The 57,671-nt window shown below is 36.2% G+C and carries 50 protein-coding genes (1 of these 50 running past the window's edge); 36 read left to right on the top strand and 14 right to left on the bottom strand.

Annotated elements, in window-relative coordinates; translation table 11 throughout:
- The 4 genes from J7604_RS00250 to J7604_RS00235 all read right to left on the bottom strand — a co-directional run.
- Positions 1 to 1,561: the start of a DUF4175 family protein gene (locus J7604_RS00250; protein WP_293889692.1), read on the bottom strand. Its footprint begins 1,751 nt before the window's first position; the window shows 1,561 of its 3,312 coding nt (coding positions 1–1,561); it begins with the start codon at positions 1,559 to 1,561; its stop codon lies off the left edge, out of view.
- A gap of 116 nt (positions 1,562 to 1,677) precedes the next feature.
- Complete coding sequence (locus J7604_RS00245) at positions 1,678 to 3,441, bottom strand: ABC transporter substrate-binding protein (RefSeq protein ID WP_293889690.1); 1,764 nt, start codon at positions 3,439 to 3,441, stop codon at positions 1,678 to 1,680.
- A 94-nt stretch (positions 3,442 to 3,535) separates the two neighbouring features.
- Complete coding sequence (locus J7604_RS00240; protein WP_293889688.1) at positions 3,536 to 4,300, bottom strand: exodeoxyribonuclease III; 765 nt, start codon at positions 4,298 to 4,300, stop codon at positions 3,536 to 3,538.
- A gap of 10 nt (positions 4,301 to 4,310) precedes the next feature.
- A complete protein-coding gene (locus tag J7604_RS00235; protein WP_037574030.1) occupies positions 4,311 to 4,649 on the bottom strand; it encodes a hypothetical protein in 339 nt (112 codons plus the stop codon).
- A 78-nt stretch (positions 4,650 to 4,727) separates the two neighbouring features.
- Between J7604_RS00235 and J7604_RS00230 the strand changes: the two genes are divergently transcribed.
- Complete coding sequence (locus J7604_RS00230) at positions 4,728 to 5,414, top strand: ComF family protein (RefSeq protein WP_293889683.1); 687 nt, start codon at positions 4,728 to 4,730, stop codon at positions 5,412 to 5,414.
- Between the two features lie 53 nt (positions 5,415 to 5,467).
- On the opposite strand, the gene gldJ is transcribed toward J7604_RS00230, so the two are convergent.
- Both gldJ and J7604_RS00220 read right to left on the bottom strand, forming a co-directional pair.
- Positions 5,468 to 6,658 carry a gliding motility lipoprotein GldJ gene (gene gldJ / locus J7604_RS00225; protein WP_293889681.1) on the bottom strand — a complete coding sequence of 397 codons (1,191 nt, stop codon included), beginning with the start codon at positions 6,656 to 6,658 and terminating at the stop codon, positions 5,468 to 5,470.
- 272 nt (positions 6,659 to 6,930) lie between these two features.
- Positions 6,931 to 7,659 (bottom strand): porin family protein, encoded by a 729-nt coding sequence (locus J7604_RS00220; RefSeq protein ID WP_293889679.1) that lies wholly within the window; start codon positions 7,657 to 7,659, stop codon positions 6,931 to 6,933.
- 142 nt (positions 7,660 to 7,801) lie between these two features.
- On the opposite strand from J7604_RS00220, the gene J7604_RS00215 reads away from it, so the two are divergent.
- The 3 genes from J7604_RS00215 (at position 7,802) to J7604_RS00205 (ending at position 10,030) form a co-directional block, all read left to right on the top strand.
- The gene (locus tag J7604_RS00215) at positions 7,802 to 8,497 is read left to right on the top strand and encodes a hypothetical protein (RefSeq protein WP_293889677.1); all 696 of its coding nucleotides are present in this window, start codon (positions 7,802 to 7,804) and stop codon (positions 8,495 to 8,497) included.
- 119 nt (positions 8,498 to 8,616) lie between these two features.
- On the top strand, positions 8,617 to 9,168 hold the full coding sequence (locus J7604_RS00210) for a sigma-70 family RNA polymerase sigma factor (RefSeq protein WP_293889675.1): 552 nt from the start codon (positions 8,617 to 8,619) through the stop codon (positions 9,166 to 9,168).
- 1 nt (position 9,169) lies between these two features.
- Complete coding sequence (locus J7604_RS00205; RefSeq protein ID WP_293889673.1) at positions 9,170 to 10,030, top strand: anti-sigma factor; 861 nt, start codon at positions 9,170 to 9,172, stop codon at positions 10,028 to 10,030.
- Between the two features lie 75 nt (positions 10,031 to 10,105).
- Here the strand turns inward: J7604_RS00205 and J7604_RS00200 are convergent, their stop codons facing one another.
- Genes J7604_RS00200 through uvrA form a run of 3 tightly spaced genes read right to left on the bottom strand, consistent with a single transcriptional unit; the run spans position 10,106 to position 14,007 of the window.
- Positions 10,106 to 10,408, bottom strand: a complete 303-nt coding sequence (locus J7604_RS00200; protein WP_293889671.1) for an N-acetyltransferase — start codon at positions 10,406 to 10,408, stop codon at positions 10,106 to 10,108.
- Between the two features lie 53 nt (positions 10,409 to 10,461).
- The gene (locus tag J7604_RS00195) at positions 10,462 to 11,184 is read right to left on the bottom strand and encodes a DUF434 domain-containing protein (RefSeq protein WP_293889669.1); all 723 of its coding nucleotides are present in this window, start codon (positions 11,182 to 11,184) and stop codon (positions 10,462 to 10,464) included.
- Positions 11,185 to 14,007 (bottom strand): excinuclease ABC subunit UvrA, encoded by a 2,823-nt coding sequence (gene uvrA, locus J7604_RS00190; protein ID WP_293889667.1) that lies wholly within the window; start codon positions 14,005 to 14,007, stop codon positions 11,185 to 11,187.
- Between the two features lie 202 nt (positions 14,008 to 14,209).
- Here uvrA and J7604_RS00185 point away from each other — a divergent pair, with 202 nt between their 5' ends.
- From J7604_RS00185 to J7604_RS00165, 5 genes are all read left to right on the top strand, one after another.
- Positions 14,210 to 14,812 (top strand): sigma-70 family RNA polymerase sigma factor, encoded by a 603-nt coding sequence (locus J7604_RS00185; protein WP_045461346.1) that lies wholly within the window; start codon positions 14,210 to 14,212, stop codon positions 14,810 to 14,812.
- Entirely contained in the window at positions 14,787 to 15,014 is a 228-nt protein-coding gene (locus J7604_RS00180; protein ID WP_293889665.1) for a hypothetical protein, read from the top strand. The genes J7604_RS00185 and J7604_RS00180 overlap by 26 nt, the downstream gene beginning before the upstream one ends.
- A gap of 220 nt (positions 15,015 to 15,234) precedes the next feature.
- A complete protein-coding gene (gene nth, locus J7604_RS00175; RefSeq protein ID WP_293889664.1) occupies positions 15,235 to 15,903 on the top strand; it encodes an endonuclease III in 669 nt (222 codons plus the stop codon).
- 3 nt (positions 15,904 to 15,906) lie between these two features.
- On the top strand, positions 15,907 to 17,748 hold the full coding sequence (asnB, locus tag J7604_RS00170; RefSeq protein WP_293889663.1) for an asparagine synthase (glutamine-hydrolyzing): 1,842 nt from the start codon (positions 15,907 to 15,909) through the stop codon (positions 17,746 to 17,748).
- A complete protein-coding gene (locus J7604_RS00165) occupies positions 17,745 to 18,917 on the top strand; it encodes a glycosyltransferase family 4 protein (protein ID WP_293889662.1) in 1,173 nt (390 codons plus the stop codon). The genes asnB and J7604_RS00165 overlap by 4 nt, the downstream gene beginning before the upstream one ends.
- 20 nt (positions 18,918 to 18,937) lie before the next feature.
- Here J7604_RS00165 and J7604_RS00160 read toward each other — a convergent pair whose 3' ends face one another.
- Positions 18,938 to 19,957, bottom strand: coding sequence for a gliding motility lipoprotein GldB (locus J7604_RS00160; RefSeq protein WP_293889661.1), 1,020 nt, complete (start codon positions 19,955 to 19,957; stop codon positions 18,938 to 18,940).
- A gap of 62 nt (positions 19,958 to 20,019) precedes the next feature.
- On the opposite strand from J7604_RS00160, the gene J7604_RS00155 reads away from it, so the two are divergent.
- Entirely contained in the window at positions 20,020 to 20,685 is a 666-nt protein-coding gene (locus tag J7604_RS00155; protein WP_293889660.1) for a porin family protein, read from the top strand.
- Positions 20,686 to 20,726: 41 nt separating this feature from the next.
- On the opposite strand, the gene J7604_RS00150 is transcribed toward J7604_RS00155, so the two are convergent.
- The 3 genes from J7604_RS00150 to J7604_RS00140 form a co-directional block, all read right to left on the bottom strand.
- The gene (locus J7604_RS00150) at positions 20,727 to 22,280 is read right to left on the bottom strand and encodes an Rne/Rng family ribonuclease (RefSeq protein ID WP_293889659.1); all 1,554 of its coding nucleotides are present in this window, start codon (positions 22,278 to 22,280) and stop codon (positions 20,727 to 20,729) included.
- A gap of 215 nt (positions 22,281 to 22,495) precedes the next feature.
- The gene (locus tag J7604_RS00145; protein WP_293889658.1) at positions 22,496 to 23,323 is read right to left on the bottom strand and encodes a tetratricopeptide repeat protein; all 828 of its coding nucleotides are present in this window, start codon (positions 23,321 to 23,323) and stop codon (positions 22,496 to 22,498) included.
- Between the two features lie 23 nt (positions 23,324 to 23,346).
- On the bottom strand, positions 23,347 to 23,658 hold the full coding sequence (locus J7604_RS00140; protein WP_028979111.1) for an HU family DNA-binding protein: 312 nt from the start codon (positions 23,656 to 23,658) through the stop codon (positions 23,347 to 23,349).
- 140 nt (positions 23,659 to 23,798) lie between these two features.
- Between J7604_RS00140 and mutY the strand changes: the two genes are divergently transcribed.
- The 24 genes from mutY to J7604_RS00020 all read left to right on the top strand — a co-directional run bounded on the left by mutY (position 23,799) and on the right by J7604_RS00020 (position 55,010).
- Positions 23,799 to 24,854 carry an A/G-specific adenine glycosylase gene (gene mutY / locus J7604_RS00135; RefSeq protein ID WP_293889657.1) on the top strand — a complete coding sequence of 352 codons (1,056 nt, stop codon included), beginning with the start codon at positions 23,799 to 23,801 and terminating at the stop codon, positions 24,852 to 24,854.
- Positions 24,855 to 24,910: 56 nt separating this feature from the next.
- Positions 24,911 to 25,345 (top strand): single-stranded DNA-binding protein, encoded by a 435-nt coding sequence (locus J7604_RS00130; protein WP_028979113.1) that lies wholly within the window; start codon positions 24,911 to 24,913, stop codon positions 25,343 to 25,345.
- 244 nt (positions 25,346 to 25,589) lie between these two features.
- Positions 25,590 to 26,462 (top strand): CBS domain-containing protein, encoded by an 873-nt coding sequence (locus J7604_RS00125; RefSeq protein WP_293889656.1) that lies wholly within the window; start codon positions 25,590 to 25,592, stop codon positions 26,460 to 26,462.
- Positions 26,437 to 27,036, top strand: a complete 600-nt coding sequence (gene gldD / locus J7604_RS00120) for a gliding motility lipoprotein GldD (protein WP_293889655.1) — start codon at positions 26,437 to 26,439, stop codon at positions 27,034 to 27,036. Before J7604_RS00125 ends, gldD begins: the two co-directional genes overlap by 26 nt.
- Before the next feature lie 54 nt (positions 27,037 to 27,090).
- The gene (gene recG / locus J7604_RS00115; RefSeq protein ID WP_293889654.1) at positions 27,091 to 29,178 is read left to right on the top strand and encodes an ATP-dependent DNA helicase RecG; all 2,088 of its coding nucleotides are present in this window, start codon (positions 27,091 to 27,093) and stop codon (positions 29,176 to 29,178) included.
- A gap of 127 nt (positions 29,179 to 29,305) precedes the next feature.
- On the top strand, positions 29,306 to 29,770 hold the full coding sequence (locus J7604_RS00110) for an NUDIX domain-containing protein (protein ID WP_293889653.1): 465 nt from the start codon (positions 29,306 to 29,308) through the stop codon (positions 29,768 to 29,770).
- Positions 29,771 to 29,824: 54 nt separating this feature from the next.
- Positions 29,825 to 30,283 carry an LEA type 2 family protein gene (locus tag J7604_RS00105; RefSeq protein WP_293889652.1) on the top strand — a complete coding sequence of 153 codons (459 nt, stop codon included), beginning with the start codon at positions 29,825 to 29,827 and terminating at the stop codon, positions 30,281 to 30,283.
- A gap of 179 nt (positions 30,284 to 30,462) precedes the next feature.
- Positions 30,463 to 31,668 (top strand): tetratricopeptide repeat protein, encoded by a 1,206-nt coding sequence (locus J7604_RS00100; RefSeq protein ID WP_293889651.1) that lies wholly within the window; start codon positions 30,463 to 30,465, stop codon positions 31,666 to 31,668.
- Positions 31,669 to 31,749: 81 nt separating this feature from the next.
- Entirely contained in the window at positions 31,750 to 32,883 is a 1,134-nt protein-coding gene (locus J7604_RS00095; RefSeq protein ID WP_293889650.1) for a polysaccharide deacetylase family protein, read from the top strand.
- Between the two features lie 366 nt (positions 32,884 to 33,249).
- Positions 33,250 to 36,570: a DUF4157 domain-containing protein gene (locus J7604_RS00090; protein ID WP_293889649.1), complete on the top strand. Its 3,321-nt coding sequence runs from the start codon at positions 33,250 to 33,252 to the stop codon at positions 36,568 to 36,570.
- Positions 36,571 to 36,572: 2 nt separating this feature from the next.
- Complete coding sequence (locus J7604_RS00085; RefSeq protein ID WP_293889648.1) at positions 36,573 to 37,910, top strand: WG repeat-containing protein; 1,338 nt, start codon at positions 36,573 to 36,575, stop codon at positions 37,908 to 37,910.
- A gap of 135 nt (positions 37,911 to 38,045) precedes the next feature.
- Positions 38,046 to 39,380, top strand: coding sequence for a WG repeat-containing protein (locus J7604_RS00080; RefSeq protein WP_293889647.1), 1,335 nt, complete (start codon positions 38,046 to 38,048; stop codon positions 39,378 to 39,380).
- A 146-nt stretch (positions 39,381 to 39,526) separates the two neighbouring features.
- Positions 39,527 to 40,141 carry a hypothetical protein gene (locus J7604_RS00075; protein ID WP_293889646.1) on the top strand — a complete coding sequence of 205 codons (615 nt, stop codon included), beginning with the start codon at positions 39,527 to 39,529 and terminating at the stop codon, positions 40,139 to 40,141.
- A gap of 202 nt (positions 40,142 to 40,343) precedes the next feature.
- Positions 40,344 to 43,205, top strand: coding sequence for a pesticin C-terminus-like muramidase (locus tag J7604_RS00070; RefSeq protein ID WP_293889645.1), 2,862 nt, complete (start codon positions 40,344 to 40,346; stop codon positions 43,203 to 43,205).
- Positions 43,206 to 43,209: 4 nt separating this feature from the next.
- Positions 43,210 to 43,932: a hypothetical protein gene (locus J7604_RS00065; protein ID WP_293889644.1), complete on the top strand. Its 723-nt coding sequence runs from the start codon at positions 43,210 to 43,212 to the stop codon at positions 43,930 to 43,932.
- Positions 43,933 to 44,045: 113 nt separating this feature from the next.
- Positions 44,046 to 44,750, top strand: coding sequence for a hypothetical protein (locus J7604_RS00060; RefSeq protein WP_293889643.1), 705 nt, complete (start codon positions 44,046 to 44,048; stop codon positions 44,748 to 44,750).
- 448 nt (positions 44,751 to 45,198) lie between these two features.
- Positions 45,199 to 45,597: a hypothetical protein gene (locus tag J7604_RS00055; RefSeq protein WP_293889642.1), complete on the top strand. Its 399-nt coding sequence runs from the start codon at positions 45,199 to 45,201 to the stop codon at positions 45,595 to 45,597.
- A gap of 4 nt (positions 45,598 to 45,601) precedes the next feature.
- A complete protein-coding gene (locus J7604_RS00050) occupies positions 45,602 to 46,213 on the top strand; it encodes an FISUMP domain-containing protein (RefSeq protein ID WP_293889641.1) in 612 nt (203 codons plus the stop codon).
- A gap of 181 nt (positions 46,214 to 46,394) precedes the next feature.
- Positions 46,395 to 47,003 (top strand): FISUMP domain-containing protein, encoded by a 609-nt coding sequence (locus J7604_RS00045; RefSeq protein ID WP_293889640.1) that lies wholly within the window; start codon positions 46,395 to 46,397, stop codon positions 47,001 to 47,003.
- Positions 47,004 to 47,100: 97 nt separating this feature from the next.
- Entirely contained in the window at positions 47,101 to 49,545 is a 2,445-nt protein-coding gene (locus tag J7604_RS00040) for a T9SS type A sorting domain-containing protein (RefSeq protein WP_293889639.1), read from the top strand.
- Positions 49,546 to 49,962: 417 nt separating this feature from the next.
- On the top strand, positions 49,963 to 52,947 hold the full coding sequence (locus J7604_RS00035; RefSeq protein WP_293889638.1) for a pesticin C-terminus-like muramidase: 2,985 nt from the start codon (positions 49,963 to 49,965) through the stop codon (positions 52,945 to 52,947).
- Between the two features lie 22 nt (positions 52,948 to 52,969).
- The gene (locus J7604_RS00030) at positions 52,970 to 53,764 is read left to right on the top strand and encodes a hypothetical protein (protein ID WP_293889637.1); all 795 of its coding nucleotides are present in this window, start codon (positions 52,970 to 52,972) and stop codon (positions 53,762 to 53,764) included.
- Positions 53,765 to 53,877: 113 nt separating this feature from the next.
- Positions 53,878 to 54,813: a hypothetical protein gene (locus J7604_RS00025; RefSeq protein ID WP_293889636.1), complete on the top strand. Its 936-nt coding sequence runs from the start codon at positions 53,878 to 53,880 to the stop codon at positions 54,811 to 54,813.
- Positions 54,814 to 54,845: 32 nt separating this feature from the next.
- Positions 54,846 to 55,010, top strand: coding sequence for a hypothetical protein (locus tag J7604_RS00020; RefSeq protein ID WP_293889635.1), 165 nt, complete (start codon positions 54,846 to 54,848; stop codon positions 55,008 to 55,010).
- Between the two features lie 171 nt (positions 55,011 to 55,181).
- Here J7604_RS00020 and J7604_RS00015 read toward each other — a convergent pair whose 3' ends face one another.
- Positions 55,182 to 55,304 (bottom strand): hypothetical protein, encoded by a 123-nt coding sequence (locus J7604_RS00015; protein WP_293889634.1) that lies wholly within the window; start codon positions 55,302 to 55,304, stop codon positions 55,182 to 55,184.
- Positions 55,305 to 55,518: 214 nt separating this feature from the next.
- On the opposite strand from J7604_RS00015, the gene J7604_RS00010 reads away from it, so the two are divergent.
- On the top strand, positions 55,519 to 56,136 hold the full coding sequence (locus tag J7604_RS00010) for an FISUMP domain-containing protein (RefSeq protein WP_293889633.1): 618 nt from the start codon (positions 55,519 to 55,521) through the stop codon (positions 56,134 to 56,136).
- Between the two features lie 76 nt (positions 56,137 to 56,212).
- Positions 56,213 to 57,671: hypothetical protein (locus tag J7604_RS00005; RefSeq protein ID WP_293889632.1), on the top strand; the 1,459-nt coding region annotated here is incomplete at its 3' end.

The raw sequence follows: 57,671 nt of genomic DNA, 5'->3' as shown, positions 1-57,671 counted from the left end.
CTTTTTCCATTTTGTTTTCGGCCTGATTTGAATTTTTAGAAATAGCTTTTGATACTTCTTCTTTGGAAGGAAGCTTTAGTCCATAGGTTTTTGATTTTGAGCTTTTTCTTCCATTTACACCATCATTATCCCAAACCTGTAGATAGTATTCTAGACTTTCTCCGGGTTTTAATTTAAGAGAATCTATATTCCAGTTGAATATGAAGTTCTGTGAAAGAAATTTTTGATCTATTGGTACATTAATAGATTTGAAAGGAGATTCTTTCTCTTTATTCTCCGATAATGATCTTTTATAAAAGAGTCTTAAGCCAGTTAAACCATAATCATCATTGATGCTCCCCCCAAGGCTTATAAAATTATATAGGGTTGAATCGTGATATTCTTCACTTGAAATTTGAGGGAACTGATCAGGAATTACGTTAATGGTGTAACTAATCTTCTCTTTGCTTTTGACTTGCTTGTTCTGCAATTCAAGATCATAGCTTTCTGTCTTATTAAAAGTTTTGGACAGCTTATAAGAATCATCTTCTATATTTTCAGTGATTTGTTTTCCTGAAGAAAACAAAATCTTAATTTGATCAGCTGATTTTGTATTGAACTCCCAAGTCACAGAAGTCCCTTCAGGAATGCTTAAATTCCCTATGTTTTTTACTTTCTCGGACTGTTTTTTAAGATATGGAGGGTAGTTTAAATATACATCAAATGATGCAAGCTCTGGTCTATTAATTAAATCAATAGAATATCCGTCTGATATAAAACCTGCAGCTTCAAAATTGAAGTCTTCTTTTCTTTGGATATTCTTAAATATATATGAGAATTTTCCACCACCAAGGTTCTTTAATTTAGACCTTTTGTTTGCAGAAATGAGATAAACTGATTCAGGAACAGAATTGCCCTTAATAGAAAGATTGATCTCAAAATCTTCGTTTTTAAAGGCCTTTAATGATTTGTTTTCAAGGATAAAAGAAAATGGTGCTTTGTCTTTGAAATCGGTATTATAGTTAATAATACGTGCTGTACTTTCTACAAAAATGTGTGGAAGAAAGAACACTATTAAAGCAATAATTGCTATCGGTCCAACCAGATAACGTAAATATCTTTTGTTTTCCCTTATGTTAATCGCGTTGGAAAAAGGGACTATTGACAGTGAATTTGTCTTTTGTTCTATACTAGCCCTAATTAGTTCGCTCTCCTTCTCACTCATTTTTTTGAGTTGAAGAGTATTTAAAAGTTTGTCCTTAATTTCTGGAAAGTATAGCCCTATCTGTCGTGACGCTTCTTCGTCAGACAGTTGTTTGTTGATCGCAAAATATTTTAATAATGGGTCCAGAATCCAGGTGAAAAAGGCCAGCGATCCGGAAATCAAGTATGTAAAGAAAAATAAAACCCTTACTATCTGACTAAATTTTCCATAGTACTCCAGTATTGAGAAAAATAGATAAGTAGAAGATAGAAGTGTTAAAAATAAAATTCCACCCTTAAGCATTTGGTTAAGGTAGTACTTTCTTTTGTAGGCCTTAAGGTTTACTAAGAGTTTATCGAAGTTTTCTGCTGGTTTCATCACTTCTTAACGAGGTCGTCCAGTTGATTATTTTTGTAGGCCTTTTAAATTAAGATGAGCAGGACCGAACTTCGATCCTGCTCAAAATGGTTATTAATAAGTTTTAATTCAACCAATTACATGTCCGCTTTCTTTGGATACTCAAAGTAGACGTTTGTGAAGTCCCTGTATTGCATTGCATTGTTCGGGAAATTCTTTACAAAAGCCTGCATTAATCTGTATCCTTCATCGTACCATAATACCATGATTGGAGCATCCTGCATTACTATGTTTTCTGCTTCAAGGAAATGTTTGAATGCTTCTTCTTGAGTAGTAGCTTTTAAACCTTCCTCATAAAGTTTGTCAAACTTATCGCTCTTGTATCTCATCATATTTGGATAGGATGGCTTTTCAAGGCTTGCTGGAACAGTTTTTCCATAGAAGAACCACAAGAAGTTTTCAGGGTTTGGATAATCTGCAATCCAACCACCTCTGAAAAAGTCGCTCTTTCCATTGATCATGTTCTCAACTAACTGAGCGAATGGTACAATGTTCAGTTCAATTGAAATGTTTAGATGCTCTTTAAGTTGTTTCTGAATTTCTTCAGCTACTGCAGCATTTCTTTCTCCATCAGAGTTAAGCTCTAGAGTAATTTTAGGAAATCCTTTTCCGTCAGGATATCCTGCTTTCTTCAGATAGTATTTTGCAGAATCAAGGTTAAGGTCATAGCCATTGATTTTGCTAACGTCATAAACCGGATTCTTAAAGATATCTATAGGTGTAATTCCGTGCGTCGCAGGAGCATAACCTTCTCCGTTAAGTACGAATTCAAGTATTTTCTTTCTGTCTATGGCAAAAGAGAATGCCTTTCTTAAATCTTTGTTATTAAAGATTTTACCTTGATTAAGGAATGAAAGGAAGTGAGTTGCCATTTCAGGAGTTCTTTGAAGGTCATATTGTCCGAATTGGCCTTTATTTCCTTTTACCTCTTCAAGGATTTCTATGATGTGGTCAGTTGGAAGTCTGTACATCATATCAAGATTTCCTTTTTTGAATTCTAAAAGCTCAGTTTTCTTGTCTTTAATAAACTTGATTTTTATAGCATCCAAGAATGGTAACTTGTTTCCATGTTCATCAGAACCCCAGTAATTTTCATTTTTCTTAAGGATGATAGAGATATCATCTTCAATGCTGAAAATTTTAAATGGTCCTGTTCCTACTGCTTTTGTTCTCATTTCAAGACCATATTTTTCCAAAGCTTCTTTAGGGAAAATATAAGTGAACGGTCTTGCAAGGTTATATAGGAAAATTGAATTTGGAGCAGTAAGGGTAAATTGAATAGTATTTGGATCAACTACTTTAATACCTTCTACTTCAAATGAAGTTTTTTTTCCGCCTTCTGAAGCTTTATAGTATTCGTCAGCGCCTTTCAAAATTCCTTGAAATACGCTAAATCCTTGATTGTTAATGTTTTGAGTGCAAAGTTGAGTAAAACAGAACTTAACGTCTTCCGCAGTTAATTCTCTGCCTTTTCCGCCTGGGAAACATTCGTTATCGTGAAAGAATACTCCCTTCCTAATTTTAAATGTGTAAACAGTTTTGCTTGGATCTACTGAATAATCTTCCGCTATACCTTTAATAAGGCTTAGATCGGCTTGATTAAATTTCATTAGTCCTTCATAGACCTGATTTGCAACGCGATAAGATATTGCGTCGGTTATATTATGAGGGAATAGGTTCTTAATGTAGTCGGACTCATTAACTTTAAACACTCCGCCATAATATCTTCCTCCCTTCGCAGCAGTTAGGCTGGAAGATTCTCCGCTGCCAGTTTCTTTTGTTGTATCACATGATGATAACAGCACCCCGGCGCACGCTAAGGTTAATAACAATTTCTTCATTTATTTTTTAAAAAATTGGTTGAACATTCAAAACCCAATTAAATTTTTAAAGAGGCCAATTTAATAACAAAATGCATTAAACGAAAATATTGATCTAAACAATTTCAATTAGTACAGGGCAGTGGTCTGAATGTTTAGCTTCGTTTAATATAATTGCCCTTTTAAGGCGCTCCTTTAAATTTTCTGTTACGGCGTGATAGTCTATGCGCCAGCCAAGATTTTTACTTCTCGCATTCATTCTGTATGTCCACCATGTATAATGATGAGGTTCAGAATTAAAGTGCCGGAACGCATCTACAAAACCGCTTTCAAAGAATTTAGTCATCCATGCCCTCTCTTCCGGTAAAAAACCCGAAGAGTTAACGTTGGACTTTGGGTTGTGTATATCTATTGCTTTATGGCAAATATTATAATCGCCACAAACAATTAAACGGGGGAAATCTGTCCTAAGTGTGGAAACATAATTATAAAAATCATCTAACCAGCACATTTTAAAGGCTTGTCTCTCTTCACCGCTAGATCCTGAAGGCATATATACGTTGAGAATGGAAAAAGTTTCAAAATCTATTCTTAAAACTCTACCCTCATAATCGTATTTTTCCATACCACAACCTACACAGACATTTACAGGTTTAATTTTTGAAAAAATCGCAACTCCACTATAACCCTTTTTGACTGCAGGATGCCAGCTCAAATATTTAAATCCTAATTCTTCAATTTCTGTAGTTTCTACTTGTTCGGGAGTTGATTTTATTTCCTGAAGGCAAATTACATCTGCCCCTGTTGCACTAAGCCACTTTACAAATCCTTTACTAATAGCTGATCTTAAGCCATTTACATTATATGTTAGTATTTTCAATTGAAATGTATTAAAGTGTTTTGAAATACTCTTTTATATGCATTTTGAGTAGCTTTTCCTGTTCTCTAAGGTCAAATTGAGGTAGATTTTTAACTAACTTCCAATGCGGCCATCCATCCTGATCCTGTCCTTCAAGTTCGTAATATCCTGACAAACTTAGGAGTTTGCATATCCCGATATGCATCAGATCCTGTTTTTCTTCTTTGGAATAGTTTCTTTTACCTTGCCCAAGCTCTTGCACTCCTATTAGAAACAGTATAGCGTCCATGTTTGGTCTTTTCCCAATTACTGCTTTCAAACTGTCAAGAAGTGCTATCCATTCCGGGTCAAAATCTTTATCGGCTGACATCTTTATTTATTATAATATTGGTTCAAGTTATGAAATGATAATTAGTTTTACTTTATTTTGATTCACTTTTAACCAGCTATGAAGAACTTATTTTATTCATTTTTTGAATTGATATACCCTCCACTATGTGCTGGGTGTGATGATGGATTGTTAATCAACGAAGAAATTCTGTGTACTTCCTGCCTAGTAAACTTGCCCAAAGCGGATATTGGCCTTTTGACGGACAATGAATTAGAGAAGCGATTTTATGGTAAAGTAAAGGTCGATCATGCTTTTGTTTTCCTTAAGTTCCAGAAAAAAAGCATTGTCCAAAATATTTTATTTGAGATAAAATATGAGGGAAATAAAGCTGCCGGGAGGTTTTTGGGAAAAAAATTTGGTTGGGAAATTCTTAAAAAGTCTCCCGACTTTAAACCAGACCTGATTGCTCCTGTACCTCTACATTCAAAAAGATTGAAATCTAGAAGATATAATCAGAGTTTTGTAATTGGAGAAGGACTTGGAGAAAGTCTTGGTGTGTGTTGTAAAGAAGTGGTAGGCAGGGTTGTTTCAAATTCTACCCAGACAAAAATTAGCAGGATACTGAGATGGAAAAATGTTGATGGAATTTTTAAAGTAAAAGATGACTCTGAAGTTTCAGGGAAGCATATTCTGCTGATTGATGATGTTGTTACAACAGGGTCCACCATGGAAGCTTGTCTGGTTGCTTTACTTGAAGCGGGCGCCTCAAAAGTAAGTATTGCATCTGTGGCAATTGCAACATAAAAAAAGCCTTTGGGTCATACCCAAAGGCTTTTATAGATTTAATTAAATTTCTATTAATAGTTTGTTCCAGCTTGGATCATTGCGCAACGGAATCCGATAGTTGCAGTACAAGAATCTTCTGCAAGATATCTTCTGGTTCCTGGAGACATCCAGTAAGCAACGTCTTTCCAGCTACCACCTTTGTAAACTCTTACGTGGTCATCAATTAGAGATTGGAATCCAGCTTTGTCGTATCCTTTTTCTTCGTCAAGGAATCCGTTTCTTCTAAGTGGGTTCAGATCATCAAAATCTTGGAAAGATAGAGGACGATAAACATCATATACCCACTCGTTTACGTTACCAGCCATGTTGTAAAGACCGAAGTCATTTGGAGGATATTCGTAGATATAAGTAGTGATCATTGCACCATCATTCAATTTACCAGCGATACCGGCATAGTCACCTCTACCTCTTTTAAAGTTGGCAAGGAACATACCCATTTGTTTTCCATACGGATTTCTAAGTGCGTGACCATCCCATGGATAAAGTCTTTTGTGTGTCTGGTTTTCATCCAACCACTGATTTCCGATAAGAGCTTGAGCAGCATATTCCCACTCAGCCTCAGATGGAAGTCTATAGTTTGGAAGTACAACACCAGACTCAAGAGGAATTCTTCCTCCGCCTTCAGGTACTTCAACTCCTGCATCTTTAGCAAGTTCATTGTTTACAACTCTAGTTCTCCAAGTACAGTAATCAACTGCTTGAATCCAGTTAACTCCTACTAATGGGAAATAACGGAAACCTGGGTATCTTAAATAATGCTCAACATATGGGTCATTGTAAGCAAGCTCACTTGCCCAAACGTTTGTATCAGGAAGAGCCGATTCATAGAATTCCTGAGAAGAGTCTCTCTGGATATAAAATAAATACTCTAACCAGTGAATGTTTGCAATTTCAGTTTCATCCATGTAGAAAGACGCTACTGTAACAGTTCTTTCTACGTTGTCTCCCGACTTAAGAATATCTTCTTCGAAAGAACCTAAAACAGTTCTACCGCCTTCGATATACACAAGGTTTGGCCCTTCAGGCTGGCCTTGGAAATCTTTAACTTCAAAACCGTTTTCTTCATTGTAAGCCAGACCGGTAACCGTGCTTTCTTTGCCCGGGTTGGTGCTGGTAGGATTTCCCTTTGAACAGGCAGTAATAATTACTGCTCCTGTTGCTATGAGAGAAAGCCCTTTTAAAGTGGTGAAAATTTTATTCATAACCTGTTTCTTAAATTGTATACACTTCCAGAATAATTCGCTAATTTATGTACTTCCAATATAAAATACAATTAATTAGTTGAATTATATAATAAATTTTTTTGTTGAAGGAATTTCTCCTCAAACGAACTTTTTCCAAACTATATTACTAAATTATAATTTTATAGACAAATAATTAAATTTTTTGGAAATTTATTCAAGGCTATGTATATACTTGTCAGGTATACACAAGGTTTAGGTTTTAAAAAATTTTTCTTAAAAGTATAATTAATTTAAAAGGCAAGTATTATACCTCCATTTACTCCTATTGAGTAAAGTCTTTCTTTTTCGGGTACATTTTTTCGTAACGGCGTAAAAAAGTAAGTAAACTGTGGCATGAGCATTAAGCCAATATTCTTAGAAATATATGCCTGAACACCAGTACCTATATTCCCTCCCATTATGAAATTATTCAGATTTGCATCATCTCGCGTTAATTCTGTTGTTTCTGTTAAAACGCCTGATGAGTAATAATCAGTTTTTTCCTTAGCTTCAATCAAATAATTAAAAGACGGCCCAACTCTCAAGAAAAGAGCTAATTTCTCTTTTTTTATGTAACTATAATCCACAAAAACCGGAAATTCCAATAATTCCGCTTTGAAAGATCCTTTGGTTTGGTCATTCCCATTTATAGGTGCACTTAATGTTGTTAACGGTTTTTTATAACCCTTTTTGCTATATCTTCCACCAAGTCCAAATGCAAAGCGATCATTTAGATGTTTTTCAAAATTTAGCCCGATTGAGTATCCGAATGTCCCATTTTCATTTTTTCTCAATTCTTTAACATTGGATTGATCGCTTGTAACACTTAAAAACCGTGAAGTATATTCGGGTGAAAAGTATATATTTATTTTCCAAGGATCATGTATATCTTGTGCTGTTGCTATGTTATTCGTAAAAGTTAAAAAGCAAACTGCAACGAGAAATATACCTGTGAATCTGTTTTTAAGAAGTGCTTTCATTAAGACCGGGATTATGAAAATTTAACCATGTAGAAGTTATTTTGTTTTTGCCCGATTGCCCTCTTGTTGATAAGGTGTCTGCATTTGACAGATAAATTAAATAATTTCTGTTTCAGGTTCGTTCTTTCATAAATTTTCTATTATGAAAGGCATCACATTAATTTTATTTTTTCTCGGAATATCAAATTTAGCTTTGGGGCAAAATCTAAATGTCAGAGAACAAGATGTTCTTTTCAGAAAGCATCTTGTGAGAGCGCTTTCTTTACGAGATCCAAGGAATGTTGAATTGTTTGGGGAAAATGCAGTTCTGTCTGAGATTTTGCTAAATGCTTTAGAAAAAGGCAATCTGCTACCATACAGAGACAGACTGTGTAAGGAGGAAGTTTCAAGAGAGGAAATATTATCTAAAGTTATAATGTCGGAAGAAGACAGCATTGGCTTTATTTTTTCGCATACATTAAAGGAAATAGAATTGGGTGAAGATATCATCTTTGATAAACACAGATCGGAATTTGTTTTTGAACAAAAATATATTGCTTTGATAATTCCACAAACAGAAAATTACAGAGGTATTACTGAACCACTTGCCTATTTTAAATATGATGATTGTAGTAGAGTATTTAATATGGATGAAAGAGCATATAGCCTCAATTTTTCAGGAGTTAAAGTTCCTTTTAATGATTTGTTTCTGACCCATACTTATAAATCTTACATAGTAAAAATCGGGAATGGAAATTATTTTGATCAGGTTTATCCAGATCCTTTAAAAGCCTTTATTGCAGCAAGACACCAGGAAAACGTGCTTAATGATTATCTCTATAGATTTTTCAATCCATGATTAAATGTTGAGATAAAAAGCAATAACAGAATAAATAGGTACAGGAAATAAAAATGTGATCACAAATATTTTTCGGAAAAAAGCCATCGAACGATGAAAAGGTTTCGTAATTTTAGACCATGGCAAATACTGCTAAAGAAAAAATTCAGCAAGATCACATCCCCGAAGAAGCTCTTGTTGGCCTGTTGAAAGGCAAAGACCAGAAAGCATTGGAATATCTTTATGACCACTACTCGCCTGCCGTATTTGGAATTGTGTTACGTATAGCAAATTCTGAAAAAGCTGCGGAAAAGATATTTAAAGAAGTATTTTCTGAAATATTAAAAAGGATAACAGAATTCAATCATAAAACTGAAAAGTTTTTTGATTGGCTTTTGAGAATTGCAAGAAGTACTGCTTTAGAATTGGTTAGCAAAAGAGGGTTTAAGCAAAATAATTTATCAGATATTGTGCAGTTGAAAGTACAAGAAGGAATTCTTGGAAACACGGAGCCTGCTGTTTCAAGGGATTTTCTTAATAATCTTAACCCGGAACAAAAGCATTATCTTGATTTGATTTATTTCCAGGGTTTGACGATTGATCAAATTGCTGAAAAGTTTAATCAACCGGCAAATGCAGTAAGAAATAAAGCTAAGGCAGCTTTGCACATGTTAAAAGCTTTACACTCCTGAAATGACTTCACAAGAATTAATTAATTCCGGAAAACTAGAACTTTATGTACTGGGAGAGCTATCAGAAGCTGAGGCTCATGAAATTGAAATAGCGAGCGCAGGAAATCCGGATGTAAATGAAGAAATAAGAACACTTCAAAATGCATTGAGAAAGTATGTGATGTGTTTTGAAAAGACGCCTCCCCTTGGTTACAAAAGACAGGTGCTTGAGGATTTGGCAAGGCAGAATGAAGTGCGTGAGTCAGAGGAGACCTCAAAAAAGGTAGTCAATGAAAAAGCAGAGAAGTTTGAAATGTTAGAGGAGAAAAGCAAAACCTCCAATATTTTACTTCCAATATTTATAGTTACCTCCCTCATTTCACTCATAGCCGCTGTATTTTTTGCTTACAGAATGCAAAATGCAAATAACGACCTGGTGAATTTGAATTCTGATAATTCACTGGTTAAAGAGTCTTCATTAAAAGAGAAAGAAACTCTTTTGAACGAGATGGTTACTGTTAAAAGTGAATTACAATCTGCGCTTTTAAGTCTTGAAGTTTTAAAGGATTCTAATTTCACAAAAATTGAATTGATCAGTCCGGATGGGACTTTTAAAGTTCCTCTGTATTGGAATAGATCAAATGGGGATATTTTCGTTGATGGTGCAAATATGCATGCAGTAAGAGAAGATAAAACATTTCAGCTTTGGACAGTAAATGAAGGCATTCCTGATAATTCAGGTACTGTAATTCCTCAGGTAAAATATTTGCAGAAAATGAAAGGGGCTATGAATGCTGAAGCATTTTCTTTGACCATTGAATCGAAAGGAGATGTTACAGATCCCTCATTTGAAAATATTTATGCTACTATTACTTTAGAGTAATAAATAGTATAAGAATAAAAAAACAAAGCCGGTAATGAAGATTAACCGGCTTTTGTTTTTTTGACCTAGATATTTTTAATACGGATAATAAATCAAGCTCCTATACTCTGGGTGTTCCACAAGAAAATCCTGGACACAAGAACAAGAGGCCTTGATCCGTGCATTTTTTGTTTTAGCAAAATTGAGTGCATATTCAACAATGGTTGACCGAAGCTCGCTGGCTTGTTTTAAGGTCTGAGGAATAAAAGCACTAATAAAATCCCAGACAAGATCATTCCATTTAATGTATTTCAAAGTACATTCAACCCCTTCAATTGTAGTGAAGAATTTTCTTTCTTCTTCGTTATGTCTGATCATTACTTTTGTTGTTCTCTCCATTGCTCTTTACTCTCCAATAAATCAACCTGGAAAGTTAAAAGATTGTTAAGAAGCTATATTTCAGAAGTTTTTAAATCCAGAAGTTTTGGTTCAAATGTCTCTGATAATGAGTGGATAAGGTTGGAGTTAAGGTTGTACCAGGCCTCTATTTTATCAAGCAATGGCCCATCCGTAGTTACAATAATTCCCTTTGAAAGAATTAGTTGTTTATCTGCATCAGGAACTAGTTCTACTATCGTTTCAGGGGAAATTTCCTTGAGAAGGGTTTTAACCCTTCCGCTATTTGAAACCGGTGCATCAAAATACCATGTTACAGATCTGGGTTTTAAAGACCATAAAAAAGAACAAATCTGAGACAAAGCCTCGGGTGTTTCCATTACTTTTTTATAGGAACCATGAATGGATGCCAGGTCTCTTATACATCCATCCATTCCAAGAAACAGGCAGGCTCCGGAATAAAATGACTCTATGGTTATTAGTGTATTAAATCCGTCAACAAATATATCTGAGTTTTCGAGCAAAGCGTCCTCTCTTTGAATTGACAACCTATGTTGCAAAGATTCAAGTGTGCAGCAGCTTCGCCGAACTGCCATTTGCTGACGGAGATTAAGGCGATACCTGTCTCCTACCAACTTAAGAGAAGAGGTTTCATTATAGTTTTTTGAAAGCAACCATGAAAGGTCTTCCACTGCACTCCGTAAATCTGGCAATTTACTTTCATTAAAATTGCGCTCATCATCCGGATGGGCTCCTCTGTGCTTTCTTTTGTCAGGCATCTAGAGCTTATCTTTCAGAAATGAAGCAGTGTAATTATTTTTCAACTTAATCAGATCTTCTGGAACACCTTCAAAAGTAACATTTCCTCCTCCGTCTCCCCCTTCAGGTCCCATGTCAATAATCCAGTCCGCACACTTGATCATATCCATATTATGCTCTATGACGATAACAGAATTTCCTTGCTCGACAAGGGCGTTAAGTGCAGTCAATAGTTTTTTAATGTCATGAAAATGCAGTCCAGTAGTAGGCTCGTCAAAGATAAAGAGTATATGCTCTTTTGCTTCCGAAGATCCTTTTCCTAGAAAACTAGCTAGTTTAACCCTTTGTGCTTCTCCTCCACTTAGAGAGTTGGATGACTGACCAAGTTTAATATAGCCAAGACCAACATCAGCGAGAGGCTTAAGTTTTTCAAGAATTTTAGGCTTGTCTCCAAAGAATGTTAGACTTTCATCTATTGTCATGTCTAGCACATCAGTGATGTTTTTATCCTTATAGGTAACATCCAGAATTTCCTGTTTGAATCTCTTTCCATTGCAACCTTCACATTTAAGATGAATGTCAGCCATGAACTGCATCTCAACTGTGACTACTCCTTCTCCCTGACAAATCTCGCATCTTCCTCCTTCAATGTTAAAGGAGAAATTCCCGGGCTTGTAGGCACGCGCTTTTGCTAAAGGTTGTTCGCTATAAAGATTTCTGATGGCATCATAAGCTTTTACATAAGTCACAGGATTTGAACGGGAGCTTTTGCCGATTGGGTTTTGGTCAACAAATTCTACCTGGGAAATTTTTCCAAGTAATCCTCCAACCCCATCATAACGGCCTGTGAATTCTCCCATGTTTCCATGAAGCTTTTTAAGTGCCGGATAAAGGATTTTTTTAACAAGAGTGGACTTTCCGGATCCGCTCACACCAGTAATCATACAAAGTGTGTTGAGAGGGAATTTAACCGTAAGGTTATTCAGGTTATTTTCTCTTGCTCCTTTTATCTCCACAAAATCATGCCATGAGCGTCTTCTTTTAGGGACGGAAATACCTTCTGCTCCGTGCAAGTATCTTGAAGTGTGAGAGACATTTTCATCCTTCATTTCTTCAATACTGCCCTGGAAGATCAGCTCTCCGCCATGAGCACCAGCATCCGGACCGATATCAATGATCTGGTCTGCAGCCCTCATCACTTCCTCTTCGTGCTCTACTACAATGACTGTATTTCCAATATTTCTTAAATCTTCAAGTACAGAAACCAGTTTTCGAGTGTCTCTTGGGTGTAATCCGATACTAGGTTCATCCAGAATATACATAGATCCGACAAGCGCACTTCCAAGGGATGTGGCAAGTCTTATTCTCTGATACTCTCCTCCTGACAGTGTCGAAGAGACTCGGTTTAATGTAAGATAGCCAAGCCCAACTCTATCCAGGTAATTTAACCTGCTGGAGATTTCTTTTAAGATTCTGCCACCTACTTGCTTTTCGTGACTACTGAGTTTAATTTGATTAAAAAATTCAATGCCTTTACTAATTGGCATAAGCACCAGGTCTACAATAGACTTTCCATCTATTTTAACATAGGATGCATCTTTTCTTAATCGGGTACCTCTGCAATCAGGACAAGTGGTTCTCCCTCTATATCTGGACAGCATTACTCTGTATTGAATTTTATGAGTTTTGCTTTCGAGATAATTGAAAAAGTCATTTAGACCGTCAAAATATTTATTGCCTTCCCAGAGTAATGCTTTTTCTTTTTCGTCCAGATCCGAATAAGATCTATGAATCGGGAAGTCGAATTTTATTCCATTTTTTAAAAGTGGCTCAGCCCACTTGTGCATTTTTTCACTTCTCCAAGGAGCGATTACTCCTTCATACACTGATAAGGATTTATCAGGAAATACGAGATCTTCATCAATACCAAGGACATGACCGAATCCTTCGCAACGTTTGCAGGCACCGAAAGGATTGTTAAAGCTGAAAAGGTTGACGGATGGTTCTTCAAATGTAATTCCATCAAGTTCAAATTTGTCAGAAAATGTTTCCGTCTTTTTCCCCGGCACTTCTATTATACAGTATCCTTCCCCTTCTATAAATCCGGTTTGTATAGAGTCTGCAAGTCTGAAGTTAAGATCCTCGTCATTTTTATTTACCATAGCCCGATCTATTAATAAGTAAAAATCTTTTACCTTTTTAATAGAGCTGGCGTTTTCCATTAATTCTTCAATCGCAAGGACTTCTTCATTTATGAGAATTCTGGAAAATCCTTTTTGCAAAAGCAGATTGAGAACATCTTCTTTTTTCTTTTTGTCAGGAAATTTTTGTGGAGCGAGGATTTGTATCTTTTCTCCTTCGGGTAAGTTGTTTATATAATTTAAAACATCTTCGACAGAGTGTTTTTTGACCTCATTTCCTGAAACAGGAGAAAAAGTCTTTCCGACCCTGGCAAAAAGAAGTTTTAAATAATCATAAATCTCCGTTGTTGTTCCTACAGTGGAGCGAGGGTTTTTGCTGTTAATTTTCTGCTCAATGGCAATAGCAGGAGAAATTCCCTTAATGTAATCAACTTCAGGTTTTTCCATCCTGACCAGAAATTGACGGGCATAAGCATTTAAGCTTTCCACGTACATTCTCTGTCCTTCTGCAAATAATGTATCAAATGCCAGGGAAGATTTCCCGGACCCTGATAATCCTGTAATAACTACCAGTTTATTTCTGGGAATAGCAACAGAAAGATTTTTAAGATTATTTACTCGGGCATTTTTAATAATGATGTATTTTTTGGGATCAAGCTGATCTAAAACATCTGATTTTTCCGCCGTAACTACTTTTCCCATAAATTATATAGACAACTGTTTATTTCGTAACAATTTTTCTTAAAATAAGTATATATTTCCGTTGTGTTTTTGGAATATCCAAAAATAATAATTAACTTTAAAATACATTAGTTCAATTATTTATTCAATTGAACAATTGTTTCACCCTAAACCCCTACAATATCGAGATAGACTACTACGTTAACTAAACGTGGAATTGAAAATGAAAAACGCTGCTATAATTAGTGATGCTAAATTGGTATCGCTTTACATCAGTGGTGACGAAAACTCTTTTGCTCAGCTACTTAAAAGGCATAAAGCAAAAGTTTACACTACCATCTATCTCATTGTTAAAGATCAGTACATAGCCGAAGACCTGCTTCAGGAGACTTTTATCAAGGCTATTAAAAAACTTAAATCCGGAGATTATAACGAGGAAGGAAAATTTCTGCCCTGGATTGTGAGAATTGCTCATAACCTAGCGATAGACTATTTCCGTAGAGAAAAACGTTATCCTACTATAATAATGGAGGATGGGTCGAATATTTTCAATTCACTCGATTTTTCAGAAGATTCAACGGAATCGTTGCAAATAAAGGACGAGACCCATGCAATTCTGAGGAAATTGATTCAAACCCTCCCGGAGCCTCAAAGAGAGGTCCTGCTAATGAGACATTATGGCGAAATGAGTTTCCAGGAAATTGCTGATGCAACAGGTGTTAGCATCAATACAGCCTTGGGAAGAATGCGCTACGCTCTCATTAACTTGAGGAAAAAGCTCGAAAAACAAAATGTAGCCTATGATAAAAATTTTTACCCAGAATGATGTAATCCGTTTAGTTTACAACGAAGTAAATGATGAAGAAAGGGACGAAATTTTGCATGCCCTCATTAAGGATAACGACCTGGCTCTCTTTTATGCTGAGCTGCTTGAACTGGAAAGTTCTCTGCTAAGCCTTAAAGCTGAGCCTTCTCAAAAGTCTATCGATGATATTATCAACTTTTCAAAAACTTACGTTCATCGCTAAAAAACTAAAAGGGTCTTGATTCAGGACCCTTTTTTCTTTTAAAAAGCTTTTTCATAATTTGAAAATCCTCTATTTTTCTAAAATTGAACCGAGATTAAGAATAAGAAAATAGCATTGTTAATTAGCCCATTGGATGTTTCAATCCAGTTATTGATTATAATGATTAAAAGGATTTTTCAATGGTAATGCTTAATTTGGGTTGAACATTCCAGATGCTCTGATGCTGAAGAAAGAACGCTTTGAAAAATTCCTGGATCATTTTAGCAAAAATTTTCCCGAACCTGAGACAGAACTCAATTATAACAATCCTTACGAATTGCTTGTTGCCGTTATTCTAAGTGCGCAGTGTACTGATAAAAGAGTTAATATGGTAACTCCTAAATTATTTGAAAGATATCCTTCTGCAGAAATTATGGCCAATGCATCCGCAGAAGAAATATTTGAGCTCATTAGAAGCATTTCTTATCCCAACAATAAATCAAAACACTTGGCTGGAATGGCCAGAATGCTTATCCATGATTTCAATGGAGAGGTGCCGGAGAAAGTAGAAGACCTTCAAAAATTGCCAGGAGTAGGAAGAAAAACAGCCAATGTTATAGCTTCTGTAATCTATAATCAGCCTACAATGGCGGTAGATACACATGTGTTCAGGGTATCCAAGCGTATCGGACTGGTTTCAGAAAAGGCAAAGACACCTCTGGAAGTAGAGAAAGAATTAGTCAAGCATATTCCTAAAGAACTTATTCATAAAAGTCATCATTGGCTGATCTTGCATGGCAGGTATATTTGCCTGGCGAGAAATCCGCAATGCAATCTTTGTCCTCTTACATCTATTTGTAAGTATTACCAAAAATTACCCGCTGCCAAACAAGAAGAAATGAAGTTTTGACCTATGTGTGGAATCAATGTAATCGTAGATAAGACACGTCTGCTTGATGATAGCCACATCAAAAAGATGAATGCAGCTACGGTTCATCGTGGACCGGATCATTCAGGGGTTTGCATTTTTCGAAATTCTTCATTCAATATCTTTTTAGGAAATAACAGACTAAAAGTTACAGATCCGCTTAGTCGTGCGGATCAGCCAATGGTAAGTGCGGATCAGAATTATGCGATTTCATATAATGGAGAGGTATATAATTTCAAGTCATTAAAAAGTGCCATACTAAATGACTTTAGCTTCAAAACAGATGGTGATACTGAAACAGTTTTTTTCAAAATCATCAAAAATGGAATACAGGCTGCAAACGAATTTCATGGAATGTTTGCATTTGCTTTTTATGATCATGCTAAAGAAACAATAAGTATTTGCAGAGATGAAAGAGGAATTAAGCCTATGTATTATTTTGAAGATGAAAAATATTTTATTGCATCTTCTGAAATAAAGGGCATTCTGGCAACAGGGCTTATTAGAAAGGAGCTGAATGACAAAGAAATTTATCATTATCTCCATTTTAAATATGCTCAGCGGCCCAATACCATATTCAAAAATATTTTTGAGCTGGAGCCGGGGACATTTCTTCGGTTAAATAATCATTTTCAAAAAGACTCCCTACCCTATAAACAGAATAGCTCTTTAGGTTCTTCTTTTAAGAAACAGCAATCTTCTAGAGAAGAAATTATAGAAAAGTCTGAAGAATTAATTCAACAGGCAATCAGGGAACAAACATATTCATCAGGACCTTCAGGAATTTTTCTCAGTGGAGGTGTAGATTCAACGTTGCTTTTGGCTTTTTCAAAAGAACTATATGGGAATGGTGTAAAGACGTATAGTATAGTCAACAGTAAAGAAGAGGCTTGGGCGGGCACGGAAGACTTTTCATATTCCAGACTTGCTGCAAAAAAATACCAAGCGGAACATACGGAGGTTCAGATTTCATCTGACGATCTTGGCCGACTGGATGAAATAATCCAAAAGCTTGATCAACCTATCGCAGATAGCGCATTATTGCTTACATACCTTATTTCGGAAAAGGCTTCTGAAGACGTAAAAGTTATTTTGTCTGGAGCCGGGGCAGATGAGGTCTTTGCTGGATATAACAGACATAAGGCTTTTAGCATTTATCTGAAATATTTCAGAAGTTCAGCTGCAATTCATACTGGCCATCTTTTAGGTGAAATTCATTCCTATAAATCAAAATCTCTAAGGCTGATATCAAGGTTTTTAAATGATATTGATCAAGACCCTCAGACAACTTTTTTTAATTTTTCTAATTTAAAATTCAGGGACTTTCTTCGTTTGCAAGAATTTAGAGAAGTTTGGAACAAAGAGCAGTTGCTTGATTCAGCTCTGAACTATGATAAAAATTATTATCTGGTAAATGACATATTAAGTCTTACAGACCAGATGACAATGGCACATTGTCTTGAAGCTCGTGTTCCGTATCTTGATAAAAATATTGTTGCATGGTCAGAATCATTGGGGGCAAATGCATTGCTTAGAAATGGTACCAAATGGATTCTGAAAGAGTTGCTTCAGAGAAAAGACGGAGTAGATTTTGTCAAGAGGAAAAAGGAAGGTTTTGGTCTGCCACTTAAGAGCTGGTTTGAAAAAGGAGAAGGGAAGAATTTACTAGATCAGCTTAAAGAAAAAAATCAACTTTTGTATCGGTATTTCCCATATTACAAGGTAGATCAAATGATCGAACATCAAGAGCGGAAAACAGCAGATTTCACAGGAGAGTTATGGGCCCTCATTGTTCTGAGCCGTTGGCTTAAATTCAATTTTGAATGAGAATATTTTATGTCCATCAGTATTTTAAGACTCCACAGGAAGGCGGAGCTATAAGGTCTTGGCATCTCGCGAATGCCCTGGCGGCCGATGGACATGAGGTTACTGTTATTACTTCACACAATATTGAATCGGGGGTAAGGCATTTCGGAAATTTTAGGGTTTGTTATATAAAAGTAGCTTATGACAACTCTTTTGGTTTCACTAAAAGAGTAAGAGCCTTCCTTTCCTTTTTCTACAAAGCGTTCAACGTTATCATTTCCGATAAACGACCGGACATTTTATTTGCAACATCTACTCCTCTTACGGTGGGAATCCTCGTGTTATTGATAAAAAAGCTTAAAGGCTTTCCCTATTTCTTTGAAGTGAGAGACCTTTGGCCTTTGGTACCAGATGAAATGGGCGTTTTAAAGAATGATTTTATTCTTAAAGCAGCTTATTTTTTTGAGAAAAGGATATATAAGAATGCGGATAAAGTAATTGCCCTTTCTCCTCCCATTGCGTCTTATATATCTGAAAATATTGATGAGAAGAAGAAAGTAATTTGTATTCCTAATTTTTCAGACTGTGAATATTTTGTAACAGAAAGAAAAGCATATTCTGAAAAGTATCCATTAGTAAATGGCCAATTTGTAATTGGATATTTTGGCGCTGCAGGAAAAGCTAATGATCTTTTACGGCTGGCAGAAGCAGCAGCTTATTTTAAAAAAACCGGCAAAAGAAATGTAGTTTTTCTGGTTATATCTTCAGGTGCTGAGCTTGCAAGTATTAAGAAATTTGCAAAGGGGTATGATCTTGATAATATCATTTTTTCTGAATTTCAGAACAAGGAAAACATTCGGGAAGCGCTGACTTTATGTGATGCTTCTTATGTTTCTTATGCAGATTTTCCTTCCCTTTGGACTGGAAGTCCAAACAAATTCTTTGATGGTATTGCTGCAGGAAAGCTTATGATCCTGAATTTTGAAGGTTGGCTAAAAGAGGTGGTTGAAGAATATAGTTGTGGGTTTTATTATGACCGGCTTAGGCCAGAACAGTTATGGGAAAAACTTGAACCATATCTCAATAATTCAGAACTATTAGAAAAGGCACAAATTAATTCCCGTCAACTTGCTCTTGAAAAATTTTCAAAGAAGGAATTAGCTTCAAAATTTCTTACCTTGTTCAGATAGACAGCCAATGCAGCAATCAGTTATTTTTCGGTTGTCTTCTTAGGCTTGTATTTGGATTCATCAAAAATCTTCCTTGCATTTTTATCTGACATCAGATCTTCCAGGGTAACATCTGGATGATCTTTCATATATTTTCTTACTATTTGCCATCCCAGCCAGCGGCCAATGCGGCCAGGGCACTTCTCTCCTATTTCACTAATTTTAGGTGATTCGCCAATATACTTTTCAATGATCCTGGGCTTGGTTTCGTAAAACAATTTCTTATCAATGAAATGGCCCCATATCACATCCACATTTTTTTCAATGTCTTCCACTGTCTTTTCAGGATACATTATTAAAAGGCTGTCTGGAGTTTCCGGTAATACCCTTTCCATAAAGTAAAGCGTTTTGCCATGATAGATCATATGGGCAAGCATAGTCTCATCTTTAGGATCCACTTCATTGAATTTGTTTGAAAGCGCCATTGCAATCATTGGAGTGATGAAAGGCTTGTCATATCGGCTTAGAAAATAATCATAAGTTACAGGTCGGAATTGAGCTTTAGGTCCGAGGAAATAATCAGTGCTTATTACAACCAGGCTATCAGAAACAGAAATGTCTTTGTTGAATTTGAACCCCGTCACGATGGTGTTTACTTCCGGAGCATTATAGTTTGGGTAATAAAATTTGATATTTTCAAAAAGGTCGGTAAGCTGATCTTTCAGATAAGGTGGTTGATTAATATATTTTTCTGACTCTTCGCAAAATGCTTTAAGCTGGGGGTTGCTATAAAGATTATACATGAACTCGACCATTTTAGGGTCAGCAGCATTGGGCACTTCGAGGTATTCAGCACTGAATCGTGGGCGTTTTTCCAAAAAAACCTTAACATCTTCAGGGGTCTTCACGTTAAACAGACCTTGTGACAGATTTTCGTAGTGTATTTTGAGTTTTGGCTTTTCGTCTTGAGGAATGGTTATTCTTTCCTTTCCTTGATTGTCTTCTTTACAAGAGAACAGGGCAAGCACTAAAAAGGTAAAAATGAAAAACCTAGGAAACATGTTATTAGAAATTAAGTATATATTTACACTGAACAAAATTACTTTTATCAAATCGTAAAACTATGAAAAAAGCATTTTTATTATGTTGTATTCTGCTTTTAAGCATTACATCATATTCGCAAGTGAAGTTGGGTCTTAAGTTTGCTCCGGGCTTCAGTTTTAACAGATTTACCGGTGAAGATCAAAATGGATATTCATCATATAAGAAGAACGGCATAGGTCTACGATTCATTGCAGGTCCTGAAGTATACTTTTTAATGGGAGATAATGCAGCTCTTGTTACAGGTATTTGGTTTTCCTCAAGAAGAGTAGGTCTTAAATATCATACTCCCTTTGGTGATGTGAAAGAAACTTATAATCTTCAATATGTTTCCTTGCCCTTGTATCTGAAATTATATACAAACGAAGTTGCCACAGACATGAAAGTATATTTTAATGTTGGAGGAACTTTTGATGTAAAAGTGAAAGATAATAACATTAAAACAAACCTGGCAACACCAAGCATCACTAAGTGGAAGCCAATTGATGCTATGATAACACTGGGAACAGGTATACAACTTCAGATGGGAGAAAGTACTTACCTTCTAGCAGGTATCAGCTATAACAGAGGTCTTGTTAATACAATAGGCAATAAAACCAAATTCACGGATATCAATGGCAATAATGTAGATCCTAAAATTAAAGTTAATACGGATTTACTATTGCTTGATATAGGCTTGAGATTCTAAGAAGGCGAAATGAAAAATCCTGAATGAACAGGGGGAAGAAATCAAACAATCTCGATTTCTTCTCCCTGTTCGTTTTTAAACTTAAATTCAGTTATTCCAAGAGAAGTGTCTTTCTCCATTCTTATCCACCTCTGATATTTGAAGAACCATTTTACCCTGCGGGACATAAGTCCTTGGGTAAAATAAGCATGTAAATATGGGTGCAGCGCAATACGAATATGTTTTTCGTTTTGCTTATTAATGATGTATTCTAGATTGTTTTCCAGTTGGTCGGAAACGAGAATGCTGGCAGTAATTTTCCCTGTACCGTTACATGTTGGGCAAGTTTCCAGCGTGCTGATGTTCATTTCAGGTCTTACTCTTTGACGAGTAATCTGCATAAGACCAAATTTTGATAAAGGAAGAATGACAAATTTAGCTCTGTCGTCTTTCATCTCTTCCCTCATTTTTTCATAGACAATTCGCCTGTTATCAGCTTTCTTCATGTCTATGAAATCCACCACGATGATACCGCCCATATCTCTTAGTCTTAGCTGACGTCCGATTTCTTTGGCGGCTTCAAGGTTTACAGCAAGTGCAGTGTTTTCCTGGTCACTTTCTGCATTGGATTTATTTCCACTATTGACGTCAATGACGTGTAGTGCTTCGGTATGTTCTATGATGAGGTATCCTCCTCCGGGCAAACTAACTGATTTTCCGAAAAGACTTTTCAGCTGCTTTTCAATTCCAGCTGCCTCAAATAACTTAACTTTTCCCTGATGTAGTTTTACTATTTTCTCTTTATCCGGAGCAATAGTCTTGATAAAATTTCTGATTTCATCGTAGCTTTCTTTGCTATCGATGGAAATAGTATCAAAGCTTTCATTCAGCATATCCCTCAGGATGGAAGAAGCTCTGCTCAATTCGCCAATAACCAGATCTCTGGGTTTGGCAGTTTTAAGAGCTTTAAATCCGTCTTCCCACTTTTTAACAAGCGTTCTAAGATCTCTGTCAAGTTCGGCAACATCTTTTCCTTCCGCAACGGTTCTTATAATAACACCAAAGTTTTCGGGTTTTATAGAAGTTACAAGTCTGGTAAGCCGGAGTCTTTCGTCTTTTTCGGTGATTTTTTTAGAGACGCTGATTACATCAGAAAAGGGAACAAGAACTATATATCTTCCTGCAAGTGAAATTTCGCAGGATAATCTTGGTCCTTTGCTGGAAATCGGCTCTTTAACCACCTGCACAAGTATCTGCTGATTTTTAGTCAGCACCTGACTGATTTTTCCATCTTTTGGAATATCCTTTTCCAGGTTGAATTTATTGAGCTTGGAAGTCGCTTTAGAGTTTGTCTGAACAAATTTTGAATATTTGGTCAGGGATTTAAATTGGGGGCCAAGATCAAGGTAATGAAGAAAGGCATCTTTCTCATATCCCAGATCTATAAAGGCAGCATTTAAACCAGGTACAAGTTTTTTAACAGTTCCCAGATAAATATCTCCCACGTTAAACTGATGCCCACTCGATTCGAAGTGGCATTCAATTAAACGTTTGTCTTTCAGAAGGGCAATACGATTCCCTTTCTGAGTAACATTAATTAGGAGTTCGTTACTCAAACCAGTTATTTTGTTTTAAAAAATAAACAAATAGAAATTACCAGTCCAAAAGAAACTATTGAACTGGCGGAAAAGTGGAAAACTGGAAACTGAAAAGGATTATTTTTTCTTGTGTCTGTTTTTTCTTAGACGTTTTTTCCTTTTGTGAGTAGCAATTTTATGTCTCTTTCTTTTTTTTCCGCAAGGCATAATCTGTAAATTTTATTTTGTAAACTTTATTTTAATTCCTTTAAATAACTATCGATGGTTGAAGCAAATACAGGATCTGTATTGAGCATCTTTGCTTTTTCAAAGTATTGCTTCGCTTCAGATCTTTCCCCCATTTCATACTGAGCAATTCCCATATATAAAAGACCTGCAGTATGGTTTGGGTTTAATTTCAAAAGATCATTAAACCTCGAAATTGCCTTTTCATGCTGCTTGGACTGAAGAGAAAGAATTCCAAGATCAAAGATTGCTGCCTGGTTATTAGGCTCATCTTTTAGGACTTCTCTCAGCATCATAATGCCTTTCATCGGTTCAGGCCCTCCCACAAATGTCATTGCCATTTTGGCTTTAACATCATAAGATTTCGGATTGTTCTCCAGAATCTTCTCGTAAAAAGATCTGGACTTGGCACTGAATTCCGCTTTTTCAGCATCTCCGGCAACAAGTGCAGCCTGGTTGTAGGCATCTCCTGCTTTTTCCCATGTTTCCGGCTTTGGGTTCAAAGCGGCAACTTCCCCTGAGAATTTGGCTGCACTATCAAAAACCATGGCTTTTAAATAGAGCCTGGAAATTGAGTCGGCAAATTTAAGCTTTTTTTCTTTATTTGAAAAGGAATAATAATTCTTTCTAAGAACCTCAATTTTTTCAAGGTCCTCCTTTTTAACAGATTTGGTATGCTCATCCGGAGCAACAGGCGCAGAAACAGAGGCGTTTTGGGCTGTTTGGGTCGATGATTTTAATTGCTTGTCATTCTTAATAATGACTTTCGGCAATTGAAAAATCAAAACCACAAATATGACCGAGGTTATTATCAGAGCTATTTGTGGTTTTGTCATTAGTTTATTTTTGTTCAAAACTACTAATTTCTTTCTTCTTTAACAGGACCTTCTTTAACAGAAGTTTTAATTTTTTCTACAAAAGTTTTAGAAGGCTTGAAACTTGGAATAAAATGCTCATCAATTATGATAGCTGTATTTTTTGAAATGTTCCTTGCAACTTTCTTAGCTCTTTTCTTATTTACGAAGCTTCCAAAACCTCTTACATAAATGTTCTCACCTTCAGACATTGTTGATTTGATAACATTGAAGAAAGCTTCTACCGTTGCAGAAACATCTGTTTTATCTACGCCGGTTTTTTCAGCAATTTCTGCGATTACTTCTGCTTTTGTCATAATTATAAATTATATTTAATTAATAGGGAAATTTTTAATACTGAATACTGAGCTGATTTACTTCGTAAGCAAATTTGGGAAATAAAAATTTGCACGGTGTTCCTAATTCTCTCTAAATCTTACTTTTGTAATATAATAACGTGGAAAACAAAGAATTCGTTTGTCAATTAATTACCTGGTACTCAAAAAACAAGCGTAATTTACCTTGGAGAGAAACCCAAAATCCTTATATAATATGGCTTTCAGAGATACTTCTTCAGCAGACAAGGGTGGATCAAGGATTGCCCTATTTTTACAAATTCGTAGATAATTACCCCGATGTTAGCAAGTTGGCAAATGCAGAAGAAAGGGATGTTTTGAGATTGTGGGAGGGCCTGGGATATTATTCAAGGGCCAGAAACTTACATGCAACTGCAAAACTGATTGTGGAAAAATATAGTGGAACTTTTCCCCAAACTTATAAAGAACTTTTAAAACTTAAGGGGGTTGGTCCATATACCGCAGCTGCGATTGCCTCTTTTTCTTTTAATGAATCCGTTGCTGTTGTAGATGGAAATGTCTACAGAGTTCTTTCCCGTTTTTTTGGAATAAATGATGATATAGGCTCTCCTTCAGGAATTAAGAAATTTCGTGAACTGGCAAATTTGCTGATTCCGAAAAACGATCCTGCAACTTTCAATCAGGCAATTATGGAATTTGGTGCTCTCCACTGTGTTCCGGCAAAACCAAAATGCGAGGATTGTCCCGTTTCTGCTCAGTGCTATGCTTTCAGCGCAAACGAACAGTCTGTTCTTCCGGTAAAAAATAAAAAAATAGTAAAGAAGAACAGACACTTTAATTATTTGGCATTTAGGTGGAAAGATAAGGTTTTAATGAAAGAGAGGAAAAGTAAGGATATCTGGCAAGGTTTGTATGAATTTTATAATAATGAAGCTTCTGAAATTCTGGATCCCAGGAAATTATTAAAAAAGCTTCCTTCTAAGGAGTTAACCATCGTGAAATCATCAGAGGTAATGAAGCATATTTTAACCCATCAGGTGCTTTTCTGTCAGGGTCATATTATAAGTGTAAATTCCAAAGCTGCATTTAATGATATAAAAGGCGCGTTGGAATTGAAGGAATTCTCTATTAATCAGATAAATGATCTTCCAAAACCTGTTTTGATCCAAAGATTTTTGAAGCAATGTGATTTTTAATTATCTTTAGCTCTATTTAATTTTAATAATTAATAAACCTTAAAAAACAATCAGCTATGAGCGGTGTAAACAAAGTAATTCTGGTAGGACGCCTTGGGAAGGATCCTGAAATCAGAGTAATGGAATCTGGTAGAAAGGTAGCAAGCTTTACCTTAGCTACTTCGGAAGTCTACAAAGACAAAAACGGAGAAAGAGTAGAACAAACCGAATGGCATAATGTGTCATTTTGGGGCCCTATCGCAGATGTAATAGAAAAATATCTGAAAAAAGGCAATCAGCTTTATGTCGAAGGTAAATTGAGAACTCGTTCTTATGAAGATAAAGAAGGAGTAAAAAAATACACCACTGAAATTATCGGGCAAAATATGTCCATGCTTGGCGGCGGTGGAGCAAGACAGGCAGATGGAGGAGAAGCGAGAGCTTCTTATAGCTCTGAACCTGTAGCACAATCTGCATCGGTTGACGATGATATGGACGATCTGCCTTTTTAAACAATACTTAAGTTTAATTTAACAAATAAGAATATGGATTCGGATGAACCTGGCCCCGCCAATTTTAATAAGTTACCAGATTTTGTGCGTCTTGACTTTTTCATCGAATCATTAATTCCAAAAAGATTTCATTATTGTAAGTTCCTGGTTATTTTTATCCAGACAGGGTTTTCTGTTATGAATAAAAATAATTTCAGGAACTTATTGTTTTGCCAATACGGTTCACAATTAATGACAACTAATTATGGCTTATAATCCGTTTTCGTGGGTAATAAAGTCAATGTCGTTGCTTGAAAAGAGATTGGTAAAAAATAACCAATCGCCCTTAGATAAGATTAACGAAGAGTTTGAGGCGGCAACCGGGGAAGAGACTACCGTTGAAGAAAAGGAAATGATCAAAGGTTTGGTCAAATTCGGAAAAACTTCGGTAAAGCAAATCATGAAGAGCCGCATTGATATTACCGCATTTAGTTCTGAGCAAACATTCCGTGAGGTATTGGAAAGCATTAGTAAACACGGCTTTTCCAGAATACCAGTGTACAAGGATGGCATCGACAATGTTGAAGGTATCCTTAATATAAAGGACTTGTTCCCTTATATCAATGAACAGGACAACCCTGATTTTGACTGGAATAAACTTCTGCGTCCAGCTTATTTTATTCCTGAAACTAAAAAAATAGAAGATCTTCTTAAGGATTTCCAACAGATGCGTCAGCATATGGCCATTGTTGTGAATGAATATGGAGGTGTAGCTGGGCTTGTGACACTTGAAGATATTATTGAGGAAATAGTGGGAGAGATAGCAGATGAGTTTGATGAAGAAGATCAAACTTATATTAAAATCAATGATAACTCCTGGCTTTTCGAAGGAAAGATTTCTCTTAATGATTTCTGCAAAGTATTTGACCTGGATCCAGTGGTTTTCGAAGAGGTTAAAGGTGAGGCAGAATCTCTTGGAGGTTTGTTGCTTCAACTGAACTCTGACCTTCCTGAGTTGGGAGATAAAATTATGTTTGAACGATTCCTTTTCACAGTGGAATCGGTGAATAACAAAACTATAAAAAAAGTAAAAGTATCAATTGTTGAGGCAAATGAGGTTAATGAAACAGGCAGCTAAAATTTTATCAGTTATTGTATCCGTAGCTGCATTAAATTCCTGCACAGATCAAGAAGAATACACGCCAAAGCCCAAAGGTTATAATCGTATCGATCTTCCTAAAGCTGAATATGTAAAGTTAACAGAAGACCATCCTTACACGTTTGAAATTTCTAAATTTGCTGAGGTGCTGAAAGACACTTCTCCTCTTGCTGAGCCTCACTGGATAGACGTATATTATCCAGAATACAAATGCAATGTGCAGATTACCTATAAGCCTTTGCATAATAATAAACAAACCCTAAATGAGCTCTTTTCCGATGCTCACAGGTTAAAAGGCGGTCATCAGAAAAAAGCTACATCTATAGATGAGCTCGTTACCAAAACGGATAATGGAAAGTATGTTACCTATTTTGAACTGGAAGGTGAAGTCCCAAGTCAGTTCCAATTTTATGTTACAGATTCTACCAAACATTTCCTGAGAGGAGCATTGTATTTCCGGACAGCAACCAAAAACGATTCTCTTTCTCCCGTCATTGAATATATGAAAAACGACATAGTTCATATGATGAATACCCTTGAGTGGAAAAACTAAAAAATTTAGTTTTCTTTTTATACCTTTATTCCTTTAAAGAATTCTATAGGAATAATGGCTGGATTTTTTGAAACCAGAATCGAATTTTTAAAAGGAATTGGTCCTCAGAAGGCAGCTTCTTTAAATAAGGAGTTATCTATATTTACTTATGCGGATCTGATTCAGCATTATCCTTTCCGGTATGAAGACCGGTCAAAAATCTATAAAATTTCCGAAGTCCATGAAGAGCTCCCTTATATACAGATAAAGGGAAGAATTACAGGCATGTCCTCTGCCGGAGTCATGTCAAAGAAGAGGATCATGGCAGAATTCTCCGATGGTACTGGCATTATTGAGCTGGTCTGGTTTCAGGGAGCAAAATGGGTTGTGAGCTCTTTAAAGACAGGTGTTGATTATCTGGTTTATGGAAAGCCTAATGTTTTTAATGGAAAGATTAATATCGCCCATCCCGAGATGGAGCTGTTTATGGAGAAATCTTTGGATAAGGGACTTCAACCTGTATACAGCACAACTGAAAATCTAAAGCGTAAACATCTTGATAGTAGAGCAATTTCTGCGCTTCAGGAAAAGCTCCTGGAGATTGCAATGCCTGCAATTCAGGAGACTTTACCAACGGAGCTGATTATGCGTTATAAGCTTCTCTCAAAAAGGGAAGCAATGAAAAATATCCATTTTCCTGGTTCACCACGACTGCTGGATGAAGCGAAACGAAGACTTAAGTTTGAAGAGTTGTTTTTCATACAACTCCGCCTTTTCATGCAAAAGCAGATGCGTAAGGAAAATTTCAAAGGGCAGGTTTTCAGGAATATTCCCCTCTTGAATGAATTTTATAAAAATCACCTTCCTTTTGACCTTACTGAAGCTCAGAAAAGAGTTGTAAGGGAAATTTATAAAGATCTTTGTTCCGGGAAGCAAATGAACCGCCTTCTTCAAGGAGATGTGGGAAGTGGTAAAACTATTGTTGCTTTTGTATGCATGCTCATGGCTATTGATAATGGAGCACAAGCGGCATTAATGGCTCCTACCGAAATTCTTGCAGATCAACATTTTAAAGGGTTGAAAGAATTCGCAGACAAGCTAGGTCTTTCAATGGCTTTACTTACCGGCTCAACAAAGCAGAAGGACAGAAAGGTAATTTTTAAGGACCTTGAAGAAGGAAAGTTAAATTTCATAGTAGGCACACATGCATTAATTGAAGACAATGTTAAGTTTAAAAATCTGGGCATTGTAATTATTGATGAACAGCACCGCTTCGGTGTGGCACAGAGAGCTAAGCTGTGGAAGAAAAATGTGATTCCTCCTCACATACTCGTGATGACAGCTACGCCTATCCCTCGAACACTTGCCATGACACTCTATGGAGATCTTGATATATCTGTCATTGATGAACTTCCCAAAGGACGAAAGCCAATCAAGACGATGCATCAGTTTGATAAGGATCGCATAAAACTTTTTGGCTTTATGAGAAACCAGATTGAAGAAGGGCGCCAGGTGTATGTGGTTTATCCGTTGATAGAAGAAAGTGAAACGCTTGATCTTAAAGATTTGATGGATGGATATGAAAGTATTAGCAGGGCTTTTCCGGATCATGCACTTGGCATTCTTCATGGGCGAATGACGCCCGATGCAAAGGACTATGAGATGAAACGGTTTGTAAAAGGAGAAACAAAAATTCTTGTGTCAACCACTGTTATCGAAGTAGGAGTGAATGTTCCCAATGCAAGTGTAATGGTTATTGAAAATGCTGAGCGATTTGGTCTCTCTCAATTGCATCAGCTCAGAGGTCGCGTTGGAAGAGGGTCGGATCAATCCTATTGCATTCTTATGTCCAATTATAAACTTAGCCGTGACAGTAAAGTACGCTTAGAGACAATGGTTAAAACCAATAATGGTTTTGAAATTGCTGATGTGGATTTAAAACTGAGAGGCCCTGGTGATCTTGCTGGAACGCAGCAGAGCGGGGTTCCAAATCTTATGATTGCTGATCTGTCTCAAGATGCAGCGATAGTAAAGGAAGCGAGAAAAGCAGCGGAAGAGATTATCGACAAAGATCCTAATCTTGATAGTGATGAAAACAGGAATATTAAGCGGCAGATTAATTCTTTCTCTAAGAATGATTTAAACTGGAGCAGGATTAGTTGAGTTGCGAAAAGCTGAAAGCACAAAGCTTAAAGTCATTAGGTGTAGAGATGCCATGCTTGGCGTCTAACTGTCCATAAAGGGCAGGCGAGCCTAATATTGTTTTTTATTTTTTTTTTAAATATATCTCATGAAAGTAAGTGCAGGCATTTTAATGTATGTTCTTCAACCGGAGTTCCGATTGTTGCTTGCGCATCCGGGCGGTCCATATTTTAAAAATAAAGATGAAGGCAGCTGGACTATTCCCAAGAGACAAGTAGAAGCGGAGGAGGAAATTATAGCAGCAGCTAAAAGAGAGTTTAATGAGGAAACCGGAATCCCGGTAAAAGAACCCTTGATTGATCTTTCATATGTTCGGCAGAAATCAGGAAAAAAAGTATATTGCTGGGCTTTTGAAGGGGAGGAAAAATCGATTGAAAATTTCAATTCGAATTCTTTCGAAATGGAATGGCCTCCCAGATCCGGGAAAACTGCCGTTTTTGTGGAAGTTGACAGAATAGAATTATTTACGCCGGAAGAAGCAAGAAAGAAAATCATGGAAGCTCAGATCGCTTTTATAGATCGTCTGGAAGCCCATCTGAATAAAGAAGTATAAAAAGCTTAAACATACATTAAGAAACATAAGTTATTTTTTTATCCGCTATATAACATGAAAAAAATATTCAATCTTTATCCTCTATTATTTGTTCTGTTGTTTGTTTGCTGCAAACCTTTTCAGGAAGTAAAAGTAACACAGATCGAATCAGTTGCATTGGCTGAAAGAACGAATACAATGGTTAAGGTAGATGTGGGGGTGAAAATCAATAACCCCAATGGGTATAGAATTAAAATTAAAAGGAGTGATCTTGAAGGCTTTCTAAATGGAAAATCTGTTGGCAAGGTGAATATGACTAATAGAATAGTGCTTGCCGCAAGGTCAGAAAAGAGCTATACAATGTCATTTACTGCCGATATGACTCAACTAATGAAATCATTGCCTGTGTTGATGATTACAAAAACAGCAGTACTTAACGTAAAGGGATATATTACAGCTAAGGTTTTTATTTTCCGCAAGAGAGTACCGGTTGATATGAAGGAACATTTCTCTCCGGATGATATTCAGTTTTAAAGAAGACTTTTTTGACGCTTTTTAGTTAATAGATTTTATTTTATTTAAATCGGCAAGGCCTTTATTTTTATGTGCCATTTTAATAATCGGAGTGATACCAACTTGGTATCATTTGTTCTCGTATATTTTATTTTTATTAATATTCAAAAACATAGTTAAAAATCACCCACATTTAAACCATGCGATACATTAATTTCAGGAATCTATTTTTACTTGCCTTAATTACATTGGCAAGTGTTGCTCAATCATTTGCTCAGAATAAAACGGAAATACAGGTTTTGAGCGCTGTTGTTAAAGATAAAACGATTGAAGGGGCAACAATAATTTTCCAAAAGAATGGAGAAGCTTCCGTTACCGCAGTGACAGATCCTTCAGGAAAAATTAGTATACCTTCTCCTTTTGGAGGGGTTGACGATGCTTCCATTACTCTTATTATTAAAAAAGAAGGTTATTCAACATTGGTTACCAAAGGTCCTGTTAAAGGTCTTACCTATGCTCTAAGCCCTACTATGACAGAATTGGATGGACTAAGAATCGTGCTTAACTGGGGAAACAGTCCTCAAGATCTTGATTCACATTTATCTTATCCTGGAAATCATATTTTCTTTCAGAAAAAGAAAGGATCAAGAGCAAACCTTGATGTTGATGATACTAATGGGTATGGGCCGGAAACTGTCACTATTGAAAAGAAAGCTCAAGGACAAAAATATGTTTATGCAGTGCATAATTTCTCTGATGGAAATGAAACAGGAAGCCATAGTCTTTCTTCTATCAGTAATGCAAAAGTATTTGTATACATCGGAAATACACTGGTTCGTTCTTATGCCGTGCCGAAGGGCAACAAATCAGGTAATTTGTGGACTGTTTTCATGATTGATGAAAATGGAGCATTTGTAGATATAAATAAATTTCAGGATGCCGCTTCTGATAATGTTGAAAGAGTTCTGGAAGTACAAAGAGGTCCGAATGCTGCGGGCGGAGAGCCAGTGATTTCACAGCAAGATGTTGATGCTTCTGCGAGAATTAACAGAAAGGGAGAAGAAGCATACCATGCAGGGAATTTGGAGGCATCTGTTGAATTTTATCAGAACGCCATTGAGCTTGACCCTAATAATGGGCAGGCTTATAGCAATCTTGGTCTTTCTTTTCAAAAGTTAAATAGAGTTGCTGAGGCTATCTGGGCAAACAGAAAAGCCATTGCTCTAGCACATGGTCCGCAAACCAATACTATTCAGGCGAGTTCGTATTATAACATTGCTAAAATTTATGAAAGCCAGGGACACTGGGAGGACGCCCTTCAGCACTATACCTGGGCAAAGGAAAGAAAGCAAAACACTGCATATGATAACGGCATTCAGCGAATGAAAGAGAAAACGGGTAAATAGTTTTTCATAAATCTCCTCTATCAAGAGGAGATTTTCTTTTTATATTTTGTGTTAAATGTGACTACTTTCATGAATGCTTTTTTGAAAAGTATCTTTATCATATTTGTAATTCAAGTTTCTTTCAATTCCTGCTTGTTAGCTGGTGGTCCGAAGAAAATAGCCAAAATAAACAGAAGCTTGTGGCCCTATCAGATTAACTCTGTTTACGAATTCGATTTTGCATCAAGGATGGAAATGCTTGTTTTGATCAATGTTCTGGACGATCAAGATAATTGTAATCATATTGATTCTCTCAAGAAATACCTCGGATTAGAGAAAGTTGGTATAGAGTCTGTTAATAAATGGAAAGAGCAGACAAAAGAAATTTTACAAACGAATTTTAAAAATCTCACAGCTGAGGGGAAACATGATTTTGTTGTAATTGCTACACCTGTTTCCTGGATGGGATTAGTGAACTCATCCAAACAACAGGAGAAAGCCATGCCAGATAACCTTAGGGCATGGTACAATGAAGCAAAGGAATTCTATAATAGTTATGTATATGAACAAATGCGACTTGCAGCACTTTTCCCTCGCACAACAAGTGAAATTTTAAATCTGGATACAGATGAAATCAATGGGAATAAGTTTGCAGACAAGCAGTTCTTGCTCACATTTGATGACGGTCCCACTTATGTTAATGGTAATACTGATAAACTCATTTCTACTCTGAGACAAAATAATATCAATGGAATATTTTTTGTATTAGGCGATATGTTTTATTCAAGAAGAAAGGTTACTTCTGATGAAAGACTAAAAGCCTTATATGGAAAAAATATTGTCGGTTCACATGGTAAAGTGCATAAGTCTCATCAGAAATATCCGGAGTGGAAGTCTTCGATCTCATTTACTGCTAACATTATCGACAGCGTTGTACCGGAAAGAAAGAAGAGCATGTACTTTAGACCTCCTTATGGACAAAGAACACAGGAGGTAATTAATTTTCTTGAGCAGAATAATTCTAAAGTTATGTTATGGAATATTGATTCACAGGACTGGAATACAAAGATCTCTTCCAATGAAGTTGCAGACAGGATAATAACTCTCATGCTTGTTTGGAGAAAAGGCATTTTGTTGTTTCATGACATACATCCAAAAGCAAACGAAGCATTACCTTTGATTTGGAAGCAATTAAATAAAGCCGGTGTTATATGGGTTGACCCCAATAGTCTTTAAAAAAATCATCAGGCTCTCTGTGTAATCAAGATTGATTAACCGATAGTTAAATTCGCTACAGAGAACCTTCTGCCCGAAAGGTTTAATTAAATTTACCCTTCTATCCTTCATTTTATTTAATTTTTGTTTCTGATAATCAGCTCATTTCATTCTATGGTATTGTTCGATGGTAATAACATCTAAATTTTGAGCCAAAGGTTTTCTTATTCCCCTGTAAATTGATACATTAGAGTATCAGTTGTTTATATATTAGAAATCTGAACAGAGGGTTTATTTTTTGAAACATTGACTATTTTAGAGTATAGTTACCAGTTTCTTGATTGCTCTCTTTTTTGTATAAATTTTTAATCGAAAAATTGCTCAGTTATGGGGGAATTTTTACACGGAAGTCGTCAGAACTCCGACAGAAATCAAAATCTTCATCAGTCTAATCAGGCCCAAAACATTGGCCTTGAACAAAAGCCTGTTCAGAAAGAGGAGAAAGAAGTAGAGAAGGAAACATTTGCAGAATCCTCCGCAGCAGAAACACTACAGCGAAAGTGGGATGGGGATGAAGGTGGAGAAGACAAGAATAAATCTCGTGGTCCTCTTCCACAAATGCAGGAGGAAGAGGAGGCTCCGGTTCAACGATATGGTCCGGTACCGCTAATGAGTTCGGAAACGGAGGTACCTGTTCAGCGTTATGGCCCAGTGCCAGTACAGTTACTGGAATCAGAAGAAGAGCCAGTTCAGCGTAAAGGTCCGGTTCCAACGATGAATCAAACAGAAGAAGTTTCTCAAAATAACTATGCTTCCTCATCACCTGGTAAGATCCCATTCTTAATACAAAGAAAAATGGAATCCTCATTCGGAGCAGATTTTTCTGATGTAAACATTCACAAGGATTCTTCACAATCAAAAGAACTTAATGCATATGCTCATACGCAGGGCAATGATATACACTTTGCTCCCGGCATGTATAATCCCGAATCTCAAAAAGGTCAGGAGTTGCTTGGCCATGAGCTGACTCATGTTGTTCAGCAAAGAGAAGGAAGAGTGCAGCCAACTGTTCAGAAGAAAGGCGTAAATATCAATGATGATAAAGGACTGGAGAAAGAAGCTGATGAGATGGGAGAGAAGGCGGCGAAGGGAGAAGAAGTAAAAACAAAGGATACAGGCGGCGAATCATTAAATGCGCCTGTTGATTTAATTCAAAGATTTGAAGCGCCAGGCCACGAGGCGGCAGAGAGGAGAGCACTGACTGAGGCGAGAGCTGATGGGCAGCAATTTACAAATGAAGAAGCCTCTATGACCTATTTCGGAAACTGGATGAGGGACATGAATCAGGTCATGGTGCCGGCTTTTGCTGATGCCATTGGTAATGATGGAGCCTTTGCCCTCATCAAGATACTGGCACTTAAAAAGTTTGGAAGAGAGATTAATCCTGAATTATTCGGATATTATATTCCATCAGAACATATAGATAACCCTGCCGGTCAATTACCGGGAGCTGATTACTTCACATCTGCTCCAACCGTAAGTCCTGATCTTAACAATCCGAATGAAAAGGACAGATTTAATACACAGGATTATCCTGCTCGGCCTTCACAGTATGTGACACCGCAGGAGAATACAGATCCGCAAACTGGAACGGTTTTAGGTGCGAATATTTTTTCAGTGGATGATAGTGGTGTAATGGCCTACATCAGGAGAACCAATGTGCACGTGGAAAAAAGACTTGAACTTGCCGCACTTAAAGGGAGGTCTTCTGAAGGTCTTGTCCATTTCGGAGCGGCAATGCATGCTGTAGAAGACTTGTTTGCCCACTCCAACTATGTTGAGATTGCACTTAATAAGATCCTTCAGGAAAATCCTCCGGTAAAAGATGATGGTTCTCCCGGCTTGCTTCCGGAGCTAAAAGGTGCGGATCGCCAAGTGCAGACGCTTTCTGCTAAAACACCAGAAGGAAGGCCTTCATTGGTAACGGGGACTTTTACAAGTTTGGATACACTTGAATCTGTAGGAAGCGAAGGTGTTAAAATGCTGAGGATGGGATTAGCTCCCGCAGGATCTGCTGAAGAAAGAAAGGCTCAGGAAGCACTAGTGAGTGCATCATTGAAAAAAATGGATACATTAAAATCAAATCCTGCATTAAGAGCCAAAATGGTAAAGGCAATTGAGGAGGCGAAAATTCCAGTAATTTCAGGGCTTGGAAAAGGTAACATCGACACTGTAGTTAAATCCGGCAATGTGAGTGACCTTTACGAACTTATCAGGGAAATTAATAAATATGTTCCTGTACTTGATATACTTGCTCCGGTACACAATGCAATTGTAGCAACCATAAATACCACGGTGCTTAAACCTACATCTGACAGGATAGAGAGCCAGATGCTTGGAGTAAAAGTTCAGGATACACCTCTTTATAAAGGGAAGAAGGAAGTGGATGAAATAGTGAATAGTGGAGGAAATAAGTTTTCATCAATGCAGGAAATGACGGCGTCAATAACAGGAGAAGCGCCGGACGCCAAGAAAAATCTGGCAGATGCACAGAAGCGACAAGCTCTTCTTAATAGCACTCCTTCAAAAGTATTAGCCAATGCATCACATTCACAATTAGCTAAAGATCACACCAACAGCATATTTTTTGGTCTTGCATTTAAACTCGCTGTTGAAGCAGATAAAAAGCTTAGAGATAAAATGCTTGCCGTGTGGTCCGGATCTCCTCAGGCAAAGGATCCTCATGTTGAAGAAGCAAAGGCGTTCAGAGAGGAAGAGGCAAAAAGAGCCCAAGACGATAGTTTCTTTAGCCCTGTAAAAAATATGTTTGCGACAGAAGCTAATGATGATGTGAAGACGTCTGAAACAAGATCTAAACAGGATGGTGAATCTTTAAAATATGGGAAAGAGGTTTATAACGCCGGTAAAAAACCTGGACAAGAGTACGACCTTCAGGAAATACGAAATGATTCAGCAAACAGAATTTTAGCTATATCTGCTACAATTAGAGGAATTGCAAATGCTCCTGGTAGTGCTTCCCAATCCATTGGCGATCTTAAAAAAACAATGGGAAATAACAAGATAGATAATGCTGAAGCAAATAAGGTTTTAGATAAGTCGATGGCAGTTACGGGGAATGCAAGCGTTAATTTGAACCAACAGCAATTGACTATTAAATTGTTGCAGTGCGCAGATACTTTTGATAAGAATGCTACAATGGTTAGAAGTGCGGATACTTTGGCTAAAAGGGAAGTTGCTTTTAATGAATTTAATAAAACAAAGTTAATGTTATTAGAATTGTTAAAGGCATTAATTAGCAATAAGGATACTAAGGGATTTATTGGAGCAACGGCAGCTGGTTCTTTAATAATTATGCTCGATCGGGAAGCGGCTATATTGGCCCCAGCATACACAACGGAGCAACTTAATATGCTGAATGATCCGAATCCATCTAAAGCATTACCAAAATCTACCATAGTACTTCCACCACTTTCCAGAGTTGACGCTCTGCCAGTAAATGATACTAAAAAACAAGCGATCAAAGATTTGTTACAGACCTCAAGAGAAATAATAGATCATCCTTATGATTCTTCCTGGTGGAAGCAACATGTTATAAATTTTATAAACCAACATCATGATCAGATTTTGGAGGAGATAAAGGCAAGAAACGCTGGATATGTAAATTTTGGAGGGGAGCATCAACATTAATTATGATTAAAAACATTTTATTCGGTCTCTTTATTTGTTTAACCTGGATTACAGAAGGGCTCGGTCAGAATATAATATTTGATAGTCTGGCTGTGTATAAGCATAATGGTAAGAGGCAGCTTATAAAAAACAAAGGAACTTTAATTTCAAATGATGAATATGATTTCATTGTATTTTATTGTACCGATAGTTTAATTTCTGTAAAAAGGGGTGAGGTTGCAGGTTACATAAATAGGCATGGAAAAATTGTTATACCGTTAAAATATAAGTTTGCCAATCGATTTTATAATGGATTAGCACTAGTAAATGATGCGAATATGTCAGGAGGTTATATTAATCCAAATGGCGAAGTTGAGATACCAATAGAAAATCCTTACTCTTTTGAAGATTTTAAAGGCTTCTACATTGATGATCGAATAGTAAAAAGTAAAGAGTTATACTATGGTTATATTAATGGCCATAACGATTTAGTTATTCCATTTGAATACGATGATGCAAAAATATTCCAGGATCAAAGAGCCATCGTAGGAAAGAAGGATCAATGGTCAACCATTCTCTATGGAACAATTGATAAGTATAATCAAGTTCAAATCCGACCGGAGTATAACTATCTTGAATACCAATATGATGATATTTATTATGCAGGTAAGTTTTTCAACTTTGGCAAACCTGATTATCACTATGCGATGGGCTGCCTGAATAGCAAGAATGAAATAATTGTACCCTTTAAATATGATTCTATTCAGCTAAGACAAAAGTATTTGTATGTAAAAGGTAATGAATGTTATAAGCTGAAACTTGAAAACTTCATAGCCTGCAACATAAGAGAAGAAGGCTGGCGCATTGTGGATTCCAGAAATGGTAAGGAAACAGCCTGCTGTTATACTGACGTGGGGGAAGTTAAAGGTGGTTACCTTGAAGTGAAGAAAGATAAATGGGGACTAGTGGATAGTCTTGGGAATGTGAAGATTCCTTTGATATATGATTTTGTTGAAATCTATGATGATGAAGTCGTTGCAGTTAAAAAGAATAACAAATGGGCTTACTTTAAGACAGATGGTATACAAACAACCGATTTTGTTTATGATTACATAACTGAATTTAGGTTGGGTTATGCACTTGTTAAGCAAAGTGACAAGTACCATCTGATAGATAAAACTGGAAAAGTAAAACTGGCAAATTTTCCGGTGAATAAAGAAGAAGGAACATATATTCATCATCCTGTTCAGGGCAGTAACACCCTGCTGTTTTGGAAGAAAGGTAAATATGGCTTAATGAATATGAATGGAAAGATTATTTTTCCAGCGAGGTCGGAAGAGGCAATACTTTTTGTGTATTAATTTCTTTTAAGTGATATAACAGGAATGGTTTTATTTCCTAAACAAACCTGATCTATCGGAAAAATTGTATCTGCATCATAAATAGATTTCATGAAGATTAGGCAAGGAATGTAGATTATGTTTATTGGAAGTTTCATGAAAAAGTTCTTGGTTTTATTTTCTTTCATTGTTCTGGTTTTGCAGGCCATAGGTCAGGAACTAAACTATGATACTTTAACTTCTTACAAGATCAATAAAAAATCAGGTATTATTGACAATCATGGAAAGATAGTGCTAAAACCAACATATGATCTTTTATCAGTGACGTGCAGAGATCGTCTCATTACCGTAAGCAATAATGAAAGGCATGGGGTGGTAGACAGAAAGGGAAATGTTGTAGTGCCAGTGATTTACAAATTTGTTTTTTCATTTCATAACGGCCTATCTCTTGTCCAGGATACTCTAGGGAATGAAGGTTATATTGATGAACAGGGAAAAGTCAAAATTCCTTTAATCTATGACCCGTTTACATTCAGTTCTTTTAGCAGTATCTATTCTTCGGGATTAATACAAAAATATAGTGACATGAAGTTTGGCTATATAGATGGGCTGGATAATTCAGTTATCCCTTGCGAATATGAGGAAGCGGAGTTGTTTTTGGATGACAAGGCCATCGTAGGCCAAAAAGACAATTGGTCAATTACACTCTATGGAACCATAGATAAGAGTAACAAAGTTCTCATACCTCTGGAGTACAACTATCTGGAATATCAATATGATGATCTTTACTATGCAGGTAAGTTTTTCAACTTTGGCAAACCGGATTATCACTATGCGATGGGTTGCCTGAATAGCAAGAATGAAATAATTGTACCATTTAAATATGATTCTATTCAGCTAAGACAAAAATATTTGTATGTAAAAGGTAATGAATGTCATCAGCTGAGGCTTGAAAATTTCATAGCCTGCAACATAAGAGAAGAAGGCTGGCGCATTGTGCATTCCAGAAATGGCAAGGAAACAGCATGCTGTTATACTGACGTGGGGGAAGTTAAAGGTGGTTACCTTGAAGTGAAGAAAGATAAATGGGGACTAGTGGATAGTCTTGGGAACGTGAAGATTCCTTTGATTTATGATTTTGTTGAAATCTATGGTGATGAAGTCGTTGCAGTTAAAAAGAATAATAAGTGGGCTTACTTTAAGACAGATGGTACACAAACAACCGATTTTGTGTATGATTACACAACTGAATTCAGGTTAGGTTATGCGCTTGTAAAGCAAAATGGCAAATACCATCTGATAGATAAAACAGGAAAAGTAAAACTGTCAAATTTCTCTGTAAATAAGAAAGAAGGAGCATATATTCATCATCCGGTTCAAGGTAGGAATACTTTGCTGTTTTGTAAGAAGGGTAAATATGGCTTAATGAATATGAATGGAAAGATAATCTTTCCAGCAAAGTCAGAAGATGCTATACTTTTTGTGCGGTGATTTGATGTGTGGGAGAAATTTAGCCAGCTGAGTTTTAAACCAGGAGGAACTGATGCTTGGCAAGGCATCATGATCTAAACATGCTTCAAATGAATCGGTTAGCGTATCGGGAGAGGAATAGATTTTTATATAAAGTGAAATTATAAATGAACATAAGAGTTTTTAGTCTATTATTACTTATTACACTTTTTAGCTGCAAGCAAACTACAGAAGGAAATATCAGTGAGGTTGGCGCACCTGATACTATTGCAGTAGAGTCTTCAAGGGAACAGTTGCAATCTAATTCAGATACAGCATTTGTCGGAATTCAAAGGGCGGAAGGAAGTTCATCGGTTCAGTATGAATCTTATTGCAATGACAGATGGAAATTGTGCATGCAGCTACCTAAAGATCTTTTCATACATAAAGGAAATACATGCAACATTGTCGTGTGTGACGAATTCATTTCTAAAAATGCTCTTGTTTCATTTAGCATTCACGAAGACATCGGAGAGTTTGAAAATTATGAAGATAAAGAATATTCCATGGAAGAAATCCTGAATCTTAATAAGAGTGTCGAGCTTGGAGAACAGGCAAAGGTTGATTCAAGCAGTATTACTGAAGGGTCACTTTATTTTTCCGGAAAAAAGGATAATGACTATAAAATCAGAAAGATGATTATGAAAAATAGATCTTGCATGAATTTCACTATGAAATTTCCTGCCGACAGCATTGATACTTACAAATCCATAACATATAATATTTTTAGTTCTATTAAATAGATTATATTTTTACAGAGATTATCAGAACAGGTTTTTTTGCAAATGATAATTTTATATGGTCTTCAAATGTATCCTAAGCAATTGAATATCGTATTAAAAAAATCAATCTGGTTTACCGTCAGAAGTTTGAAAGGGGTTATCAAATGTTTAGTTTTATAACCGAAAAGATTTTTCAGTTAATTTTTATCAGGAGTAGTTAACCATGGGAGAGTTTTTACAAGGACGTCGTCAAAACACTAAGAACCAAAATAATCACCAGTCGCAGCAGACAAAACAAGCAGCTCCTGCAAATAATCCGGTCCAGAAGGCAGAAGCAGAGCCGGAGCAGGAAGTTTCCACGGAGTCGCCTGTATCTGAGGTGTTTCAGAGAAAATGGGATTATTCTGATGGCGATGAAGATAATAAAAACCTGCGTAGAGGTCCGGTACCATCTATGTCGGAACCGGGAGAAATGCCGGTTCAGCGCAAGGGACCTGTGCCATTGCAGTTTAGCGCAGATGAATTAGAAGAGGAGCCTGTTCAGAAAAAGGGGCCTGTGCCTTTACAGTTCCAAACATCTGAGGAGGAAGAAGTGCCGGTTCAACGCAAAGGTCCGGTACAAGCGATGGAGACAGAAGAAGAGGAGGAAGAGACCGTTCAGAGAAAAGGACCTGTTCCAGCCATGACAATGGAGCCTGAAGGGCAATATGAATCTGGCAGTGAAACAGCATCGGATAAATTGCCATCAACTGTTCAGGCAAAAATGGAAACTTCATTCGGAGAAGACTTCTCTGATGTAAACATACACAAATCATCATCACAGTCTAAGGATCTTAATGCACTTGCTTATACACAGGGCAATAATATCCATTTTGCTCCGGGACAATATAATCCTGAGTCACAAAAGGGACAAGAACTTCTTGGTCACGAACTGACTCACGTGGTCCAGCAGCGCGAAGGAAGAGTGCAACCTACAGTTCAAAAGAAAGGTGTCGGTATCAATGATGATAAAGGATTGGAAAAGGAAGCGGATGAGATGGGAGAAAAAGCAGCAAAGGGAATAGTTCAGTCTTCTGAATCAACTTCTCAATCAACCCAACCTTCTGGTTCTATTGTACAAAAGCAAGCGGCGAACGATCCTCTGAAAGTTGACAAAGGACAAATAACGTTTGATGCTGAAGGAAACAATGATTCTCAAAGCAGATACTATTCAAGAAGGGCACATTGGCCGGGCGGACCTTCTGGTGTGACCATAGGTAGAGGATATGATCTGGCGCATAGAGGATCTAAACAAACTATAAAAGATGAGTTTACTTCTGTAGGTATTGATTTTTCTAAATTCTCAGGTGCAGTTGGATTACAGGGAGAAGAAGCTCAGGACTGGCTCAAAGATAATAAGGACAGCTTGCCGGAAATTTCACTTGAACAACAGGAGAAATTATTTAACCTAAGTTATGCAAGTATTGAGAAAGATGTAAAAAGAATTTCAACAAAAGCAGATGTAGTTGAGAAATATGGAGAGGTCAACTTTGACACGCTTGATCCCACCATTCGTGATATCATTGTAGATCTTAGGTTCCGTGGTGATTATTATGGAGAAACCAGGAAGTATGTTCAGGAGCCAATGGCGAAAAATGACCTTCAGGCACTATACAAAGTGATGAAGGACAAAACGAAATGGAAGAGTGTTCCTGAAGACAGGTTTAATCGCCGTGTTAAAGCAATTGAAGCAGCGCTGGGTATCAATGGGAATGCAAATAAAACAACTCCGGCAGGTCCTGCGGCTACCCCAGTTTCATCTGGTAATCAGGTAGGTGATGGAGAGTATATAGTTAAAAGCGGAGAGTCACTTGAAGTCATTGCTGCTAAGTTTAAGACAGATGAGGCTACAATAAAAAATCTGAACAAAGATAAATTAAAACAATGGCCAACTAAATCGGGCAAGGTTGTCGAAGGCTTTGCTGCGGGAGACAAGATCAAAGTTCCTAAAGTACAGAAACCTTCAGAGAATGTTACCAAGTCACCATTAGCGGAGGAAAAGGGCTTTATGGAAAGTTCTTTTGATTTGTTGAATGATGCAGTTGAAACAACTAAAGGTATTATAGAAGATGGCTGGGATTCTTTTTCAAAAGGCCTAGGTAGTATATTTGGTACAAGCTCAAGTGCTCCACAATCTACAACACCAGCAAAAACAGCGGATGCAAAGGCTACTCCAGCCAAAACAGAAACTAAAACTACTGCACCAGCTCCAACTACTCAGGAGACCGATAAGAAAAGCATATACTCAAGTCAGAGAGATAATAAATTCAGTGGTACTGATATTTATGGGGCAGGAACCAAAGGCGGCAATGTGTCTGCGGACAACATGTGTAATGTGACATCCCTTGCTATGACATTAAAGAGTCAGGCATCAGAACATGATCTGAAGACGAACACCATCAATCTCTTAGTCAAAGGAGGAGGCTATGATGAGACTAAACGTGCAGAGCTTATGGGATACGATCTTGAAGATCTCATTATAAGAAGGTTTGTGCAGTTGGGTTCTGACTACTTCAAGAAAAATGTAATGGGTAAAGATTTTAAGTTTGACGGTAACCCACCTCATCAGTTTGGTGCATGTCTGTCTCATGTTGGAAAACAGATTTTCACAGGAGTTCAGAAAACTCTGGATTATTATGATGTTTTTGATAAAACAAAATACAAGAACATTGCTCCTGAACTTGACAAGGGAAACACAGGCTTTGGAGGAACATATCTCACAGGAGGTCACGTGGTAAACCTTGTAAAAGTTGTAGAAGATGGACTTATCATCAACGACCCTTATGGTTTGATTCTGGGAGCTAAGAGTACTTACATAAAGAACGGAAGTAAGATAGCCGATAGTAAGCAAAAGATTAATGCTAATATTGCGGTCATCGAAAAACGATTCAAGTATAATTCGGCATTGTTGGCTCAGACCAAAGGCTTCCTGACCTCAACTGAAAAACTAGTACCTCATAACATGGGAGAAAATGTTTTCCTAGATTGGGATGATGTAAAAACATTCTCCGTATTCAGATGGCTGGTAATTTTAAAAGTTAAATAAACAAATGAAAAAACTTTCTCCATTATTTATGGCTATTCTTATAGCCTGTTCAACTCATTCAGAAAAAACAGAGATGAAAGACACTACAGCCTATTCAGTTATAGATACAGCAACCAGTGTTGCTAGTCCGGAAAACAATAATGTAAAAGAACAGATGAATATCCTGGCTTTCCATAAGCAACTTCAGACAATACCTCTACACCTCAATCATAATGAGGCATTCTCTTTACCTGAGATTAGAGAGGAAGGCGGAAATTTTGCTGTGTATGATCCTGCTTATGATGAGCCAGTTGATCAGGCCGTTGTTTCTTCTTCTGGTGATAGCATTGCCTATACTGCAGGTGATTATTCAGTAAGAGCAGTAGAGTTAAAGTCATGTGGAGGGCATCAGTATACTGCTCTCTTGGTATCAGAGTTGATGGGAAGCTTTCAATCATACACCTTGAAAGTGTTTAAGTTGGATAATGAAAAGTGGAATGATGTTACAGCTGAGGTTTTGGATCCAAAAGTCTTGAGTACTATTACGAAAGCTAATGTTTCAAAAGATGACTTTCAATTTGAGATTGATAAAAACACAATCAACGTTAAGCTAAATCCATCTAAACTTGGTCCGGCCTTCCAGGAGTCCAATGCAGATGATCCAATACTTAAAACCACTGAAGAAGAAAGAAATAAAAAACTAAGGCTGGAATGGTCTTCAGAGGAATGTAAATTTGTCGCGAGATAAAGGCTAAGCTTGGTCATATATCTTCTGGGAAGAGTTCGATACCCACTATAGTCATTAAAGTGTTTTAAACATGCAAATATTCATACTTTCAAAAATTTAATAACCTTATAAAAATGTCACGTATTTCAATCCTTTTATTGCTTTCATTAATGATTTATTCATGCACCAGTGAAAAGAAGAACGATCAGCAAGAAGTGAAGACAGACACCTCAGCTGTTATAGAAGAAGCTCCGGTGCATTCGCAAGACACGGCCTCTACTTCTGATGTTCCTCAGTCAACAGGAGAGGTTGGTACTTACGCTTCATTTATTTCTAACTTTAAAGAACTTACAACACCGGTAGAATTGGTGCCGAGGGATCTTGAAGAGGATCAGCTTACAGCCATTGACACAAGCTATCAAAGTAAATACATCAAACCATTTACCAGCAAAATTTCGGAGAAGGACTATCCATATAATTTCAACTATCCGGATTTTAGTAGTAGCAATTACAAAGCTATAGGAAAGGTGACATTGAATGAAAATGTAACATTGGCTATATTTTCATTATTTTATGAAAGCTATACTTTTGTTTGTGTGATTGCTTATGATAAAGAAGGAAAGATCCTTGATGGAAAAATGGCTGCCGAAGAAGAAGGAGGATCTCAAGTAAGAATGGTATTGACGGGTGTTCTTGAAAAATCAGATAATACAGTTGTACTAAGTACAGATTATATAGAGAAGCATTATGATGCAAAAGGGAAAGTTACCAAAAAGAATCCTGTAACGACAAAGTATAAATTTGATTTGAGTTCAGGAAAGTTTGTGGCTGAAAAATAATTCAAAGATCTCAAGCTCTGCTTAAAAGAGAGGTTATTTCAATGATGAGGTAACCTCTCTTTTTTTTTATATATAGTAGCTTCATTCAAGTTAAAAGTATATCATACCTGGATCGTACCTCAACATGCATACATGTTTTGGTGCCGAAAATATTTTACAATGAAAAGGAGAATAATTCAAGATTCATTTAAGTATTAAAATTTTTTTACTAACTCCTTGACTTTTAAATAAATCTTTTTACTTTTGAAACACATTTTCAGGTACAGATTTTTTTGTACAAAGTTTTCGAGTACAAGTTTGTAATTATACTACCAGCTGTTGGATAATCTACAAGCCCCAGAGTTTGCATAAAACTCTTTCTTTATTAAATCCGGTTGTTGAATAAATTTTTGAATGTTGGTTCCGGAATAATTCACAGCTTTTTCATTTAACTTTTATTCAAATAGCTATGGGAGAATTATTACAAAAGAACCGTCAAGGTTCGAATAATCATCAGAATTTCCACCAGTCTCAGCAGACACAGTTAAAGCCATTAGAGAATAAGACAGAGATTAAACCTGAAGAGGAAGTTTCTAATGAAACTCCTGAAGCAGTATTTCAAAGAAAGTGGGACAGCTTTGGAGGTGATGATGAAAGCAGGGGGCAGCGAAGAGGTCCTGTTCTATTGGGGAGCACTGAGGTTGAAAACTTCATTCAGGAACGCGGCTTTGTACCTATGCAGATAACTTATAGATCCGGTGATGTGGCGTTTAATTTTTTTTCATCTTTTGAACAATTGTTCAACCATATAACACCTATGATGAAAATACACTTTGTAAAATATATTTTTGACCCAAACAACTTTTAATTAAATGAAAAAACAACTGTTTTCTTGTGCCTTAGCTTTGGCTATGGTGAGTATTCTTTTTGTGTCTTGTAAAAAGGATAAGGATAATAAACCACAATCTGCTGAATCTACTTTTAAAGATCCAAGAGATAGTAAGATCTATAAAACTATTCGGATTGGTAATCAGATGTGGTTTGCAGAGAATTTAGCTTATGAAGGAACATTGAAAGCAGGCTCTTCTTTTCGTCCTTATTCAAGTTTAGATTCGGCAAAGAAATATGGAATGATGTATACAGGAGATGCGGCGAAAATTGTATGTCCAAATGGTTGGCATTTGCCTTCGGATGAAGAATGGAAAGTACTTGAAAGATATTTGGGGATGTCAGAAGAAGATTTAAGTACAGTTAGTTCGGCTTACCCAAGGGGAAAAGATAAAAATGTAGCTTTGAAGCTACATAAAGGTGGAACGTCTATGTTTGAATCAATGAATGTTTATGGATTTGGATTTTACTGGGCATCTACAATTTTATATTCAAATCAATATTTAAGATCGGTTAATACCGATGCAAATGCTGTGTTTAGAACTTTAGAACCTAGTTCTCGCGAAGCTTGTGTTCGTTGTCTTCAGAATAAATAAGAATGTATCCACGCATTTTGGATGTCTTGTGATAGACTTGAAGTCTCTATTTGAGATTGCCTAAGGACTATAGACTTTCGGATTATAATTTTTATCTTTTGATAAATTGTTCAACTGTATAAATAGCTATGAGTAAAAACCACTTTGTAAAATATATTTTTAACCACAAACTTTTAATAAAATGAAAAACCAAATGTTTTCGTTTGTCCTACCTTTGGCTATGGTGAGTATTCTTTTTGTGTCTTGTAAAAAAGATAAAGATAATAAACCGCAGCAATCATCGGAATCAACATTTAAAGATCCCAGAGATCAAAAGATATATAAGCTGGTAACTATATTTGGACAGACATGGTTTGCAGAGAATTTAAATTATGAAATGGATGGATCGTCTTCTTGTGCTGATGATTCTTGTGATAAATATGGCAGATTATATACTGGGCCGGACGCTAAAATGGCTTGCCCGGAAGGTTACCATTTACCAACTGATGAGGAATGGAGAACGTTGGAGCATAATTTGGGAATGAGTGATGATGACACTGCTAAAGTCGGTGTGTACGAAACAAGAGGTGTTAGTGAATCTATTGGGATGCGTTTAGCAAAAGGAGGAAGTTCTGGTTTTAACGCTATAATATTGGGGAATGGAACTTATTTCTGGTCTTCAGATACTCAAAAAGATTATTGGCAATATCAGTACATGAGAATATTACATCCCAATGATTCTTCAGTTTATAGGACATTTAATGGAAAGCCTGAGAAAGCAAAATTATGTGTCCGTTGTTTAAAAAACTAATGCTCATTATTGGCAGGACTAAAGAGTGTACTGCTAATTGTTAATTTTTATTTACATCGATTTTATAAAATTTTTCAACCAATAAATAAAACAGAAAATGAAAAAACTCTTCATTACTATACTTTACATACTCTCTATCACGCAAGCTTATTGCCAACTGGGCAAGCTTGATTCGACCTTTCATTCTTATGGCTATTCTGTTTTTCGAATTAAAGCAGCCAAAGAAGTATCAGGTGGAAAAATACTCTTAGGGACTGAAAGGGGACTAAGAAGACTCAATGCAGATGGAACGGTGGACAATACATTTATCAATGCATTTCAATTATCTAGTGGACTTAATGCTATAGCCTTTCAGTCTGATGGAAAAATTTTGATAAGTGGCTATTTTAATAATTGGGATGGTTCTAATTTTGGCAACTTCGCAAGACTTAATGAAGATGGGTCTCTTGACAAATCATTTAAAGGAGATTTAAATGCAACTTCAATTTTATCCATTAATATAAGACAAGATGGGAAAATTTTAATTTGTGGATATTTTTCAGAGTATAATAGTAGTTCAAATACTGGAATTGCCCTATTAAATAGCGATGGAACACTTGATGCTTCATTTAAATCTCCATTAACAGGTAGAAGCTATTCTATAAATGATTGTGCTGTTCAATCAGATAACAAAATTATTATTAGCGGAAATTTGAATTTTGCAGATGGTTCAACAAAAGAATTAGTAAGACTAAATGCTGATGGTTCTATAGATGGTAATTTTATAACAGGATCAGGATCTAATGATGACATCAGCAAATTACTTATTTTGTCATCTGGTAAAATAATAATTGCAGGTGAGTTTACTGAGTACAATGGGCAAGCTATAAACAATTATGCTCGTCTTAACACCGATGGTTCTTTAGATAATGGGTTTAATCCAGGAAGTGGATCCTGGAATAGCCACTTTTCAAACATCTTTGTTTCAAGTTTAAAGGAACTATCCAATGGGATAATTATTGTTTCTTGTTATTCTCCAACTTATAATGGCAAAAACACAACTGGACTCTTTCAGATTAAACCTGATGGAGAGTTCGATAAAAATATTTCCTCTATTTCTTCCATTTCAGTTGATGGGATTGAAGTATTAAAAAATGGAAAAATTTTGGTTTATGGTTCATTTAAGACTGTCAATGATAAACCAAGGAATAAAATATTTCTTTTGAATAAGGATTATAGCCTTGATTTAGATTTTAATCCCGGTGACGGGGCTGACGGTCAGGTTAGCGACTTTATATTACTTCCTAATGGAAAAATAGTAATGGTGGGAACCTTTACTGCAGTAAACCAAGAGAGAAGTTGTGGTATTGCCAGATTATTAAGTAACGGTTCGCTTGATCCTACTTTTGAAACAGGAATCGGTTTTACTGGGAATGGCGATAATCATCCTATGGCAATTGCTAAACAGGATGATGGAAAGTTTATTGTTGTGGGTAACTTTAATCATTTTAACGACAATGCTGTTGGTAATATAGTTCGACTATTGCCAGATGGGTCGATAGATAAAAACTTTAAAACATGGGTAGGATCTAATAATATAATTGGTGGTGTTAAGGTGAGGCCAGATGGTAAAATTATTATTACCGGATTGTTCTACTCTTCCGATGGTAAATTTGTACATAACATTATGCGATTAAATTCTGATGGGAGCCTTGATGAAGAATTCTATACTGGAAAAGGTACGGATGGACCTATTTATGATTTTGAAATAATGCCTGATAACAAATTACTGGTTGTCGGTAGTTTTACTAATTATGATGATAGCCCAGCGAATCACATTCTTCTTCTGAATAATGAAGGTAGCATTGATTCAGCTTTCATTATAGGTTCAGGTGCCGATAATCGTATTAATTCTATAGCACTGGATAAAGATAAAATATATTTGGGCGGAAACTTTGGATCTTTTAATGGCTATTCAACTGGTGGAATAGTTAGATTGGATAAAGAAGGCAATGTTGATAATGAGTTTTTATTTCAAAATATTTGGGGAAGTATGGACGTAGGAGATATTATAATCCAATCCAATGGCCAGATAATTTTAACTAAACCATTTATAAGATTAAATTATGATGGGTCTATTGATAAAGACTTTAATATAAGCATTGGAGATGATATTTTTAAGCTTGGAATTCAACCAGACGGAAAATTCATAATAGGTGGAAGCTTGCAATATTATAATGGCACAATGATAGGTAACATCTGCAGAATTGATGGCGGTGACATAACAATCCCTAGTGGAATTTTCTCAACAAAGGAGTTCCAAACATTTTCTTCTGTCTATCCAAATCCCACAACTGATAATTTAAACTTTACCGTTAACGGAACAAGTGGTAAGTACAATTTATCAATCTATTCAGTAACAGGTAATGAAATGCTCAACACTGAAGTTCCACCAGGAAAATTTGTAATTAATACAGATGCATTTCCAACTGGGATATATGTTTATAAGGTCAGTAATAGGAATGGCGAATACAATATTGGAAGGATAATAATTGACAAATAAAAGTAATTAAAGATATGGATTATTCAGAGGCTTTCAATTGAAGATCTCTGAATAATCTATATCCTAGTTTCCAATATTGCTTTCATTCTATTATCCCATAAATCTCGATTCAGTCATTACTATTTTTACTAAGGCGTCGATCTGAAAACAAATGTTTATTGTACCATAAAATTGGTTTAACCTCTTGACTTTTAATTTAAACTATCTATTTTTGGATTACAGTTTTAGGTACATTTTTTTTGTACAAAATGATTCTTTAATCCGGACTTCAATTATTCTTTCAGCTTATGGATAGTTTTTAAAGGAATTTTGAAGTCGTATTAAGAAATCCATTCAGTTTTATCACCTGATTTTTGAAAAGTATAATATGCGTTCAGTTTCAGGAATGAGAAGTTTTCAGTTAATTTTTATTCAGCTATGAGAGAATTTTTACATAGAAATCGTCACGACACAAAGAATCAGAATAATTATCAGTCTCAGCAACAGGCTACAGTACAAAGCCTAGTTCAGAGGGAAGAAGCAGCTCCTGAAGAAGACATTTCTAAAGAATCGCCATCCTCAGAAGTATTGCAGAGAAAATGGGACGGAAATGAAGGTGGAGATGATAAAAATAAGCGCAGTGGTCCTGTTCCTTCAATGGCAGAATTAGAAGAAGAACCTGTTCAGCGGAAGGGCCCTGTTCCATTGCAGTTTCACCCATCAGAGGAGGAAGAGCCAATTCAGCGTCGTGGTCCTGTACCTTCGATGGAAGAAGGCGATCATGAAGTAGCACCAATTCAAAGGAAGGGTCCGATTCCATTGCAATTTTATGCCACCCAAACAGAAGAAGAGCCGGTTCAGCGCAGAGGTCCTGTTCTACCTATGTCGGTGGAGCATGAAGCAAGTGATGAACCAGGTCATGAAATAGCTTCAGATAAGCTTCCTAGTAAAGTACAGACTAAAATGGAAAACTCTTTTGGGGAAGATTTCTCCGATGTTAGCATCCACAAAAATTCATCACAATCAAAGGACCTTAACGCGCATGCCTATACACATGGCACCAATATTCATTTTGCTCCGGGTCAATACAATCCTGAATCTCAGAAAGGTCAAGAGCTTATTGGCCACGAATTGACTCACGTTGTGCAGCAAAGAGCAGGAAGGGTACAACCTACTGTGCAGAAGAAGGGAGTGGGAATTAATGATGATGAAGGTTTGGAGAAGGAAGCAGAGGAAATGGGAGAGAAGGCCGCCAGAGGAGAATCTGCGAATGTTCAAAATTATGCTCCAGATTTGATACAAAAGAGTGATGCAAATAAGGTTGAAATTCAGGCTGGCTCAATTGCCCTTGAGGGTGAGGGTGGGATGAGTCAGATTAGAAATATTCATATTCCTAAAGGATCAACTTCCTCAGGTGTAACGATTGGAAAGGGATATGATATGGGCTCCAGAACCAAGGAGAAAATTATAGATGATCTTGTTGCTGCAGGAGTATCAGCGGATCAGGCAGAACAGATTTCTAAAGCAGCTGGTTTGAAAGGCAATGCTGCAAGCCAGTTCGTGAGTGAAAAGAAACAGTCGATTGGAAAAATAAGTGAAGAGGCTGTGTTGAATTTATTTAATGCGGAATGGTTCAAAATGAAAGCGACAACAAAGAGCTTTGCTACTTCAAACAGAAGTAGCGGAGGGAATGCAAGAAGTCGGGAGGTTAAGGAAGGGAAATCTGCAGGCACTTATGTTTTAACTTCAGAAGAATGGGAAGGTCTTCATCCTGCTTTAACTGATTTACTTACAGATATGAAATATCATGGGGGATATTATGCTTATGATAGAATAGCAAGGATAAATGAAGCGATTAAAGAACATTCAGGGAATCAAATCGACCAGCTTAAAGCAGTAAGGGAGATATTTACATCTGGGTATATAGAAGATTATACAGAGTCACTGGGTATGACAAGAGGAAGGAATAATTCTAGTGAAACTTTTTATGGCCAGACTGTTGATTATGAAGGAAAGTTTAGAAGGGATGAAATTAGATTGGCATATTTGAATTATGTGATATCATCATTAGAGTCAGGAAAAGCTGTTGAAATTAAAGGTTCCACTACAAGTCCGATTAGGACATCCGGTAGTAATTCTTCAAGTAGTCCAACTGTAGCGGTTTCCTTTCAAGCTATTTCAACTCCTTCTGAAAGAAGGATTTCAAGCAATGGAAGTATTTCAGATTCTGTAGGATTAGGAGGAAGAAATATAAAAGCCGATACAATTTTTGTTCAGCAATTGCTTTTTAAATCGGGATTCAATATTTCTATTAACGGGTTAGCTGATGGTGCTACAATTAATGCAATTAAAGATTTTCAAAAGATAAAGATTCCTCGAATGGTACCGGATGGAATGATAACACCCGGAAAAAAAACTATTACATTATTAGAGGAATTTGCCAAAAGCCAAAGAGTAAATCCAGTAAAAGAAAATAAGGAAACATCGGATTCAAGAGTAAATGTGCTTGAGATTGCGTATGAGAATTATAAAAAGGGAAATATTACAATGGTTACATTAGCATCGAAAATTAAACAGTGTAACTATCCTAATACAGTAATCAATATTTTTAGCTCATTGCCTTACTTAGACAAAGATAATCTAGCATTCTCTGTTGTAAATCAATGTAAAGACGATGAGCTCAGAAGGTTTGACAAGAAAATTCTGTATTGTTTGGCAGATGCTTTGGATACTTTTTTTGGGACAAAGAATTGGTCTGCTAATATAGCACAAAGAAATAGAGTGTTAAAAGTTTTAAATTCTCAAACTAAGGAACATAAGAATATTACCGATGAGCAAGTGGCAAATCCTCGGGCTTTGTCCAATAATATTGGAGAAGAGCGAGTATTAAAAGAGGGAGTGAATATTCGTAATATAGGAATGGAGATGGCGGATGAGTCGAAATATAAAAGAGGAGCGGCTTATATAGATACTGAAGTAAATGGCCATCACTATCATTCAGGAGAAATTATTCCAAATAAAAATCACACTTGGTGTAATCAATTTGCTATGGATCTTGCATTAAAAGTTTCCAACAAAGATCCCTTCGAAAGATTACCTAAGGGGAAATTAGGCTCTACTGCTGCAGATATATTAGATTTTATGCAAAAGGGAAATGGTTTTATAAAGATTCCTAATCTAAATAATGCATGGAAAGATTACATTAATAAAGGAGAATTAGTTTACTTTGTTGATTCAGGACATATTGCTACGGGCATACCAACTTCAGGAGCAGAGCTGAAGAAACAACAGGATAGTGCAAATATGGAGTTTAAATTTGGAAAAGTAGTCCAGGCAGGAAAGACAATTGGCGAGCTCTATTTAAATCAAGCATGGGGAATTGATAAATTTAAAAACTTAAGTATTTATTCATATCATGGCTAAAGGAAGTTTAAAAATAAATTGTATGAAATATATTAATTCTCTTTTCTTGTTTTTTTTTCTGCTTGGAGTAGGATGCATGAGTCCTTATAAGGAGCAGTATTCGAATATTGATAGTACGTATTTATCTGAAGATACTCTTCTTTCTGTATCTGATACTTTAAATGACCAGAATAAATCAGAAAAAGTTTTTGAGCCTTTAATAGTTAAGGATTTAGCGCCTCTTTCTGATTTTGCTCCTTTATATAAATATCCATATTCTTTTGAGATGGATAAGGAAAATAGGAATGTTTCAGAACAAAATGATTTGAGATTAGACGAGGCTTGTAAATACTTTTTTCTTGAAAAACTCCAAAGTGTATTGGAAAAGCATTATACGAATTTAAAAGAGATCCGAAATATTTTTAAAGATTCATTAAGTTCAAAAGTTATACCTCTTGGTCAGTTTAAATATCCTGGAAATAAGTTTAATTCACAATTGATGTGCATTAATGTAGAACGGAATGAGAGAGCATATGATTTTGTATTATTGGTAAATCGAGATTACGAAACACTTCAATATCATAATTCTGCAATTGTTGCAATGAAGTATGGAGGAGCAGAAGGCGACAATAGATTTGTTGAATTGTCAAGTAAATTTGATGTAGATTCCACCGGCAAGTTTATCCATATAGACCAAATTTTGGAGGAAGCCGATGCGGAGATTAATAATGAAGAAGTACCTATGAAGAAAAAGGATATAAAAATTCAAATTAAAATAGACTCTTGTCCTGATTGTGAGCGTATCCCGGAAGATTTTATTAAATATGTGAAGGAATAATGTATATTAATTTCTGTGACAATGGTTTTAAACTCATGATTGTCTTAACTGGGATTTTATTGATTGATTGGAAGAGAGAATAAGCGCAATATTTTTCGAAGATTTTTTAATATATGTTTAAAAGCTTACTAATATTTATAATATTACTATTCTCTTCATCATTTTCAATTGATGGCATTGTTAATGTTGACCAAATAGATACTTTCACAATTGAACAATATTATTTTATGCTTCCGGCAGAGGATTACTTTAATTGTGAATTCAGTCCTAAGCCAGATGCTACATTTAGAAAGATGTATATTATAAAAAGCAATGTCAAAAATGGCTACTTGGTAGCTTCTGATAAAAATGATTTTAGTATAGAAATGGCCTTATTCAAAGACAAAATTATAGGTAGGGACATAATTGCCGTCTTTAGCCGTGGTTGCAATATTGGCGGTCAATGTCCCCCACGGTATGATTTCTGGACATATAAAAATAAACAATGGTTCAATGTTACAAAAGAGCTGGTTAATTTGGAGAGTGTGTCTAAAAAGGTCGAGCAAGAAAGCGGATCAATTCCCGGGTATCTACTTCCTGAATTAGGAACAGATATAAAAGTGGTTGAATGTGATTCTAAAAAGGATTTAGGATATAGGCTTAAATGGGTAAATAGTAAATTTGAATTAATAAAGAATTCAGCTGTTCCTAGCAAAAGTGATGCAAGTTCTATTAAAGCATATAAACTTGTTAGAGGAAGTGCAAATTTTCCGAACTGTAAAATTAGATATAGTGTGGAAGAAGAAAATGGCAATTCAGTTAAATTATCTGAAGAAGTAAATAGTATTTTAAATTGTCCCGCATTACTAGTGATTACCCCTGATAAGAAGTCGTTATTATATGGAAGTGGTAATTCTATAAAGCTTTATAATATTCAGAATTCTAACACACAGGTTCTTTTTTCTGAGGAGAACAATGGTGTTAGTAATCCTTTATGGAGTGCAGATGGTAAGCATTTTGCATTCGTTATTGTTAATGAAAAGAGTATAAATACAAGACAAAATTTGTAATTGGTGAATATAAGGATGGAAAGATTGTTAATTTGATTTGGAAAGATGCACCTGTTGATTATTTATGTGGTGGATTGTGCAAAGCAAGTCCTGGCATTGATTTTTGGTATGAAGACAATGAAAACTCTATTGGATATAAACCTAACGTACTTTTAGACGATATTCCTGAAGGTGCAGGAAGTCTTAAGATTAGATGAGAGTTTTGTTGCATCAATTATGAAAGATCTAAGTTCAGAAGTAGTTTCCAATTTGTAAAATCCTTTCTTTTAACACCGTAATTATGGATGTATGGGAGCTTCTTCTTTACCCATTTTGTTGATGTACCCATCAATACGAAAGAGAATTGAGTAGGTAATACTTTGGGCTATTTATAACAGTTTCAATCGTTCTACCTCTATTAAAGAGATACCCAAAATAGCCAATCCTGTCCAGCCATTAATCCATTTGCTCTCAATGGAATAATTTAGGAGAAAATTTCTTGGATTTTTCATCTAGAGTATCCCGATTCAAACATTTTTCCTTTAATCTCTTGATTTTTAGAAACTATTCCCTATTTTGGCATTCCCGAAAAATTTTAGAGTTGAAGATTACTATTTTTACTAAAATTGGTACATTTGGGGAGTTCATTCAGTTGAATATCTTTTGAGTTTAAACATCTATTTTAATCGACCAATATATTTTTGAATTAAAAACTTCTTATAGAAAATGAAAAAACTAATGCTTTCTTGGACCCTGGTTTTAGCTGTTGCAGGTCTTACATTCATGTCTTGTGGAAAAGATAAAGATGATAATAACCCGGTAGATCCGAATGCGGGAACAGTTAAAGATGAGAGAGATCAGATAGTTTATAAAACTATAAAGATAGGAGATCAGACTTGGTTTGCAGAGGATTTAAGATACGATGGTCCGTTGTCACAAGGTAATTCTTATAACCCATCTTCAGGTGGCAAGTATTATGATTTGAGTGGAGCAAAAGTTGCATGTCCAAATGGTTGGAGATTGCCATCTGATTTGGACTTTAGAACTCTTGAAAATTATTTAGGTATGTCAAATGCTGACACAGCGAAAATTGGATATGGGGTGGATAGAGGTGTTGATAAAGGTATAGGTTTGAAGCTGCAGAATGGTGGTAGCACAGGATTTAATTTTATTATCCCTTCAGGACCCGCTAATAGTCGCGATGTTTGGACGTCTACAAAAATTTCAAATGGAAATCCCAATGGCGATATATTGACGAGGACTTTTACAAGGAATAGTAATTCGATAGATCGAGGCAGAAATTTTGAAGGAGGCCAAATGTGTGTTCGTTGTTTAAAGAATTAAAATAACAATATAATTAACATCCTGCTAATCTGCAGGATGTTTTTCTTTTTAATTTACTTTTTAAATAATGTTTGTAATGAAAAGAGATATAGTTTTCCTTCATAGAAAAAAAATAAGTCTTTTAGTTTTCCTTTTATTTTTTTTGATTTTTTCTTCTAGTTATGCTGCGGAAACAAATGCAGGGGATACCACAGCGGTATTCACAATTGCTGCGCAGTGGAACAATACCTGGGGAACCACCAATATCTGTCTCCAGTCGGGTGCAACGTCTGCCACAGTAAGGATTAAAGTTCAAGACTTAAACTTCAAAGTCAAAGGCAACAGTAACCCTGGAAATATTCCATATAAATTTTATGTGTACTTAACCGGAAGTCCATCTCCTGTTTTTGTAACAACTGATTTTGAGTTTGATATTTTTAATGTTAAAAATGGTAGTGAAATAAAAGTTGTAGTAGCAAAGCAAAACGATGTTGCTAAAGAATATGGAGAACAAGCTTTAACATTTAGTGTTACATCCATCCCCAACTATACCCTCTCTGCCCCTTCGACTAATGTTTGCCTTAACAATGAGGGAGACGGCCCTTATGATTTAGTTTTGAGTCCATATAAAGCAGGGTTAACTTATGAGTTTCGCAGAACAGGCGATAACAACAACACACTGTTAACCTTTGTTGAAAAGGCTGGTGGAGTCTTTACAAGAACGCTAGACAATGCTATTGCAGGATCCAGTTCATATTATGTTTATGTTACAGAAAATGGTTGCAGGAGTGATAAAATAACCAGTCCAACAATAACATTTTCAAGGTCACCAAAACTTAATGAAAAGGCCTCATACCTCAGATATCTTTCTCAGGGAGGAACAATAATTTTAAAAGATCTTTTTAATAATACAAATGGCACCTTTGATAATGATTATACTTTTGAAGATTTGTCGGGAAAAGGTTTGGTCGTAAAGCAAGGAAGCTCCTGGATCTTTAAAGGTGATGAAGCAGGTGAGGGGGTTTATAAAAATATTATAGCATATACACCTAACAATGCTACTTGTTCAAATGGAAAAACTACGATAGGCACGGAATTAAAGATCCTAAATGATAAGGAGAGCCTAGTTATATTCCTTAAAGCCACCAAAGAGTTACCTATATGTGCTAATCAGGAAAGGTATCCTCTGCAGGTTCTCATAAAAGATGGATGCCAACCTGCAAGTCAACAGATGCCTCAGATATCTGTTGGAGGTATTCCTGCATTAAATATTGCATATGTAGATATCGAAGAAAGCATTAATTGTCACATATACAGTTTTGAGATAGAACCAATCAAGTACAATAAAAGCGAGGTAGATATTAAGGTTGGAGGCCTTTCTACCGTTGGGTGTGATTTGTCAGGAACAATAAAAATTGCAGCCCCCAACGATCCCATTATTTCAGGCCTTCCGGAAACAGTAAAGGTAAGTGGTGAAGACGTTGCATATATTTGCGGGTCGTCATCGGACACAATATCAATGAGAGCAAATCCTTCGGGAGGTTATTATACCATAG

Source organism: Sporocytophaga sp., from assembly GCF_017745095.1.
Classification (GTDB): Bacteria; Bacteroidota; Bacteroidia; order Cytophagales; family Cytophagaceae; genus Sporocytophaga.
Note: the sequence above shows the minus strand (reverse complement) of the source record. Positions and strands in the feature narration are given on the sequence as shown.

Coding starts and splice junctions, on each gene's coding strand:
- J7604_RS00100 (WP_293889651.1), top strand. CDS start 30,463: ATGCGATACATTAATTTCAGGAATCTATTTTTACTTGCCTTAATTACA.
- J7604_RS00105 (WP_293889652.1), top strand. CDS start 29,825: ATGAAAAAAATATTCAATCTTTATCCTCTATTATTTGTTCTGTTGTTT.
- J7604_RS00160 (WP_293889661.1), bottom strand. CDS start 19,957: ATGTTTCCTAGGTTTTTCATTTTTACCTTTTTAGTGCTTGCCCTGTTC.
- J7604_RS00070 (WP_293889645.1), top strand. CDS start 40,344: ATGGGAGAGTTTTTACAAGGACGTCGTCAAAACACTAAGAACCAAAAT.
- J7604_RS00050 (WP_293889641.1), top strand. CDS start 45,602: ATGAAAAAACAACTGTTTTCTTGTGCCTTAGCTTTGGCTATGGTGAGT.
- J7604_RS00145 (WP_293889658.1), bottom strand. CDS start 23,323: ATGACAAAACCACAAATAGCTCTGATAATAACCTCGGTCATATTTGTG.
- nth (WP_293889664.1), top strand. CDS start 15,235: ATGCTGAAGAAAGAACGCTTTGAAAAATTCCTGGATCATTTTAGCAAA.
- asnB (WP_293889663.1), top strand. CDS start 15,907: ATGTGTGGAATCAATGTAATCGTAGATAAGACACGTCTGCTTGATGAT.
- J7604_RS00035 (WP_293889638.1), top strand. CDS start 49,963: ATGAGAGAATTTTTACATAGAAATCGTCACGACACAAAGAATCAGAAT.
- J7604_RS00075 (WP_293889646.1), top strand. CDS start 39,527: ATGAACATAAGAGTTTTTAGTCTATTATTACTTATTACACTTTTTAGC.
- recG (WP_293889654.1), top strand. CDS start 27,091: ATGGCTGGATTTTTTGAAACCAGAATCGAATTTTTAAAAGGAATTGGT.
- J7604_RS00045 (WP_293889640.1), top strand. CDS start 46,395: ATGAAAAACCAAATGTTTTCGTTTGTCCTACCTTTGGCTATGGTGAGT.
- J7604_RS00125 (WP_293889656.1), top strand. CDS start 25,590: ATGGCTTATAATCCGTTTTCGTGGGTAATAAAGTCAATGTCGTTGCTT.
- J7604_RS00165 (WP_293889662.1), top strand. CDS start 17,745: ATGAGAATATTTTATGTCCATCAGTATTTTAAGACTCCACAGGAAGGC.
- J7604_RS00205 (WP_293889673.1), top strand. CDS start 9,170: ATGACTTCACAAGAATTAATTAATTCCGGAAAACTAGAACTTTATGTA.
- J7604_RS00090 (WP_293889649.1), top strand. CDS start 33,250: ATGGGGGAATTTTTACACGGAAGTCGTCAGAACTCCGACAGAAATCAA.
- J7604_RS00200 (WP_293889671.1), bottom strand. CDS start 10,408: ATGGAGAGAACAACAAAAGTAATGATCAGACATAACGAAGAAGAAAGA.
- J7604_RS00080 (WP_293889647.1), top strand. CDS start 38,046: ATGAAAAAGTTCTTGGTTTTATTTTCTTTCATTGTTCTGGTTTTGCAG.
- J7604_RS00110 (WP_293889653.1), top strand. CDS start 29,306: ATGAAAGTAAGTGCAGGCATTTTAATGTATGTTCTTCAACCGGAGTTC.
- J7604_RS00215 (WP_293889677.1), top strand. CDS start 7,802: ATGAAAGGCATCACATTAATTTTATTTTTTCTCGGAATATCAAATTTA.
- J7604_RS00155 (WP_293889660.1), top strand. CDS start 20,020: ATGAAAAAAGCATTTTTATTATGTTGTATTCTGCTTTTAAGCATTACA.
- J7604_RS00060 (WP_293889643.1), top strand. CDS start 44,046: ATGTCACGTATTTCAATCCTTTTATTGCTTTCATTAATGATTTATTCA.
- J7604_RS00210 (WP_293889675.1), top strand. CDS start 8,617: ATGGCAAATACTGCTAAAGAAAAAATTCAGCAAGATCACATCCCCGAA.
- J7604_RS00130 (WP_028979113.1), top strand. CDS start 24,911: ATGAGCGGTGTAAACAAAGTAATTCTGGTAGGACGCCTTGGGAAGGAT.
- J7604_RS00040 (WP_293889639.1), top strand. CDS start 47,101: ATGAAAAAACTCTTCATTACTATACTTTACATACTCTCTATCACGCAA.
- uvrA (WP_293889667.1), bottom strand. CDS start 14,007: ATGGGAAAAGTAGTTACGGCGGAAAAATCAGATGTTTTAGATCAGCTT.
- J7604_RS00010 (WP_293889633.1), top strand. CDS start 55,519: ATGAAAAAACTAATGCTTTCTTGGACCCTGGTTTTAGCTGTTGCAGGT.
- J7604_RS00180 (WP_293889665.1), top strand. CDS start 14,787: ATGATAAAAATTTTTACCCAGAATGATGTAATCCGTTTAGTTTACAAC.
- J7604_RS00030 (WP_293889637.1), top strand. CDS start 52,970: ATGAAATATATTAATTCTCTTTTCTTGTTTTTTTTTCTGCTTGGAGTA.
- J7604_RS00015 (WP_293889634.1), bottom strand. CDS start 55,304: ATGAAAAATCCAAGAAATTTTCTCCTAAATTATTCCATTGAGAGCAAA.
- gldD (WP_293889655.1), top strand. CDS start 26,437: ATGAGGTTAATGAAACAGGCAGCTAAAATTTTATCAGTTATTGTATCC.
- J7604_RS00055 (WP_293889642.1), top strand. CDS start 45,199: ATGGGAGAATTATTACAAAAGAACCGTCAAGGTTCGAATAATCATCAG.
- J7604_RS00085 (WP_293889648.1), top strand. CDS start 36,573: ATGATTAAAAACATTTTATTCGGTCTCTTTATTTGTTTAACCTGGATT.
- J7604_RS00185 (WP_045461346.1), top strand. CDS start 14,210: ATGAAAAACGCTGCTATAATTAGTGATGCTAAATTGGTATCGCTTTAC.
- J7604_RS00235 (WP_037574030.1), bottom strand. CDS start 4,649: ATGTCAGCCGATAAAGATTTTGACCCGGAATGGATAGCACTTCTTGAC.
- J7604_RS00025 (WP_293889636.1), top strand. CDS start 53,878: ATGTTTAAAAGCTTACTAATATTTATAATATTACTATTCTCTTCATCA.
- J7604_RS00230 (WP_293889683.1), top strand. CDS start 4,728: ATGAAGAACTTATTTTATTCATTTTTTGAATTGATATACCCTCCACTA.
- gldJ (WP_293889681.1), bottom strand. CDS start 6,658: ATGAATAAAATTTTCACCACTTTAAAAGGGCTTTCTCTCATAGCAACA.
- J7604_RS00245 (WP_293889690.1), bottom strand. CDS start 3,441: ATGAAGAAATTGTTATTAACCTTAGCGTGCGCCGGGGTGCTGTTATCA.
- J7604_RS00065 (WP_293889644.1), top strand. CDS start 43,210: ATGAAAAAACTTTCTCCATTATTTATGGCTATTCTTATAGCCTGTTCA.
- J7604_RS00220 (WP_293889679.1), bottom strand. CDS start 7,659: ATGAAAGCACTTCTTAAAAACAGATTCACAGGTATATTTCTCGTTGCA.
- J7604_RS00195 (WP_293889669.1), bottom strand. CDS start 11,184: ATGCCTGACAAAAGAAAGCACAGAGGAGCCCATCCGGATGATGAGCGC.
- J7604_RS00140 (WP_028979111.1), bottom strand. CDS start 23,658: ATGACAAAAGCAGAAGTAATCGCAGAAATTGCTGAAAAAACCGGCGTA.